Origin of the sequence: Pseudoxanthomonas japonensis (assembly GCF_010093445.1) — a bacterium.
GTDB lineage: Bacteria > Pseudomonadota > Gammaproteobacteria > Xanthomonadales > Xanthomonadaceae > Pseudoxanthomonas_A > Pseudoxanthomonas_A japonensis.
Genome location: NZ_PDWW01000028.1, coordinates 1 through 54,839, shown reverse-complemented (window position 1 = coordinate 54,839; position 54,839 = coordinate 1). Strand labels below are relative to the sequence as shown.

56 protein-coding genes are annotated in these 54,839 nt (G+C 68.7%); 29 read left to right on the top strand and 27 right to left on the bottom strand.

The genetic code is table 11. The annotated features are described in order from the left end of the window. Positions 1–9 precede the first annotated feature (9 nt). Positions 10–390, bottom strand: a complete 381-nt coding sequence (locus CSC78_RS16200; protein WP_202924202.1) for a hypothetical protein — start codon at positions 388–390, stop codon at positions 10–12. Then, the gene (locus CSC78_RS16195) at positions 387–683 is read right to left on the bottom strand and encodes an autorepressor SdpR family transcription factor (RefSeq protein ID WP_162338898.1); all 297 of its coding nucleotides are present in this window, start codon (positions 681–683) and stop codon (positions 387–389) included. Before CSC78_RS16195 ends, CSC78_RS16200 begins: the two co-directional genes overlap by 4 nt. A 97-nt stretch (positions 684–780) precedes the next feature. On the opposite strand from CSC78_RS16195, the gene CSC78_RS16190 reads away from it, so the two are divergent. Beyond that, the gene (locus tag CSC78_RS16190) at positions 781–1,620 is read left to right on the top strand and encodes an amidohydrolase family protein (protein ID WP_162338897.1); all 840 of its coding nucleotides are present in this window, start codon (positions 781–783) and stop codon (positions 1,618–1,620) included. A 775-nt stretch (positions 1,621–2,395) separates the two neighbouring features. After that, complete coding sequence (locus tag CSC78_RS16185; protein WP_162338896.1) at positions 2,396–2,899, top strand: hypothetical protein; 504 nt, start codon at positions 2,396–2,398, stop codon at positions 2,897–2,899. A 178-nt stretch (positions 2,900–3,077) separates the two neighbouring features. On the opposite strand, the gene CSC78_RS16180 is transcribed toward CSC78_RS16185, so the two are convergent. Next, a complete protein-coding gene (locus CSC78_RS16180) occupies positions 3,078–3,866 on the bottom strand; it encodes a helix-turn-helix domain-containing protein (protein WP_162338895.1) in 789 nt (262 codons plus the stop codon). 97 nt (positions 3,867–3,963) lie between these two features. On the opposite strand from CSC78_RS16180, the gene CSC78_RS16175 reads away from it, so the two are divergent. Next, on the top strand, positions 3,964–4,794 hold the full coding sequence (locus tag CSC78_RS16175) for an NAD-dependent epimerase/dehydratase family protein (protein WP_162338894.1): 831 nt from the start codon (positions 3,964–3,966) through the stop codon (positions 4,792–4,794). Between the two features lie 86 nt (positions 4,795–4,880). On the opposite strand, the gene CSC78_RS16170 is transcribed toward CSC78_RS16175, so the two are convergent. The 4 genes from CSC78_RS16170 to CSC78_RS16155 form a co-directional block, all read right to left on the bottom strand. After that, on the bottom strand, positions 4,881–5,735 hold the full coding sequence (locus tag CSC78_RS16170) for a PA4780 family RIO1-like protein kinase (RefSeq protein ID WP_162338893.1): 855 nt from the start codon (positions 5,733–5,735) through the stop codon (positions 4,881–4,883). Between the two features lie 517 nt (positions 5,736–6,252). Next, on the bottom strand, positions 6,253–6,513 hold the full coding sequence (locus CSC78_RS16165) for a hypothetical protein (RefSeq protein WP_162338892.1): 261 nt from the start codon (positions 6,511–6,513) through the stop codon (positions 6,253–6,255). A 10-nt stretch (positions 6,514–6,523) separates the two neighbouring features. Next, a complete protein-coding gene (locus tag CSC78_RS16160; RefSeq protein ID WP_162338891.1) occupies positions 6,524–7,849 on the bottom strand; it encodes a TFIIB-type zinc ribbon-containing protein in 1,326 nt (441 codons plus the stop codon). Between the two features lie 12 nt (positions 7,850–7,861). Further along, the gene (locus CSC78_RS16155; RefSeq protein WP_162338890.1) at positions 7,862–9,010 is read right to left on the bottom strand and encodes an SPFH domain-containing protein; all 1,149 of its coding nucleotides are present in this window, start codon (positions 9,008–9,010) and stop codon (positions 7,862–7,864) included. A gap of 258 nt (positions 9,011–9,268) precedes the next feature. Between CSC78_RS16155 and CSC78_RS16150 the strand changes: the two genes are divergently transcribed. From CSC78_RS16150 to CSC78_RS16140, 3 genes are all read left to right on the top strand, one after another. Further along, the gene (locus CSC78_RS16150) at positions 9,269–10,411 is read left to right on the top strand and encodes a threonine aldolase family protein (RefSeq protein WP_202924201.1); all 1,143 of its coding nucleotides are present in this window, start codon (positions 9,269–9,271) and stop codon (positions 10,409–10,411) included. 202 nt (positions 10,412–10,613) lie between these two features. Beyond that, complete coding sequence (locus CSC78_RS16145) at positions 10,614–10,796, top strand: YgaP family membrane protein (protein ID WP_162338888.1); 183 nt, start codon at positions 10,614–10,616, stop codon at positions 10,794–10,796. Between the two features lie 564 nt (positions 10,797–11,360). Next, the gene (locus CSC78_RS16140; protein WP_162338887.1) at positions 11,361–11,861 is read left to right on the top strand and encodes an REP-associated tyrosine transposase; all 501 of its coding nucleotides are present in this window, start codon (positions 11,361–11,363) and stop codon (positions 11,859–11,861) included. Between the two features lie 475 nt (positions 11,862–12,336). Here CSC78_RS16140 and CSC78_RS16135 read toward each other — a convergent pair whose 3' ends face one another. Continuing rightward, positions 12,337–15,234 (bottom strand): two-component regulator propeller domain-containing protein, encoded by a 2,898-nt coding sequence (locus tag CSC78_RS16135; protein WP_162338886.1) that lies wholly within the window; start codon positions 15,232–15,234, stop codon positions 12,337–12,339. Positions 15,235–15,367: 133 nt separating this feature from the next. After that, positions 15,368–16,162, bottom strand: coding sequence for a DUF2306 domain-containing protein (locus CSC78_RS16130; RefSeq protein ID WP_162338885.1), 795 nt, complete (start codon positions 16,160–16,162; stop codon positions 15,368–15,370). A gap of 125 nt (positions 16,163–16,287) precedes the next feature. Here CSC78_RS16130 and CSC78_RS16125 point away from each other — a divergent pair, with 125 nt between their 5' ends. Continuing rightward, positions 16,288–17,454, top strand: a complete 1,167-nt coding sequence (locus tag CSC78_RS16125; protein ID WP_162338884.1) for a helix-turn-helix domain-containing protein — start codon at positions 16,288–16,290, stop codon at positions 17,452–17,454. 9 nt (positions 17,455–17,463) lie between these two features. Here the strand turns inward: CSC78_RS16125 and CSC78_RS16120 are convergent, their stop codons facing one another. The 3 genes from CSC78_RS16120 to CSC78_RS16110 all read right to left on the bottom strand — a co-directional run bounded on the left by CSC78_RS16120 (position 17,464) and on the right by CSC78_RS16110 (position 20,292). Continuing rightward, positions 17,464–17,943: a VOC family protein gene (locus CSC78_RS16120; RefSeq protein WP_162338883.1), complete on the bottom strand. Its 480-nt coding sequence runs from the start codon at positions 17,941–17,943 to the stop codon at positions 17,464–17,466. Between the two features lie 85 nt (positions 17,944–18,028). Beyond that, entirely contained in the window at positions 18,029–18,646 is a 618-nt protein-coding gene (locus tag CSC78_RS16115; protein ID WP_162338882.1) for a dihydrofolate reductase family protein, read from the bottom strand. A 119-nt stretch (positions 18,647–18,765) separates the two neighbouring features. Continuing rightward, positions 18,766–20,292 (bottom strand): esterase/lipase family protein, encoded by a 1,527-nt coding sequence (locus CSC78_RS16110; RefSeq protein WP_162338881.1) that lies wholly within the window; start codon positions 20,290–20,292, stop codon positions 18,766–18,768. A gap of 145 nt (positions 20,293–20,437) precedes the next feature. Here CSC78_RS16110 and CSC78_RS16105 point away from each other — a divergent pair, with 145 nt between their 5' ends. Both CSC78_RS16105 and CSC78_RS16100 read left to right on the top strand, forming a co-directional pair. Next, positions 20,438–21,487 carry a S66 peptidase family protein gene (locus CSC78_RS16105; protein WP_162338880.1) on the top strand — a complete coding sequence of 350 codons (1,050 nt, stop codon included), beginning with the start codon at positions 20,438–20,440 and terminating at the stop codon, positions 21,485–21,487. Positions 21,488–21,635: 148 nt separating this feature from the next. Then, positions 21,636–22,442 carry a GNAT family N-acetyltransferase gene (locus CSC78_RS16100; protein WP_162338879.1) on the top strand — a complete coding sequence of 269 codons (807 nt, stop codon included), beginning with the start codon at positions 21,636–21,638 and terminating at the stop codon, positions 22,440–22,442. A 17-nt stretch (positions 22,443–22,459) separates the two neighbouring features. Here the strand turns inward: CSC78_RS16100 and CSC78_RS16095 are convergent, their stop codons facing one another. The 5 genes from CSC78_RS16095 to CSC78_RS18920 form a co-directional block, all read right to left on the bottom strand. Continuing rightward, on the bottom strand, positions 22,460–22,768 hold the full coding sequence (locus CSC78_RS16095; protein ID WP_162338878.1) for a YkgJ family cysteine cluster protein: 309 nt from the start codon (positions 22,766–22,768) through the stop codon (positions 22,460–22,462). A 267-nt stretch (positions 22,769–23,035) separates the two neighbouring features. Next, on the bottom strand, positions 23,036–23,254 hold the full coding sequence (locus CSC78_RS16090; RefSeq protein WP_162338877.1) for a DUF6522 family protein: 219 nt from the start codon (positions 23,252–23,254) through the stop codon (positions 23,036–23,038). A gap of 80 nt (positions 23,255–23,334) precedes the next feature. Beyond that, the gene (locus CSC78_RS16085) at positions 23,335–23,655 is read right to left on the bottom strand and encodes a DUF6122 family protein (protein WP_162338876.1); all 321 of its coding nucleotides are present in this window, start codon (positions 23,653–23,655) and stop codon (positions 23,335–23,337) included. Between the two features lie 7 nt (positions 23,656–23,662). Next, positions 23,663–24,133: a YaiI/YqxD family protein gene (locus CSC78_RS16080; protein ID WP_162338875.1), complete on the bottom strand. Its 471-nt coding sequence runs from the start codon at positions 24,131–24,133 to the stop codon at positions 23,663–23,665. Then, a complete protein-coding gene (locus CSC78_RS18920) occupies positions 24,130–24,291 on the bottom strand; it encodes a hypothetical protein (protein WP_202924200.1) in 162 nt (53 codons plus the stop codon). The genes CSC78_RS16080 and CSC78_RS18920 overlap by 4 nt, the downstream gene beginning before the upstream one ends. A gap of 263 nt (positions 24,292–24,554) precedes the next feature. Between CSC78_RS18920 and CSC78_RS16075 the strand changes: the two genes are divergently transcribed. Then, a complete protein-coding gene (locus tag CSC78_RS16075; protein WP_162338874.1) occupies positions 24,555–25,751 on the top strand; it encodes an alpha/beta hydrolase in 1,197 nt (398 codons plus the stop codon). Between the two features lie 22 nt (positions 25,752–25,773). Here the strand turns inward: CSC78_RS16075 and CSC78_RS16070 are convergent, their stop codons facing one another. Both CSC78_RS16070 and CSC78_RS16065 read right to left on the bottom strand, forming a co-directional pair. Further along, positions 25,774–27,600 (bottom strand): extracellular catalytic domain type 1 short-chain-length polyhydroxyalkanoate depolymerase, encoded by a 1,827-nt coding sequence (locus CSC78_RS16070; RefSeq protein ID WP_202924199.1) that lies wholly within the window; start codon positions 27,598–27,600, stop codon positions 25,774–25,776. A gap of 119 nt (positions 27,601–27,719) precedes the next feature. After that, positions 27,720–28,562 (bottom strand): class I SAM-dependent methyltransferase, encoded by an 843-nt coding sequence (locus CSC78_RS16065; protein WP_162338873.1) that lies wholly within the window; start codon positions 28,560–28,562, stop codon positions 27,720–27,722. A 135-nt stretch (positions 28,563–28,697) separates the two neighbouring features. Here CSC78_RS16065 and CSC78_RS16060 point away from each other — a divergent pair, with 135 nt between their 5' ends. The 5 genes from CSC78_RS16060 (at position 28,698) to ligD (ending at position 34,217) form a co-directional block, all read left to right on the top strand. Beyond that, a complete protein-coding gene (locus tag CSC78_RS16060) occupies positions 28,698–29,618 on the top strand; it encodes a M14 family metallopeptidase (protein WP_379609295.1) in 921 nt (306 codons plus the stop codon). 97 nt (positions 29,619–29,715) lie between these two features. After that, complete coding sequence (locus CSC78_RS16055; protein WP_162338871.1) at positions 29,716–29,982, top strand: DksA/TraR family C4-type zinc finger protein; 267 nt, start codon at positions 29,716–29,718, stop codon at positions 29,980–29,982. Positions 29,983–30,065: 83 nt separating this feature from the next. Next, positions 30,066–30,983 carry a non-homologous end joining protein Ku gene (ku, locus tag CSC78_RS16050; RefSeq protein ID WP_162338870.1) on the top strand — a complete coding sequence of 306 codons (918 nt, stop codon included), beginning with the start codon at positions 30,066–30,068 and terminating at the stop codon, positions 30,981–30,983. A 3-nt stretch (positions 30,984–30,986) separates the two neighbouring features. Further along, positions 30,987–31,616: a GIY-YIG nuclease family protein gene (locus tag CSC78_RS16045; protein ID WP_162338869.1), complete on the top strand. Its 630-nt coding sequence runs from the start codon at positions 30,987–30,989 to the stop codon at positions 31,614–31,616. A 72-nt stretch (positions 31,617–31,688) separates the two neighbouring features. After that, positions 31,689–34,217 (top strand): DNA ligase D, encoded by a 2,529-nt coding sequence (ligD, locus tag CSC78_RS16040; RefSeq protein WP_162338868.1) that lies wholly within the window; start codon positions 31,689–31,691, stop codon positions 34,215–34,217. Between the two features lie 107 nt (positions 34,218–34,324). Here the strand turns inward: ligD and CSC78_RS16035 are convergent, their stop codons facing one another. Then, positions 34,325–34,780 (bottom strand): PA2169 family four-helix-bundle protein, encoded by a 456-nt coding sequence (locus CSC78_RS16035; RefSeq protein WP_162338867.1) that lies wholly within the window; start codon positions 34,778–34,780, stop codon positions 34,325–34,327. A gap of 206 nt (positions 34,781–34,986) precedes the next feature. On the opposite strand from CSC78_RS16035, the gene CSC78_RS16030 reads away from it, so the two are divergent. Together CSC78_RS16030 and CSC78_RS16025 are read left to right on the top strand one after the other, a co-directional pair. After that, complete coding sequence (locus tag CSC78_RS16030) at positions 34,987–35,919, top strand: HDOD domain-containing protein (RefSeq protein ID WP_238391316.1); 933 nt, start codon at positions 34,987–34,989, stop codon at positions 35,917–35,919. A 111-nt stretch (positions 35,920–36,030) separates the two neighbouring features. Then, a complete protein-coding gene (locus CSC78_RS16025; RefSeq protein WP_162338866.1) occupies positions 36,031–36,621 on the top strand; it encodes a DUF6151 family protein in 591 nt (196 codons plus the stop codon). Positions 36,622–36,643: 22 nt separating this feature from the next. Here the strand turns inward: CSC78_RS16025 and CSC78_RS16020 are convergent, their stop codons facing one another. Further along, positions 36,644–38,719 carry a putative bifunctional diguanylate cyclase/phosphodiesterase gene (locus CSC78_RS16020; protein ID WP_162338865.1) on the bottom strand — a complete coding sequence of 692 codons (2,076 nt, stop codon included), beginning with the start codon at positions 38,717–38,719 and terminating at the stop codon, positions 36,644–36,646. Positions 38,720–38,908: 189 nt separating this feature from the next. Between CSC78_RS16020 and CSC78_RS16015 the strand changes: the two genes are divergently transcribed. Both CSC78_RS16015 and thpR read left to right on the top strand, forming a co-directional pair. Continuing rightward, positions 38,909–41,032 carry a M13 family metallopeptidase gene (locus tag CSC78_RS16015; RefSeq protein ID WP_162338864.1) on the top strand — a complete coding sequence of 708 codons (2,124 nt, stop codon included), beginning with the start codon at positions 38,909–38,911 and terminating at the stop codon, positions 41,030–41,032. Positions 41,033–41,242: 210 nt separating this feature from the next. Further along, entirely contained in the window at positions 41,243–41,833 is a 591-nt protein-coding gene (gene thpR / locus CSC78_RS16010) for an RNA 2',3'-cyclic phosphodiesterase (protein WP_162338863.1), read from the top strand. A gap of 6 nt (positions 41,834–41,839) precedes the next feature. Here thpR and CSC78_RS16005 read toward each other — a convergent pair whose 3' ends face one another. Next, positions 41,840–42,910, bottom strand: coding sequence for a tetratricopeptide repeat protein (locus tag CSC78_RS16005; RefSeq protein WP_162338862.1), 1,071 nt, complete (start codon positions 42,908–42,910; stop codon positions 41,840–41,842). Between the two features lie 88 nt (positions 42,911–42,998). On the opposite strand from CSC78_RS16005, the gene trxC reads away from it, so the two are divergent. The 5 genes from trxC to CSC78_RS15980 all read left to right on the top strand — a co-directional run bounded on the left by trxC (position 42,999) and on the right by CSC78_RS15980 (position 47,099). After that, positions 42,999–43,439: a thioredoxin TrxC gene (gene trxC, locus CSC78_RS16000; RefSeq protein ID WP_162338861.1), complete on the top strand. Its 441-nt coding sequence runs from the start codon at positions 42,999–43,001 to the stop codon at positions 43,437–43,439. Between the two features lie 79 nt (positions 43,440–43,518). Then, entirely contained in the window at positions 43,519–44,304 is a 786-nt protein-coding gene (locus CSC78_RS15995) for an SAM-dependent methyltransferase (RefSeq protein WP_162338860.1), read from the top strand. Further along, positions 44,301–44,792, top strand: a complete 492-nt coding sequence (locus CSC78_RS15990) for a GNAT family N-acetyltransferase (protein ID WP_162338859.1) — start codon at positions 44,301–44,303, stop codon at positions 44,790–44,792. Before CSC78_RS15995 ends, CSC78_RS15990 begins: the two co-directional genes overlap by 4 nt. 173 nt (positions 44,793–44,965) lie before the next feature. Continuing rightward, positions 44,966–45,256, top strand: a complete 291-nt coding sequence (locus CSC78_RS15985) for a hypothetical protein (protein WP_162338858.1) — start codon at positions 44,966–44,968, stop codon at positions 45,254–45,256. Next, positions 45,201–47,099, top strand: a complete 1,899-nt coding sequence (locus tag CSC78_RS15980) for a sensor domain-containing diguanylate cyclase (protein ID WP_162338857.1) — start codon at positions 45,201–45,203, stop codon at positions 47,097–47,099. The genes CSC78_RS15985 and CSC78_RS15980 overlap by 56 nt, the downstream gene beginning before the upstream one ends. 9 nt (positions 47,100–47,108) lie before the next feature. On the opposite strand, the gene CSC78_RS15975 is transcribed toward CSC78_RS15980, so the two are convergent. Next, positions 47,109–48,191 (bottom strand): diguanylate cyclase, encoded by a 1,083-nt coding sequence (locus CSC78_RS15975; protein ID WP_162338856.1) that lies wholly within the window; start codon positions 48,189–48,191, stop codon positions 47,109–47,111. Positions 48,192–48,366: 175 nt separating this feature from the next. On the opposite strand from CSC78_RS15975, the gene CSC78_RS15970 reads away from it, so the two are divergent. The 3 genes from CSC78_RS15970 to CSC78_RS15960 are packed head-to-tail and all read left to right on the top strand — an operon-like array spanning position 48,367 to position 49,628. Continuing rightward, on the top strand, positions 48,367–49,038 hold the full coding sequence (locus CSC78_RS15970) for a DUF998 domain-containing protein (RefSeq protein ID WP_162338855.1): 672 nt from the start codon (positions 48,367–48,369) through the stop codon (positions 49,036–49,038). Between the two features lie 29 nt (positions 49,039–49,067). After that, complete coding sequence (locus CSC78_RS15965; protein WP_162338854.1) at positions 49,068–49,412, top strand: RidA family protein; 345 nt, start codon at positions 49,068–49,070, stop codon at positions 49,410–49,412. Between the two features lie 3 nt (positions 49,413–49,415). Next, entirely contained in the window at positions 49,416–49,628 is a 213-nt protein-coding gene (locus CSC78_RS15960) for a hypothetical protein (protein ID WP_162338853.1), read from the top strand. Between the two features lie 176 nt (positions 49,629–49,804). On the opposite strand, the gene CSC78_RS15955 is transcribed toward CSC78_RS15960, so the two are convergent. Next, a complete protein-coding gene (locus CSC78_RS15955; RefSeq protein ID WP_162338852.1) occupies positions 49,805–51,067 on the bottom strand; it encodes a TIGR03862 family flavoprotein in 1,263 nt (420 codons plus the stop codon). Between the two features lie 97 nt (positions 51,068–51,164). On the opposite strand from CSC78_RS15955, the gene CSC78_RS15950 reads away from it, so the two are divergent. Beyond that, the gene (locus tag CSC78_RS15950; protein ID WP_162338851.1) at positions 51,165–52,763 is read left to right on the top strand and encodes a serine hydrolase; all 1,599 of its coding nucleotides are present in this window, start codon (positions 51,165–51,167) and stop codon (positions 52,761–52,763) included. A gap of 140 nt (positions 52,764–52,903) precedes the next feature. On the opposite strand, the gene CSC78_RS15945 is transcribed toward CSC78_RS15950, so the two are convergent. After that, the gene (locus CSC78_RS15945; RefSeq protein WP_162338850.1) at positions 52,904–53,338 is read right to left on the bottom strand and encodes an FKBP-type peptidyl-prolyl cis-trans isomerase; all 435 of its coding nucleotides are present in this window, start codon (positions 53,336–53,338) and stop codon (positions 52,904–52,906) included. 88 nt (positions 53,339–53,426) lie between these two features. Between CSC78_RS15945 and CSC78_RS15940 the strand changes: the two genes are divergently transcribed. Then, positions 53,427–53,789, top strand: coding sequence for a DUF6164 family protein (locus CSC78_RS15940; protein ID WP_162338849.1), 363 nt, complete (start codon positions 53,427–53,429; stop codon positions 53,787–53,789). A 3-nt stretch (positions 53,790–53,792) separates the two neighbouring features. Here the strand turns inward: CSC78_RS15940 and CSC78_RS15935 are convergent, their stop codons facing one another. Together CSC78_RS15935 and CSC78_RS15930 are read right to left on the bottom strand one after the other, a co-directional pair. Next, positions 53,793–54,353: an SRPBCC family protein gene (locus tag CSC78_RS15935; protein WP_162338848.1), complete on the bottom strand. Its 561-nt coding sequence runs from the start codon at positions 54,351–54,353 to the stop codon at positions 53,793–53,795. Between the two features lie 29 nt (positions 54,354–54,382). Further along, positions 54,383–54,839 (bottom strand): SRPBCC family protein (locus tag CSC78_RS15930; RefSeq protein WP_202924198.1); only part of this gene is annotated, 457 nt, incomplete at its 5' end.

The window sequence follows — 54,839 nt, the reverse complement described above, 5'->3', positions numbered from 1 at the left end:
AGGCCCGCCTCAGGCGCCCGACACCCGCGCCTTGTTCCGCAACGACAGGCAGTACGCCGCCGTCACCCCGATGCCCAGCAACACCGCCACTGACCCCCCGATCACCGCCACATCCTTCGGCGCCGCGATCCAGAACCCCGCATAGACCAACCCGCTGAGCGCCATCGACCAGCCCGCCACCCGCTGCGCCTGCCGCGCCCGCGCACTCGGCACGAACCGCTTCGGCATCTGGTTGCCGAACCACGCCACCATCAACCCGATCGCCCCCATCACGATGCGGTCGACCATCTCGCCATCGATATAGCCCCGCGACCGCGCGAACGTCGCACACAGCGCCAGCAGCACGATGCCGAGGCCCCACGCCAGACTGGTCATCACTTCTCGGTTCATTTCGCAGACTCCTTCTTGGACTTGGGCGCGGGACTGCCCGCACCGAACGAATGGACGAAGCCGAGCAGCGCGTCTTCCAGCACCGACAGCTTCAGGTGGTAGATCACCGACTTGCCGACCTTTTCCGCATGCACCAGGTCGGCCTCCTTCAGCACCGCGAAATGCGCCGACATGGTCGGTTTCGACACATCGAACTGCTCGCTCAGCTCGCCCGCACTGAGCGGCCCCTTGCGCAGCAACTGCAGCACCTGGCGGCGGGTGGGATCGGAAAGGGCGCGGAAGACCTGGCTCATGATGCGATAATTAGCTAAACATCGAAATGTGTCAACCGCCGTTGGTCGGGACGGTGCATGGCACCATGCACGCATCCCCTTGCCGTGAGACGACGCCATGCTGCGTGCGCTGGTCCTGTCCCTGTGTCTGATCTCCCCGGTGGCCCTGGCCGCCAACCCCGTGTTCGACGTACACGTCCACCTGCGCGACGGCGAAACCTCCCTGCAGCAGTACCGCGACGACGTGCGCGCCGCCGGGCTGGAGCTCTCCGGCATCGGCGTGATGTGGTTCGGCGGCCCGCACCAGGCCCGGCAGGGCGACCTGGCGAAGATCCGCGCCGGCAACGACCAGGTGATCGCGCTGGCGAAGGCGCACGCCGACGTGCTGCCCATCGCCACCGTGCATCCCTTCGACGGCGACGCCGCGATGGAAGAACTGGCGCGCGTCGCCGCCGCCGGCGTGAAGGTGCTGAAGATCCATGCGCATACGCAGGGCTTCGACGTCTCCGACCCGCGCGTGGAAGCGCTCGCACGCCGCGCCGGCGAACTCGGCATCACCGTGCTGATGGACAACGCCAACATCCTGCCCGGCGACAGCGAGAAGCTGTTCAACCTGGTGGTGCGCGTGCCGAAGACGAACTTCATCCTCGCCCACATCGGCGGCCTGAACTTCCGCTTCTGGAACATCCTCGCCCTGGCCCGCACCGCCGACGGCTTCGGCTTCGAGAACCTCTACTTCGACATCTCCGCCACCGTGCTGGTGGTCGCCGATTCCCCGGTCGAAGAAGAATTCCTCTGGACCCTGCGCAACGTCGGCCTCGACCACGTGCTGCTGGGCTCGGACTACCCGCAGATCGGGCTGGACGCGACGGTCAAGGCGTTCGAGCGCCTCGACCTGAGCGACGAGGAGAAAGCGAAGATCCGCAGCGGGAATGCGATGACGCTGTTCGGGCGATGAGGCCTGCGTGTCGTAGCCCGGGTAAGCGCAGCGCACCCGGGGCATCGCGGACGGTGCGCGTCCCTCACCCGGGTGCGGCCTCCGGCCTTGCACGGGCTACGTAAGCGCGCGTAGGGCGGGCTCAAGCCCGCCATCTTGATGCGTGGATCGCCGCTACCGCGTCATCGTCCGACGACCAGATGGCGGGCTTGAGCCCGCCCTACGTCACTACGTGAGTAACCCAGCGCGTACGGCAAAGCGCCCCTCATCCGCCCTCCGGGCACCTTCTCCCCGTTGCACGGGGAGAAGGGAACAGCGAACGCGTCGCGGCTTTTCCCTTCGCCCCGTTTGCGGGGAGACGCTGCGGGGAGGGCAGGCGTAGGGCGGGCTCAAGCCCGCCATCTTGATGCATGGATCGCCGCTCTCGTCATCGTCCGACGACCAGATGGCGGGCTTGAGCCCGCCCTACGACATCACGCATCGCGCTTAGCGTGCGCGGACGAAAAAGCGCCCCTCATCCGCCCGTTGGGCACCTTCTCCCCGTTGCACGGGGAGAAGGGAACAGTGGAAGCGTCGCGGCAGAGGAAAGGAACAGCGGGTGCGCCGCGGCTTTTCCCTTCGCCCCGCGTGCGGGGAGAAGGTGCCCGGAGAGCCTGCCCCGTACTTGATACGGGGGCGGATGAGGGGCGAGTGCGACGCTGCACCATGCGCGGCGCCACCGTTGACCAGGACACGTCGTTGTCGACGACCCCATCGCCACGTAGCATCGAGCCACGCTCACAAGGAGGGATTCTGAATGCGTATGTGGACGATGGTGGCACTGCTGGGTCTGGCCGCATGCACGGGACTGGGCAGCAGGCACGCGAGCAGCGATGCGGGCGCGTCGGCGACGATTGGCCCGTTCGACGGTGAATGGGCGTGGTGCGCGGGCACCACCTCGCCCGAGGAATGCAGCCGCTACGTGCTGTTGCAGCGTGGCGACCGCATCTGCGGGACGTGGTTCCATTTCGCCTCCGGGAAGGCGTACATGGGCCAGGTCATCGCGCACGCGGATTCGTCCACGCAGGCGCGGCGCACGCACGTGTGCGGTCGTCGGAGCGCCGAGACCGATACCGAATGCGAAGACGGCTGGCAGCGCATCGACAAGCCGCTGCGGATCTGCAAGGGCAAGCTTTCCGACCTGACGCGTGCGGATGGCTCCTGCTTCCCCTATTACCAGGCCGTGCGCGGGGCGGACGACCAGCGTGATGCGCTGCTGGCGGAGCCGTGGATGCAGGCGTGCCTCTCGGGCGACCCGTGACGTAGGGCGGGCTCAAGCCCGCCATCTTGATGCTTGCATGGTGTTTCGCAGGGTGGACCAAGACTCGCCCTGCGCACCTCGTGCGTCACGCACAGCGTTCGCGGACGGCAAAGCGCCCCTCATCTGCCTTCGGCAGCTTCTCCCCGTTACTCACGGGGAGAAGCGGTCCGCCGGATGCTCAGACTCCCGCGATCTCGCCATCGTGCTCGCGCAATTCCTCCAGCAGCCTGCGCGGGGTGGTGCCGGCGATGGCGTGGAAGTCGGCGATCAGGTGGGCCTGGTCGTAGTAGCCGGTGTCGGCGGCGATGGCGGACCAGTTGAGGGTGGCGGCGGATTGCGCTGCGCGCACGGCCTGCGCGAAGCGGGTCAGGCGCGCGTACGTCTTGGGGCTGAGGCCGAGGGCGTCGTGCAGGACGCGGCGCAGGTGGCGTTCGCTGATGCCGAGCTCGCGCGCGACCTGGCCGAGGCTGGCGTGCTGCAGCTGCTCCAGCGCGGCCGAAAGGAAGACCGGTGCCGTGTCGAGCGTCGGCTGCCGCGCGGCGCGCGACGACACCGCGGATTCCAGCAACGCGCCGGCGGCCTGCGTGTCGGTGGCACTGGCGAGATGTTCGCGCAGGCGCTGGACGTGGGCGGGACTCCACAACGCCTCCAGCGGCACCGGTGCGCCCTGCAGTTCCGTCGCGGAGATGCCGATTGCCGCTTCGTAGGTGCCGGGACGCAGGCGCGCGATCACCGCACGTTGTCCGCCGCGGATGAACTTGCGATGGACCTGCGTGCGCGGCCCCATCGCGTGCACGTCGACGCCGTCGGGCAACGTAGGCCCGAAGCGCGCGACGAGTTGTGCTTCCACCTGCGGGATGGCGACGCGTTGCCGGTCGCGCGGGTACTCGCTCACCGTCCATGCGACGACCGGGCGCGCGTCGGCACGGGCCGTGGTCACGGAGGAGCGGGCGAGGGCGGCGGGCATGGGGCCATTGTGGTCGCCGCGTCCGCCGTGCCGCAACCCGCGTGCGATGGCCGGTTTTTCCAATGCAGCAGGCGCTGCGGCCTCTATCGTCGCTGCCATGAACATACTCGTGACCGGCGCGACCGGAAAAGTGGGAAGCAGACTCGCGATGCGGCTGGTGCAGCAGGGACACGCCGTGCGTGCCCTGGTGCGCGATGCCGCGCGTGCCTCCGACCTGTCGGATAACGGCATCACCCTGGTGAGCGGCGACCTGATGCAGCCGGCCTCGTTGCCGGCGGCGATACAGGGCGTGGACGCGGTGGTGCATTGCGCCGCGTTCTTCCGCGGCGCCACGCCGGAGGAAGCGCATGCGGTGAACAACCTGGGCACGCAGCATCTGGCACTGGCGGCACGCGAGGCAGGCGTGACGCGCTTCGTGTTCACCAGTACCGGCCTGGTCTATGGCCCGAACGGCGGTGTGCCGTCGCAGGAAGACGATGCCTGCGCGCCGGTCGATGCCTATCCGCAGAGCAAACTCGCCGCCGAGAAGATGCTGCTGGCCATCGATGGCCTGGACGTGCGCATCCTGCGGCTGCCGTTCGTCTACGGCGACGGTGACCCGCATATCCAGGACGTGGTGCCGTTCATGCGCGCCTTTCCGCCGGAGCAGCGCATGTCGCTCGGCCATCATGCGGACGTGGCGCAAGCGGTGATGCGCCTGCTCGACAAGACGTCGCCGGCGCATCGCATCTACAACGTGGTGGATGACGAAGCCCCCGATCTGGCCACGCTTTTCGCCGCGGTTGGCGAGCCGCCGCCGGATGGCACGGACCCGGAACGGGGGAAGGCGTTCTCCGCGGTGATGGACGGACGGCGGATCCGCGAGGATCTCGGTTTCCGTCCGGTGTATCCGCGCTTGGCGGATGCGGTGGGGGCGGGGGAGGCGTAAGCCTTTCCCTTGCGCTTCGAGCGGCGCTACGACGTCGTCGTGGTGTGCGATGGCGGGCTTGAGCCCGCCCTACGGCCTCCGTGAGGTCAATCCTCGTCCTGCGCCTCGCGGCCCTGCTGGCGGATCAGGGCGAGCTCGCGCGCGTCGTTGATGGCATCGCGCACGCCGTCGAGGTCGACGCTGCGCTCGTCCGGGGTGAACTGGCCGGTCAGCGGGGTGTCGGGCAGCAGCGTGCCGGCTTCGAACAGCTCCCACATCTCTTCGCCGTACCAGGTGTCGAGCAGCTCCGGCGCCCAGCGGCCGAGCGTGGCGGTGAGGTTGTTGACGTCGCGCAGCAGCATGGTGCGCGCGGCGTTGTTGCCGCCGGCGCTGACCACCTGCGGGAAGTCGATCACCACCGGGCCGTCGGGGCCGACCAGCACGTTGTAGGCCGACAGGTCGCCGTGGATCAGGCCGCAGCACAGCATGCGCACCACCTGCCGCACCAGCACGGCGTGGTACTCGCGGGCCTGTTCGGGCGTCAGTTCCACCTCGCCCAGGCGCGGGGCGGAGAAGCCCTCGGCATCGGTGACCAGTTCCATCACCAGCACGCCATGGAAGAAGCCGTACGGCTCCGGCACGCGCACGCCGGCCTCACGCAGCTGGTACAGCGCGTCGACCTCGGCGTTCTTCCACTCGGCCTCCTGCTGCTTTCGGCCGTAGCGGCTGCCGCTGGCGACCGCACGGGCCTCGCGGCTGCCGCGCGACTTGCGGCCTTCCTGGTACTGCGCGCGCTTCTGGAAACTGCGCTGCGCCATGTCCTTGTAGACCTTCGCGCAGCGGACGTCGTCGCCCGCGCGCACCACGTACACCGAGGCTTCCTTGCCGCTCTTGAGCGGGCGCAGCACCTCGTCGATGACGCCTTCGTCGATCAGCATCAGCAGGCTGGCAGGGGTCTTCACGGCATCCTTGCAAGGGCGCGGCAAACGCCGCGACGGGCGGGCAGTGTAGCCCGGGTAAGCGAAGCGCACCCGGGGAATCGCGTGCGCGGAAATGAGAGCGCCCCTCATCCGCCCCCGTATCAAGTACGGGGCAGGCTCTCCGGGCACCTTCTCCCCGTTGCACGGGGAGAAGGAAACAGCGGATGCGTCGCGACTTTGCTTTGGCGCCGATGCGGAAAGGCGGGCGCTGGGACGTGCCACGCTTTTCCCTTCGCCCCGCGTGCGGGGAGAAGGTGCCCGGAGGGCGGATGAGGGGCGGGCGCGGTGTCGCATGGTGCGCGGTGCGACCGTCGATCGCGGGGCGGTGATGCTTTCGTAGTGCAGGGGACTTCAGACACGCTGCGGGAAAAAAAAGCGCCCCTCATCCGCCTTCGGCACCTTCTCCCCGTTTTACACGGGGAGAAGGGAACAGCCAGGCGTCGCGGCTGTTCCTTTTTCCCGTATTACGTGGCGAAGGGAAACAGCGGGCGCGGCGGGATCAACTGCCGTCGTCGCGGACCCGCGTCACGCGCTGGCGGTACGCGCGCACGTTGTCGCCGTCGATGCGGGTGCGCTGGGTGCCGGTGACGGTGTCGATCTTGCGGTCGCTACCGGTCACCGGCTTGGCCTCGATGTCGGTCTCGTGCTCGAAGGCATGCGACTTGTCGGTGTTGCGGTAGTACCGGTAGATCGCCCAGTACAGCGCTGCGGCGCCGGTGGGGCCGAGGGCCAGCAGCCATAGGCCGTTGTCGTCGCTCATGTGTGGTCGCTCATGATCCGGCCCAGATGATCCAGAGGGCGATGCCCTCCAGGAAGGTGCCCACGGTCAGCGCGGTGAGCAGCAGCTTCCACTGCTGCACCGGCACGCTGCCCATGGTTTCGCCGGTGCGGCCGTTGACCGCGATGTAGTGCAGCAGGCCGCCGTTGCTGCCGGGCTGGTGGTACGAGTACAGCCACACCGGCAGGTACATCGACACCCAGCGCGTGCCGTGCACGTCCAGGCGTTCCTGTTCCCAGCGCACGCCGCGGTCGTAACGGCCGACCGAGCTTTCCACCTGCGCGCGCGCGATCGACAGCAGCTGGTCTTCCAGCCTGGGCCGCAGCTGCTCGACGTCGGTGTCGCGCTTCTCCGAGGTGAAGCCTGACAGGTACGAGGCGTTCCACTTCACCGCGTTCTTGGTGTCGAACGGCAGGATGGTGTTGATGATGTTCTGCGTGTTGACCCGGGTATCGAGGTTGCCGCGCTCGCGCGAGGATTCCAGCGGCAGGTCGTCGACGGTGAAGTCCACCGCGCGTTCCACCCGGTAGACGTCGGCGTCGTAATAGGTCTTCTTGTTCTTGTCGGTGCCGCGCGTGTAGGTGCGCGTCAGGATCTCGCCCTTGCCGGCGACCGCCGCGCTCGCGTTGCCGTCGACGATCATGTAGGGCAGGTAGACGCCGACGACGTTTTCCGGCGAGAACTGGTCCTTGAACGCCTTCAACGCGAAGAGTTTGCGCTTGTCGACGAACTGGCGGATGCGCGCGACCGCGTCCTCCTTCCTGATGTGGAACGGAAGCACGGCGTCCGGGACGGCGCCGTTGGGGATCTGCTCGTTGACGCCGAACACGTGGCGGCACCAGTGGCAGCGCGCCGTCATGGCGCTCTGCGTGTTCACCGTGACCTCGGCGCCGCAGCCGGTGCACTTGAAGGTCATCAGGACGGCGGTGTCGGCCTGGATGTCGCGCGCGCCGGAGGCGACGACGGTCCCGCGCAGGTCGGCGATGCCTTCGCCGAAGCCGAACGCTTCCTCGACGCGCTCGCCGACCCACTCATTGCGGCAGTACAGGCAGACCAGCACGTCGCTGCCCAGCTTGTGGCGGATGTCGGTGGCGCCGCACTTCGGGCAGCGGTTCTGCCCGTCCTTCAGCTCGGCCGCGGCGGTATCGATGGCGACCGGATCGGGCGCTTCGATTTCCTCGCGAATGGCGTCGGGCAGGGTGGCGGGATCGACCGGGAAACTCCCGGGCAACGGTGGCACCTCCTGCGGCGAGCCGGGGCCCAACGCAGGAGGCACCGGCGGCAGCGGCGGAGGCGCCGGACGGTGCGGGGTGGACATGCGTGCGTCCGCTTACAGGCCCAGGGCCTTCGCCTTCAGCGCGTCGTAGTCGGACTGCGTGATCAGGCCGAGGTCGAGCATCTCCTTGGCCTTCTTCAGCTTGGCGACCGGATCCTCCGCGGCCGGTGCCGCAGGCGCGGCCGGCTGCTGCAGGTTGCCCACGCCCATCATGCCGGTGGCCATGCCCACGCCCATCAGGCCCGCCGCGCCGCCGGTCTCGCCGGCCGACTGGATGCCCTGGGCGACGCTGGCCTGAAGGTTGGAGTTGCCGCGTGCGCCGGACAGCGCATCGGCGCGCTGCACGGTCTTCAGCAGCTCACGCGTGTTGGCGTCGTACTCGATGGAGACGATGGCGGTCTTGACGATGGCCAGGCCGCGGTCGGAGCTCCACTGGTAACCCTGTTCCACCGCGGCCGACAGGCTCTGCGCGAAGCCCAGCGAATCCTGCTGCAGCTTGGTGATGCGGTTGCCCTTGGACGGATCGTTCGTGTACAGGCTGAAGGCCGGCGCGAGCGAGCCCACCACCTCGTTGAACAGCTGGGTGGCGGCGGCGTTGTCGAGGTCGGTGAAGTCGAACACCTGGCCGGCGGCGAGGTACTTGGCCGGCACGAAGTTCTTCACGAACAGGATGGGGTCGACGATCTTCAGCGTGTACGAGCCGCGCGTGACCGCGCCGACCTGGGTGTTGAGGAAGCCGTCGTCCCAGTAGATCTCGGACTGCGTGCCGAAGCGGTTGTCCGGCAGTTCCTTCAGCGAGACGAAGAACGCCGCCTGCTGCGAGCCGGGCTGGCCACCGAACTTGAAGCGCTCCCAGCTCTGGGTGATGAAGGTCGAGACGATGCCGTCGCCGGCGAAGATCGACTTGGAGTTGATGTCGTCCGAACGCCACTCGTAACCGCCCGGCTCGGCGACGAACGCGGTGATCGCGCCGTCCTGCATCAGCAGCAGGCCGTAGCCCTCGGGCACGACGATCTTCGAGCCGTTGGTGATGATGTTGGTCGAGCCGCTGGTGTTGGACCCGCGCCCGGCATTGGTGCCCTGGGGTACCGCGGCGAACAGCGCCGCCGTCGACGGCAGGCCTGCCGGCACCGTGTAGAAATCCTTCCACTGGTCGCCCAGCACGCCACCGACCGCACCCACCACCGCCTGTACAAGACCCATGACATCGCTCCGTGATTCGAAGGCGGGAAGGGGCACCCGCCGAGTGTGACCGAGTATACATAGCGCTCCGTTACCGCCATGGCGCAGAGGTCATGCAAGCGGCCATGTCGCGTCTCCGCCGGTGACGGCAACCGTCCCGTCGTCCGGCCATCACCAATGGCACATCGCCTCGTCGAGGCGGCTGCGTAGGATGCCGGCTCGCTCCCGGCGCGCTCGCGCGAGCGGGGTGAATCCAATCGCCATTGCCGGAGCATGCCCGTGGATCGACGCACCTTCCTTCAAGGCTCGCTGGGCGCAGCGCTCGCCGCCGCGACGGACGCCGTCCCGGCAGGCGAGGCGCCGCCGGCCGCCCCGGTGTTTCCCCCGGTGGACGCGCGCAGCGTGTGGCTGGTCGGCGACAGCGCGCCACCGGATCCGGTGGCGATGGCAGCCAAACTGGCGGATCTGGCGCGCGCGCAGACCGACGTGCGGGACGGCTATCTGCACCAGGGGGCAGTAGGCCGGCTCGAGCAGGCCTTCGCCACCTTGCTGGGCAAGGAAGACTGTGCGTTCTTCCCCAGTGGCACCCTGGCGAACAACGTGGCCCTGCGCGTGCTCTGCGGCGAGCATCGGCGCGTGCTGGTGCAACAGGAGAGCCATGTGTACCGCGACGAGAGCGATGCGGCCCAGCGGCTGTCCTCGCTCAACCTGGTGCCGTTGGCCGCCGGTCGCGCGAGCCCGACGCTGGACGAGGTGCGCGCGGCGATCGGGATGTCGGAGAGCGGTCCGTATCCGGTAAGGATCGGTGCGGTGTCGCTGGAGAGTCCCGTGCGCCGCGCCGGCGCCGAGCTGGTGCCGCTGGCACACGTGCGTGGCATCGCGACCATGGCACGGGCGCACGGCGCGCGCCTGCACCTGGACGGCGCGCGCCTGCTGATGGCGCCACCGGGCTTCGACCTACCGGCGTATGCGGCGGAATTCGATACCGTGTACGTCTCGCTGTACAAGTACCTGGACGCGCCGTTCGGTGCGGTGCTGGCGGGATCGAAGGCGGACATCGCCCAGGCACGCGCGTTGCGTCACGTGTTCGGCGGCACCCTGTACCAGGGATGGATGCCCGCGCTGCTGGCGCTCGATGCGTTGCCGGTGTTCCTCGCGGACATCGCGAAGGCCCATGCGCATGCGCGCGAACTGATCGGCACGCTGGTGGCCACCGGCAAGGTGCGGGAACGCAGTTCGCCGGACGCATCCAATCTGTTCTGGCTGGAGATGGCGCAACCGCTCGCGGACGCGGCGTTCGAGCGCGGGCGGCAGGCGGGCATCCGCGTCGGCCGCTGGCAGGACGGCCGGGTGCCGCTCGCCGTCAACACGACGCTGCTGCGGCGTCCCGTGCAGGACTATGTGGGCGTGTTCCTCGGCTGAGGACGCGACGTCCGCCGTAGCGGCGCTTTGCCTCGCCGGCCGCGTGCACGAGGACATCAGGGGTGCCGCCTTGCGCCGGGCGCCGCCCAGCCGCACCGGTAGCGGCGGCGACGATGGCGCTCAGCCCACGGCGTTTGATCCCGATCAATGCGGGCCGGTGTCGGCCGCGCCACGCTGCGTTTCCCTGATGGGAGGTGGCGTGATGAAAACGAACGTGGGCGGCTTCGACAAATGGGCGCGCGTGGTGGTCGGCGCGGTGTTGATCGGCTGGGCACTGACCGGCGGCCCGCTGTGGGCGTGGATCGGCCTGGTGCCGCTGGTCACCGGCCTGTTCGGGTTCTGTCCCCTGTACCGGCTGCTGGGCGTGAACACCTGCCCACGCTGACGAGGGAGCCGGACCCGCAGAGGGTCCGGTCGGACGCGGCGCGCGTAGGGCGGGCCCAGGCCCGCCATGTTGATACGTCCGATGTGGGGTTCCTCGGCGAGGTATCGCGGTGTCGGTGGGTGAGAGCCAGCAACCGGATGACCGCGAGTCCGCGACGGCGGGCTTGAGCCCGCCCTACGACGACGCGGTCCTCCGTAGGGCGGGCCCCGGCCCGCCATGTTGATGCGTCCGCCGTGGTGTTCCTCGGCGAGGTATCGCGATGCCGGTGCGCGCGAACCTCCAACCGGATGACGGCGTGCCCGCGACGGCGGGCTTGAGCCCGCCCTACCTCGGTAGGGTGGGCCCCGGCCCGCCATGTTGATGCGTCCGCCGTGGGGTTCCCCGGCGAGGTATCGCGATGCCGGTGCGTGCGAACCTCCAACCGGATGACGGTGGATCCGCGACGGCGGGCTTGAGCCCGCCCTACGGTTCGTCGCGCCTGCGCATTCGTGGTGGCGTTTCCTGACGGTGCATCGCGGTGTCGGACGAGTGTCCTGGTACCTGGCGATGCGCGACGCTTCCCGCATGCCCAACTATCGCCGCATGCGGGTGCCGGGTGGTACCTACTTCTTCACCGTGAATCTGCTGGATCGGCGCAGCCGTCTGCTGGTCGATCACATCGGGTTGCTGCGCGAGGCATTCCGCGAGACGCGGCGCGTGCGACCGTTCGATGTGCTGGCGATCGCAGTGTTGCCCGACCATCTGCACTGTGTCTGGCGGTTGCCGGCAGATGATGCCGACAACGCGAACCGTTGGGCGCAGATCAAGTCCCACGTCAGTCGTCGCTTGCCGGCCTGCGAACAGCGTTCACGGCAACGCATCGATCGACGGGAGCGGGGGTTGTGGCAGCGCCGCTATTGGGAGCACCTGATCCGCGACGAGGACGACCTGCGGCGTCATATCGACCACGTGCATCTCAATCCTGTCAAGCATGGCCACGTAGCGCGTGCTTGCGAATGGCCGCACTCGTCGTTTCCGCGATGGGTAGCGCGAGGCGTCTATACGTGGGAATGGATGGGCGAATGAAGGCGAGTCCGCGACGGCGCGCGTAGGGCGGGCCCAGGCCCGCCATGTTGATGCGTCCGCCGTGGTGTTCCTCGGCGAGGTATCGCGTGCCGGTGCGTGCAAACCTCCAACCGGATGACGGTGGATCCGCGACAGCGGGCTTGAGCCCGCCCTACGACGACGCGGTCCTCCGTAGGGCGGGCCCAGGCCCGCCATGTTGATGCGTCCGCCGTGGGGTTCCTCGGCGAGGTATCGCGTGTCGGTAGGTGAGAGCCAGCAACCGGATGACGGTGGGTCCGCGACGGCGGGCTTGAGCCCGTCCTACGATGCGCCACGGTCTCCGCGTAGGGCGGGCCCCGGCCCGCCATGTTGATGCGTCCGCCGTGGGGTTCCCCGGCGAGGTATCGCGTGCCGGTGCGTGCGAACCTCCAACTGGATGACGGTGGGTCTGCGACGGCGGGCTTGAGCCCGCCCTACGGCGATGGGCGGGCCGCGGTCACTTCGCCGGCAACGCGCGGTTCCTGCCTTCGGCCTTGGCGCAATACAGCGCTGCATCCGCCGCGTGCAGCAAGGCATCCGGATTGCGGCCGTGCGCGGGACGCAGGCTGGCGGCACCGATGCTGACGGTGACGACATGCGCCACGCTCGATGCGCGGTGGGGCAGGGCGAGGCGTTGCACGTTGGCGACCAGCTGGCGGGCGAGGGCGAGGGCCGCGTCGGCGTCGCAGTCCGGCAGCAGGATGGCGAACTCTTCGCCACCGTAACGCGCAGCCAGGTCGCCGCTTCCGCGCAGGCTGGTTGCCAGTGCCGCCGCGAGCGTGGCCAGTGCGGCATCGCCGCCCAGGTGGCCGTAGCTGTCGTTGTAGGCCTTGAAGTCATCCACGTCGATCAGCAGCACGGCCAGCGGCGCGTCGCGCTCGGCATGGTCGTCCCACGCCAGCTGCAGGCGGCGGGTGAACTCGCGTCGGTTGGCGATGCCGGTGAGCGCATCGCTGGCGGCCAGCAATTCGAGCCGGGCATTGGCTTCGCGCAGGGCGTCGGTGCGCTGGGCCACTTCGTGGGTCAGTGCGCGCTCGCGTTCGCGCGCCGCGCGCAGGCGCAACCGCACGAGCGCGGCCAATGCGCCCAGCGCGAACAGCGCCACCAGCGTGCGCAGCCACCAGGTCTGGTGCCATTGCGGCAGCAGGGTGAAGCGCAGTTGCGCGCCCTGTTCGTTCCACACGCCGTCGTTGTTGCTGGCTATCACACGGAACACGTAATCGCCGGGCGGCAGGTTGGTGTAGTAGGCGGCGCGGCCCGTGCCGGGCTCGCTCCAGGCACGGTCGAACCCTTCGAGCCGGTAGCGGTAGCGCACGGCCGACGGCGCCACGTAGCTCATCGCCGCGAACTGCAGTTCCAGTCGCTCCACGCCGGGGCCGAGCCGGCCGGCCGCCTGCGGATCCACGTCCACGCCGTCCACCAGCAGGCGTTCGATCGACACCGGTGGCGGTTGCGGGTTGCCCTGCATGCGGTCCGGATCGACGATCACCACGCCCTTGGCGGTGCCGAACCACAGGCGTCCGTCGTCGCTGCGGTCGGCCGGTGTCTGCGAGGCGCCGTTCCCCTGCGCGTTGAGCATGCCGTCGCTGGTGCCGTACCAGCGGGGGGCGAGTTGCTGCACCTGGCCGCGGTCGAGCGCGGTGAAGTCGGCCCTGGCGAGCCGGCCGATGCCGCGGTTCGAACTGAACCAGAGGTTGCCGCGCCCGTCATCGAGCAGGGCGAACACCGCGTCGCCGTGGAAACCGGCGCGCTCCAGGTAGCGGGTCACCTTGCCGTCGTGGATGCGCACGATGCCCACGCTGGTGCCCAGCCACAGGCTGCCGTCGGCGGCCGGGTGGAAGGCGAACACGCTGGTCCCGGGCAAGCCGTCCGTGCCGCAGGTATCCACGGTGCCGCGCGACAGGCAGCGCAGGCCGCTGCGCAGGCCGATCCACAGCCGGCCATCGGAGTCTTCGTAGAGGGCGCGGGTGTCGTCGCCGCGCGTGCCTTCCACCACTTCCACCCGCGTGCCGTCGATGCGGGCCACGCCCTGCAGCGTGCCGGTCCACATGCCGCCCTGCCGGGCCGGCGCGAAGGCGAACACGATGGTGCCCGGCAGGCCGTCGGCCAGGCCGAAGTTGCGGGCGAGGCCGTTCGGATCGAAGCGGGTGACGCCTTCGGTGCCGGCCACCCACAGCTGGCCCTGCGCGTCGGAAAGGATGGCGCGGACCAGTTGGCTGGGCAGCTGGCGGTTGTAGTCGGTGGCCGGCTGCAGTGCCGACCCCCGGTAGCGCGACAGGCCGGCGCCATCGGTGCCGATCCACAACGCCCCACCCGGAACCTGATGCACCGCGCGCACGGCGTTGGAGACCATCTGCCCGGTGACCGTGACCAGCTTGGACGGGCTGAGCCGGTGCAGGCCGCTGGAGGTGGTGCCGATCCACAGGTTGCCCTCGCGGTCCTCGAACATCGACCGCACGGTCTCGCCCTGCATGCCCGCCAGCGTGTTGTCGCAACTGAAGTCGTCGGCCGTCAGGCGGCACAGGCCCACGTCCAGCGGCGCGAACCAGACATTGCCGTCGCGGTCGCCGTACAGACTGTAGATGCGCCGTCCGTCGATCGCGGCCGCACGCGGGTCGCGCTGGAAACGCCCCTCACGGAAGAACGCGGGACCGGCCTGGGTGCCGACCCAGGCGGTGTCGCCGGCATCGACGGCCAGGCTGTAGACGGCGTTGCTGGGCAGGCCGTCGTGCTCGTCGTAGAGCCGCGCCTTGCCGTCCTGCCAGTGGACGACGCCGACGCCGTCGGCGGCGATCCAGATGCCACCCGCGCGGTCGGCGACGATGGCCCGGTAGAAGCCGCGAGGCGGAAAGCCGTCGGCGTCGCCGAGCAGGCGTGGCGTTCCGTTCGCCATCCGCACCACGCCCGCATTGGTGGTCAGCCACAGGCCACCGGTCGTGTCGTTGACGATGCCGAACACGCTCTCGATGCCGGCGGGCAGCGCGACCGGTTCCAGCGTGCGGCCCTGCCGGCGGTACAGGCCGCCGTTGAGCGTGCCGACCCAGAGGCCGCCCTCGCGGTCCGCGCTGACGGCCGTGATGGCCGAACTCTTCAGCGCCGGCGCGACGCGCGGGTCGATGGTCTCGAAGCCCGCGCCGCTGTGCCGCGCCAGTCCGCCATAGGTCGCCAGCCAGATGGCACCGTCGGCCTGCTGGGCGATGGACAGCACCGTGCCCTGCGGCAGTTCGTTCTCGTACCAGACATGGGTGAACTGGCCGATCGCCCGCCGCGCTTCCAGCGCCTGGGCGGGAAACAGCAGGAGCGCGCACAGCGCGCCGACGAGCAGGGCGCTGGCGCGCCGTGCATCAAGGAACATGCGGAATTCCGGGCATCGGTCCCCCCACCGGTGGCGCGCCATGCTATCAGCAACCTCGATAACGGCGGTGATGGCCTGAGATTGAGGGCCGGCGGCGCGCATGCCGCTGCGACGCGGGGATTCGCCACGACGTTCACAGCACCGGCCACCACATGAAGGCGGCCGCCGCCGCGCTGCCGGCCAGCGTCAGCAGGGCGAACACGCCGAGCACGCCGCCCATCGCGACCTGCCGCCACGCGCGACGCGAGCGTTCGGCGCGGAAGTACAGCTCCAGCACCAACAGCGGCAGCAGCCAGCTGGCGACGCTGACCCCGATGAAGATCGCGCCCTGGTAGTCGATGGCGATGCCCATCGGGGCCAGGACCAGTCCGGCCAGCATGATGCCGATGCGCAGGAACCACACCCCGTTCACCAGCAGCCACGCGCGCAGGGCGTGGCGGCGATGGCTGGCGAAGTCCCGCCGCCGCGCGCTGCGCCAGGCCAGCAGGGCGAAGGCGACGATCAGCAGGCCATTGAGGCTGATCGAGACATCGCTGCCGAGGCCGAGCCGCGAGCCGCGCAGCCAGACCAGGGAGAAGCCGGTCAGCGTCACGACAAGCGCGATGGTGAGGAACAGGCGCCCGTTCCAGCGGTGCACGGCCGGCCAGCGGCGCCGCAGCGCGGGCACCAGTTGCCACAGCCCGGCCAGCGTCACCAGCCCGCCCAGCAGCGCATGGCCGAGGAACTGCAGGTTGCCGAGCGGATCGCCCGGGGCGTAGCCGGTGATGTGCGGCTTGGCGTTGACGGCGGCGAGGTTGCCGCTGGCGATGGCGCCGCCGAAGAACACGGCGATGAAGGCGATGAAGGCGGCCTGGCCGAGCAGGGCGGTGGCGAACCAGGCCGTGGCGCCGCGGGACAGCAGGCGATCGGGAGCGCGGGGGGATTGCATGGGCGGGTTCCGGGGGAGACGGAGCCGCACGATGGCGGCCGGCCGACCCGGCGTCCTGCCGATTCGCGATTCGGCTGGCTGGATCGTCGTCGGTATTCGTCCGTCCTGCGCGGCATGCGTGACCGATGGCGCTTGCCGCGACGGGCCCGGTGGCCGACCCTGTGGATGGCACACGGGAGGGCGATGCGATGCACGGGTGGCAGGCGGTGGCGACGGCAGTCGCGGTGGCGGTAGCGACCCTGTCGCTGCTGGTCCTGTTGTGGCAACGGCCGAAGCGCGATGCCGAGGTGGTGTTCGCCGTGGTCAGCGGCTCGATGGCCTTGTCGCTGATGTCGCCGTGGATGGGGGACGCGCCGGCATGGATGCGCTGGGCGGTCGCGATCGGCGGCAGCGCGACCTGCAACGGCTTCTGGCTGGTGTCGCGCGCGTTGTTCCGCGGCGAGGGCGGCGGGCGCCGGGTACATGTGCTGGTCGCGGTCGGCGTCGCGCTGCTGATCGCGGCCTACCGCGGCGCCACGCTGGGCGCGCATGCGGCGTCGTCGCCGTGGGCATCCGCGCTCGACAGCCTGCTGACGCTGGCCAGTTCGAGCCTGCTGGTGCTGAGCTTCCTCGAAGCCGTGCGCGGCTGGTCGTCGTCGCTGCCGCCGGCCGAACGTCGCCTGCGCGTCGCCTTCATGGTGATGTTCGCCGGCTGCGTGCTGTCGACGACGCTGGTGGGCGCGGTGCCCGCCGTGGCCGGACTGCGCAGCGGCGTGGTTGCCCTCTGCGCCTTCGCGATGCTGCTGTTCACCCATGCGGCGCTGCGGTACCGCGGACGCGCGCCACTGGCGGTGGCGTCGCCGGCGTCGTCACCGCGGGTGGAGGGACCCGCCAGCGACGAGGAGGCGCGGCTGCTGCACGCGCTGCGGCACCAGATGGAGGTGCTGCATGCCTACCGCGAGCCCGAGCTCAAGGTGTTGGACCTGGCGCATCGGCTGGGCATCGCGGAACACCGGCTCAGCCGGCTGATCACGCAGGTGAAGGGCGAGCGCAATTTCAACCAGATGATCAACCGCTACCGTATCGAAGACGCATGCCGTCGACTGGCCGACCCGGCGGCAACCCCCAGCGTGCTGGAGATCAGCGGCGCCGTGGGCTTCGCCTCGCTGGGGCCGTTCAACCGCGCGTTCAAGGCGGCGATGGGGTGCACGCCCACCGCGTACCGCGCGGCCTGCCGGGCGCAGGCCGCGGCGAGCGCAGATCCCGGCGCCGACGACAGCACGGCCCGCGCACTGTCGTCGGCGTTGCGCTGACGCCGCGGATCAGCCGCGGACCGCAGCCTCGATCTTCGCCACGTCGATCTTGTGCATCGTCATCATCGCCTCGAACGCGCGCTTGGCGACGCTGCGGTCCGGATTGGCCATCGCATCGGTCAGCACGCGCGGGGTGATCTGCCAGTTCAGGCCCCACTTGTCCTTGCACCAGCCGCAGGCGCTTTCGCGCCCGCCGTTGCCGACGATGGCGTTCCACAGGCGATCGGTCTCTTCCTGGTCGTCGGTGGCGATCTGGAACGAGAACGCCTCGCTGTGCTTGAACGCGTCGCCGCCGTTCAGGCCGATGCAGGGAATGCCGAACACGGTGAACTCCACCGTCAGCACGTCGCCTTCCTTGCCGGAGGGATAGTCGCCGGGCGCGCGGTGCACGGCGGTCACTTCGCTGTCGGCGAAGGTCTTCGCGTAGAAATTGGCGGCTTCCTCGGCGTCGTTGTCGTACCAGAGGCAGAGGGTGTTCTTCGGGGTCATGGTGTTCTCCATCGGGAAGGCAGGGAAGGGCGGTGCGATCATCGCGCCGTGAGGAGGGAATATCGGGTGAAGCCGTCGTTGGCGATCAGCCGTCCGCGAACGAACCGGTGCGCACGTCGCCGTCACGCAGGTAGCGGCTGACGATCACGCCGGCTGCCGTGGTGCGGGAGCGATCGAGCTTGAATGCCGACGCCTGCGTGGCGTCGTCGAATAGCCGCTTGCCGCGCCCGAGCAGTAGCGGGTAGACCAGCAGCCGCAGTTCGTCGATCAGATCGGTGGCGAGCAACTGGTGCAGCAACTCGCTGCTGCCTTGCGTGACCAGGTGAGGTCCGTCGCGGTGCTTGAGCGCGCGGACGGCCGACACGACATCCGCGCCCAGCGCATGGCTGTGCTGCCAGCCGAGCGAATCGGGATGATGGGTGGCCACGTACTTGGTGGCACCGTTGAACGCATCGGCGATGCCGCCATGTGGTGCGTCGCTGGGCACCTGCGGCCAGTAGCCGGCGAAGATGTCGTAGGTGCGCCGTCCCAGCAGCAGCGCGAATGGCTGCCTGAACAGCCCGTCCATCGCCTCGTCCTCACCCGCGTACGGCCACACCCAGCCGCCGTGCGCGAAACCGCCGCTGGTGTCCTCGTCCGGCCCGCCCGGCGCCTGCATGACGCCGTCGAGGCTGACCATGACGGCCGCGATGAGTCTGCGCATGTCGTGCTTCCCGGCGGATCGTCAGGTCCGCCTCTCCACCCTGCGACGAACGGGCACGGACGGAATCGACACGGCCACCGGCTCCGTCCACCGGCAGTACCTGGTGGACGGGACGTCGCCTACACCCAGGGCGACAGCGCGATACTCAGCTGGGCCTGGAAGCCCTTGCTCGAGGCCACCGGCACGGCGAACAGGGTGGGCGCGCTCTGCGCCACGCCGACGGCCTTCTTGCCCATGCGGGCTACTTCGGCCGCGTTCTTCGGCCCGGTGGCCCAGTGCTCGTCGGCCCACACGTAGCGCAGCGCCCACGTGCCGTCGTCGTTGCGCTTGGCGAACAGCACCAGGGTGTCGCGGAACAGGAATTCGCCGGGGATGTGCTGCTTGAGGAACAGCGCGCCGTCCACTTCGTAACCGGCCGTCGACACGGCCAGGTCGATGGAGAACGACACTTCGCTGCCGGCGGTGATCTTCGAGCTGTCCAGGTAGACCGAGAACAGCACCGGCGCGCGGGCATCCCTGATCAGGTTGCCGTCCTGGTCGAACAGCTCGGCATACTCGCGCCGCACCGCGCTTTCGTGCGCCTTCGTGCGCGAGGTCAGGTCGTAGGTGTACGCACCGCGCGGCGCCACCGTCGCTTCGATGTAGTACGACGAGGCGATCTTCTTGCCGCGCTTGCGCGCCTGTTCGATCTCCGGCGGGAACGGCAGGGCGGTGATGTCCAGCCGCGCGGTGGCGCTGAGGTCGCCGAACAGGAAACGCGACAGGTTCTGGTAGCCCTCCTCGGAATTGACGATGCCGAAGAAGCCACTGTGGCTGCGGTTGACGAAGGCACGCGGGCTGCCGGCGACGTAGGCGTTCTCGATCCGCACCAGGCCGTCGCTCATCTGACCGGCCGCCATCGCCGACAGGCCGTGCGCCACCGCGTAGTCGCGGCTGTTGGTGCCGACCAGGCTGAAGAAACGCTCCAGCGGAAAGCCCGAGTCGCCCAGCGTGTTGACCTTGTCCTTCGGCACCTTGAGGTACTTGGCCATCACCCCGCGGTTGAAGTTGTTCATGTCGTTGATCGACAGCAGGCTGGGCACATTGATGCCGCCGACCTCGATGCCGTTGTGCGGGGTGGCGTAGGTGAACACCTTGTCCACCAGTCCGCGCACCTCGGCGGTGGCTACCTCGGGGTTCTGCAGCAGGCAGCGGCAGATCAGCCCGCCCATGGAATGGGCGACCAGGTAGACGCGGAACGCCTGCCGGTCGGCCTGGTTGTTGCCGCAGATGCGCTCGCGCAGGTCGACGATGCGCTCGGCCAGCGCCTTGGCGGCATCCGGGATCGACAAGGCCTTGCCATCGCCGAATGCGGGATCGGCGGCGTCGTAGTAGCGGTGGATCACGATGCTGCGCGGCGACAGCTTGCCTGCGTTTTCCGCGCCGGCCGCGTAGGTGTCGCGGTAGTCGTAGTCCTTCATCAGCCGCACCAGCGGCGACTCGAACACGAACTTCACGATGCGTCCGTCCTGCGCCTGGCGGATCTTGGTCGAACCGGCCTCGAAACCCATGTAGGGCGTGGAGGTGGTCTGGATCACCTCGTCTCGCGTCATCGCATAACCGCGTACATAGATGATCGGATAGAACGGCCGCTGGATCCTGGCCATGGGCTTCCCTCCCTTCGCGTCGTCGGATGATTACCAGAGGTTCACGACAAAGCCGGCGTCCGAAGGACACAGGCTGTGCATGCGCCCGCCGGTCCGCAGCGGTTAGGATGAAGCTCCGATCCATGCGATGTCCAATCGAGGTGGCATGAACAGGCGACATTTCCTTGGCAGTGCGGCCCTGATGGCCGCTGCATCCACCGTGCCGTTCGCGCTCGGCACCACGGCGACGGCGGCGACCCCGCGACCGCGCCTGTTGCCGCCCGCCCTGAATCCCGGCGACACGGTCGCGCTGGTGAGTCCGTCGGGCGCCACCGACGAACCGTTCGACCTGCAACTGGCGCAGGAAGCGATGGAAGCACTGGGCCTGAAGGTCAAGGTGGCGCCGCACCTGGCGTCCCGCTACGGCCACCTGGCCGGCAGCGATGCGGAGCGGGCGGGGGATCTCAACGCGATGTTCGCCGACCGCGAGGTGAAGGCGATCGTCTGCGCGCGCGGCGGCTCCGGTGCCGCGCGCCTGCTGCCGCTGCTCGACTACGCGACCATCCGCCGCCATCCCAAGATCCTGCTGGGTTACTCCGACATCACCGCGCTGCACAACGCGCTGCTGTCGCAGGCCGGGCTGGTCAGTTTCCACGGCCCGATCGGCATCGGCAGCTGGAACACGTTCAACGCCGACCAGTTCCGCCGCGTGTTCTTCCAGCGCGAACAGATGCAGTACGCCAACAGCACCGACAAGGGCGACGAACTCGTGCAGCGCAGGAACCGCACCGTCACCATCACCGGCGGCAAGGCGCAGGGCGAACTGGTGGGCGGCAACCTCACCGTGCTCACGGCGCTCGCCGGCTCGCCGTACCTGCCGGATTTCAGCGGCAAGATCCTGTTCCTCGAGGATGTGTCCGAGGCGCCGTACCGCATCGACCGCATGCTCAGCACGTTGCGGCTGATGGGCGCGCTGGACAAGGTGAAGGGCGTGATCTTCGGCGAGTGCACCGAGTGCGATCCCGGCGGCGGTTACGGCTCGCTGACGCTGCCGCAGATCTTCGACGACTACTTCAAGCCGCTGAAGATCCCCGCCTACCGCGGCGCGATGATCGGCCACATCCGCCAGCAGTTCATCGTGCCGGTGGGCGGCAAGGTCGAGATGGATGCGGATGCGGGGACGTTCCGGATGCTGGAGCCGGTGTTCGCCCGCTGAGGGCCGTCGGCTCCGGCTTGTGTCCAGGGCCGGGCAGTGTGACTATCGGGACGCAGGGGATCCTCGAGGCCATCGGCATCACGGCGGGCCGCACCATCGGTGTGCGGTCGTGCGGTGATGGTTCGCCTCGCATGCAGGGAGTCACGCCATGCCGTCCTCGCCTCCCGTCGTGTCGATCGCGGCCTGCGCCGATACCATCGGCGCCCGCGCCGCCGGGCATCTGGACAACCTGTGGCGATGGGCCATGAGATCGCAGGGCGGGGTGGCCGATGCGGACTGGTTCCGTCTGATCTCCGGCGAACCCCATCCTCTCGGCAATCTCGCCATCCTTGCCTGGGACGATCATGAAGCCGCCATCGCGGCGGTCACGCCTTTGCTGTCCATCGCGCAACCGTCCGCCGTCATCTGCCTGCATGGCGCAAGCGAGCACCTCGCCGCTGTGTTGGCCGCGCGCGGCTTCCAGCCGCACGGTGCGATGCCGGCGATGGCGGTGGACATCGCGCGTCTGGCGGTGACCCCGTTGCCGCATGGCGACATGTTCGAGCGCATCGCCACGCCGGCGGCGTTCGGCGAATGGACCGATGTCCTTGCCACCGGCTACGAGCTCCCGGGCGGATTGTCGCGGATGCTCTCGCCCGAAGCGCTCGGCGCCGATCCGGCGGACGATGCGCGGATCCAGTTCTTCGCCATCCGGCGTGGCGGTCGCATCGTGGCGACCTCGATGATGTTCATCGACGATGGGCTGGCGGGCCTCTACTGCGTGGCGACGCTGCCGGAGGCCCGCGGGCAGGGGCTGGGCGCCCATGTCACCGCCGAACCGCTGCGTCGCGCACAGGCGCTCGGTTATCGCGTGGGCGTGCTGCAGTCGTCCGACGCGGGACATCCGGTCTATCGCCGGCTCGGCTTCCAGGACGTGGGCGCGGTACCGCTGTTCGTGAGGATGCCGGGCGGCTGATGCCGCGCGACGTCGCGTCAGTACAGCGTCAGCGGAATGCCGCGCGACGTGCGGTCGAGATAGTCGTCGCGCACGTCGCGGCAGTAGGGCCCGGACATGACGAAGCGACGGCAGATGTCAGGTCGTGTTTCGTAGATGGAGCAGCACATGCGTGCCGCGTCGATCGCCACGCACCAGCCTTCCTCGTCACGGTCCATCACGTGCAGGCCGGCATCGGTATGCGTGGTCAGGTGCGAGGGAACCCGGTCTTCGGGCTGCAGCACGACCGTCAGCCGGCAGCACACGGCATCGCAGCGTTCGCAAAGGGGGACGGCAGCGGCGTTCATGCGACCGTTCCGCAGGACGGAGGCCGGGATGGCCGCGCAGGCATGTCGTGGAGGAAGAGGCGGAACCGACGAGCCGGCATGGCGCGCTCCTGGCAAGGCGTCGCGGGAGGACGCGTGGAGAAAAGCGCAGCGGGCGACAGGACAACGGTCGGACGGGACGCAGGACGATGAGGCGGGGCCATCCTACGTGATCGCGCGCCCGGACGCGTCCCGAACTGAACGGCCGGGTCAGGCAACGCGTGACGGCACGCGGGGGAGGGGCTTCGATCAGGCGGGCTGCCACTGGCCGCTGCGGCCGCGTACGAAGCGCGCCCGCTGGCCGGCGTGGTAGAAGCTCGCGCGGTAGCAGCCGCTGTCGTCGCCGGTGCCGCGCTCGCACAGCACGGTGACCTTGCCGGTGTCCATCAGGCGACGGAAGTCGGCCACGTCCAGCGCCAGGGCGCGCGCGACCAGCGCGCCGTCGATATCGAGGGGTGGAACGGGCATGCGGCGCTCGCGGGAGGATGGCGGAGAGGAAGCGGCGTCCGTCGCGGCGATGCCTTGACCTGGGTCAGGCTGGCGCCGCCCTACATCAGCAGGCAATCGATCCCGTCCAGCACGATATGGATCAGCAGGCCGATGCCGAACCAGCGGGTCTTCCTCGGCAACGCCAGTCCGGCGTAAACCACGATGGCCGGCCAGGTGTGCAACGGATGGAAGCCGATGCTGCAGCGCCCCGGCGCGTAGACGGGATCGGCCAGCAGGTGGTCGAGGTCGATCGCCCACGCCGCCAGCATCCACAGCGCGGCGCGCTTCCAGTCCTTCGGCCAGACCAGGCGTGCGACCACCAGCGGCACGAGGACGTGCAGCAGCAGGTGGAGCGGGGCGCGGACCTCGAAATCGGGCACGGCGGACTCAGCGGCGCGTGGCCAGCCAGCGGTCGAGCTGGTTGGCGAACGCCTGGCGGTCGCGGGCGTTGAAGGCGGCCGGCCCGCCGGTCTGCACACCGGCACCGCGCAGTTCGTCCATGAAATTCCGCATCGACAGCCGCTCGGCGATGTTGTCCGAGGTGAAGCGGTCGCCGCGCGGATTGATCGCCTGGGCGCCGTTGGCCAGCACGCGCGCCGCCAGCGGGATGTCCTGGGTGACCACCAGGTCGCCGGCCTGCGCGCGTTCGACGATGGCGTCGTCGGCCACGTCGTAGCCGCCCTGCACCTGCAGGGCACGGATGAAACCGGAGGGCGGGGTACGCAGCCACTGGTTGGCGACCAGCGTGACCTGCACCCGGGCGCGCTCGGCGGCGCGGAACAGGATCTCCTTCACCGGCGCGGGGCAGGCATCGGCATCCACCCAGACCTGGGCGGCGGGGGTCCCACCGTTACTCATTCCGGCGCGTTGTCGGACTCGGATTCCGGTGCGTCGGGGGCGTCGTCGGCGCGGCCGGCGTCGCGTTCGGCCCGCTTCCTGGCGTCCTTCTCGTCTTTCTTCTTTTTCTTGGCCAACTCGCGCTGGCGCTTCTCGAACGAATAATTGGGTTTGGCCATGCCTGGGGGGGTCCTGTAACGAGGGGTGGGCGCCGCAGAATGCCGGGCGCCAAGGCGTACACGATAGCCGGCTTCCGCGCGGGTGTCCTGCGGCAGCTGGCCCACGAGCGGTCCTGCGGGCGTGTCCGCGTCCGCGTGAAGCAGGCGCCGCAGGCCTTCCGGTGCATTGGGTGCGCTCGTGGACAGAGCGGGCGCTGCGCTACCATCGCGGACGTCGGGCGTCCCGGGGAAGGACGCCCATGGCGTCTTCAAAGGGGTGATCGATGCGGCGGATTCTTTGCCTGGTGCTGGTGGCGTTGGTGCTGGCCGCCTGTTCGAAACGGGTCCTTCAGGAGCTGCCGCCTCCGCCGGACGATGTGCCGGTGTTGCCGCCGCCTCCTCCTCCGCCTCCGCCGCCGCCGCCGCCGCCGCCGCCGACCGGCACGCCACCGCCACGGGAGACGCCGCCACCCAGGGCGGACTTCGTCAACGTCGATGTCTTCTACGCCACCAACCGCATGCCTGCGGCGGCCTTCGCGACCACCGCGCCGGGCGATCGCTTCACCGCCGGCGTCGCGCGGGAACTGACCTACGGCACCGCGCGCATCAGCATTCCCAAGGGGCACGTGGCGGGCGAACTGGAATCCCCGCGCTGGTACCTGCTGGAGTTCAAGGAAGACCCGAAGCAGCACGTGATCCTGCAGGACGTGGCCCGCCTTCCGCGCGACGCGTTCTTCGCCCGGCTGTACGGCCGCGTCGGCGAATCACGCGGCGACAACGCCTTCGTGTTCGTGCATGGCTACAACGTCAGTTTCCGGGACGCCGCCCGGCGCACGGCGCAGCTGGCGTACGACCTGCGCTTCGACGGTGCGCCGGTGTTCTACAGCTGGCCGTCGCAGGCGGCGCTGGCTGGCTACTTCACCGACGAGCAGAGCATCGCGCGCTCGGTACCGCTGATCGAGGGTTTCCTGGCCGACATGGCCGACCGCTCGGGCGCGCAGAACCTCTACGTCATCGGCCACAGCATGGGTACGCGCGGGCTCACCCAGGCCATCCGCAATCTGGTGACGAAGCGGCCGGAACTGCGCGGGCGCTTCCGCGGCATCATCCTGGCGGCGCCGGACATCGATGCCAAGGTATTCCGCACCGAGCTGGCGCCGGCGCTGAGTGCAGCCAGTGGCCGGGTGACGCTGTATGCCTCGTCCGAGGACATGGCACTGAAGGCATCCAAGCAGGTTAACCGCGGTCCGCGTGCCGGCGACACCAGCGAGGGCGTGGTGCTGGTCGGCGGCGTGGACACCATCGACGTGTCCGGCGTGGACCAGAGCATTCTGGCGCATTCCTACTTCATGGAATCGGACAAGGTGATGGGCGACATCCGCGAGATGTTCCGCGCCAACCAGCCCGCCGCACAGCGCAAGCCGCTGCAGTCGGTGAAGCTGGGCACCGGCATGTTCTGGAAGATCCTGCCGCCGCCGTGAGGCAGCGGCAGGAGGAGGACGGTCAGGGCAGGGTGTAGGTGACCGACAGCTTCGCCGTCGCGCCCCGGTCGATCCATACGTAGTTCGTCGCGGCCTGGTTGGCGCTGAACCGCAACCGCAACTGGGTGCGCCCGGTGCGATCGATCGCCCCACGTCCGGCCGCATCGAACACCGTGCTGGTCTGGTTGCCACCCGTGAAGGCGGGGACTTGCGCGCTGTTCGCGGCCGTTGCCCCGGCGGCCCAGTCGGCGGCCTCGATCGTGCAGGCACCGAAGCAGCCGTTGCGCACGTCGATGACCATCGTGTTGCCCGCCGGACTGCTCCAGGGGTCACCGCTGGCGCTGCGGTAGGCGATGGTCAGGGTGGCCGACGTGATGGTCGCGTTGTCCGGCAGCGACGAGGTGTCGAACGAAAGCACCGCACGGTTGTAGTTGCTGTCGGTGCCGCGGCCGATGGCCAGGCCGTAGAATGCCTCCAGCGTGCCGACTGCGGCGCTGCCGCCCGTGCTGGTGGCCTTGACGTAGCCGTCGTTGGCGTCCTCGTTGTTGAACACGACCGTCACCGGGGAGCCGCCGCTGGTGCCGCCGGTCACGGTGACGTTGACTGGCGACGAGGTTCCGGTGTTGCCGGCCAGGTCGACCGCGCGTGCCGACAGGACGTGCGCGCCGTTGCTGGTGCCGCTGCTGTTCCATGCATGGCTGTAGGGTGCGGTGGCGTCGCTGCCGAGCAGGGCGCCATCGAGCAGGAAGTCCACGCGTGCCACGCCGATGTCGTCGCTGGCGGCCGCCGACAGCGTGACGATGCCGCTGACCGTGGCGCCGTTGGCGGGCGAGGTCAGTGTTGCCGTGGGCGGCACGCCATCCAGGTTGTCCAGGCCGAAGAAGCGGGCGATGTGGTAACTCGAGCAGATGTTGACGTCGAGGATGTAGGCGCCGGCGGTGCCGCACTGCGTTTCGCCGGTGCCGGGATCGACCGGCGTGCCGTGGCCCATGCCGGTGATGACGTAGGTCTCGACCTTCGCCACGCCGCTCGCGTTCTTGTAGACCTTGTGCGGATAGCCGCTGACCGTGTCGCTGACGTCGGCGACGGTGTCGATGCCGTGCACATCGGCCCATTGCTCCAGGCTTTCGGTCAGGTTGGCGGGACGCACGGTGTAGTCGGCATCGCCGTGCCAGATCGACACGATGGGCCATGGGCCCGTCCAGCTGCTGGCGGCGCGCACCTTCGCGCCCCATTGCGCGGGGGTCAGGTCGCTGCCGGGATTCATGCAGCTGAAGGCGGCAGTCTGTGTCGTCGCGCAGCGGTAGGGAAGCCCTGCGACGATGGCGCCCCCGGCGAACACGTCCGGGTAGGTCGCCAGCATCACCGAGGTCATCGCGCCGCCGGCGGACAGGCCGGTGACATAGACGCGCGCGGGGTCGATGCCGTGGTCGGCGACCATGCGGTCGACCATCTGCTTGATCGACAGCGGTTCGCCCTGGCCGCGCGCGGTGTCGGCGATCTCGAACCAGTTGAAGCAGCGGCTGCTGTTGTTGGCGGTCTGCTGTTCGGGCAGCAGCAGTGCGAAGCCGAAGCGGTTGGCCAGCAGTTCCCAGCCGGTCTCGGCGTCGTAGCTGGACGCCGACTGCGCGCAGCCGTGCAGGGCGACGACCAGCGGCGCATTCGCGGGCAGACCGGTCGGCACGTACTTGTGCATTTTCAGATTGCCGGGATTGCTGCCGAAACCGGTGACTTCGGTGAGCGCCAGCGCATGGCCGCTGGCGAACAGGCAGGACAGCGCGAGCAGGGTGGCCATGCGGCGGAAACGGCAACGCAGGGCAGGACACGACAGCAGGGCAACGATCGACATCGACGGCACCTCCGGTGTGAAGTGGCGGCAGTGGGCCACAGCACATCCCGGCGGGGCATTGGCCAAAGGGGAAAGCTGCATCGCACCATCTCGCAGGTGCGACGCAGGTCCGGTCCCGGTCAGCGGCGCACGGCCACCACGCCATCCAGTGCCCGCTGCGCCCTGAAGCCGGCCTTCTCCAGGCGCCTGGCCACTTCGCCGGGCACGTCGCGTCCGCTGGTGAGCTTGTTCGGACTGCCGGTGTAATGGAACAGCGTGCCGCCCCGGCGCAGCACGCGCGCGAGCTGGTCGTAGAAGGCCTGCGAATACAGCTCGCCGGCGATGCCGAAGCGCGGCGGATCGTGCAGCAGGGCATCGACGGAGGCATCGGGCACCTGCGCGATGGCCAGTGAGACGTCGGCATGGGTGAGTTGCAGACGGCCGCCGGCGTCGGCGCTGTCCGGATCGGGCGACCAGGGATTCAGCGTGCGCAGCCACAGCACGTCGGCATTCTTCTCGAACGAGAGGATGCGCGCGGCGCCGGCATCGAGGCAACAGGCCGCGAAATAGCCCAGCCCGCCGCAGGTGTCCAGCACGGTCTTGCCGCGCGGTTCGACCAGCGCGACCTTCCGCTTCGCGTCGTCCAGTGGCGATTCCTTTGAGGTCGGCAGCATCTTGATGCCGTCGATCTCGAAGGTCGGCACACCCCATTCGGTCGGCACCAGCTTGATCAGCGAACCGGCATAGCGCGAGACCGGTTCGAAATCCTCGCCGTCCCACCAGTATAGCGTGCGGTCCTTGAGCTTGCCCGGATACGGATAGGCGCTTCCATCCCAGTGCCAACCGTCGGATTCCAGCAACGCCTCGCCCTGCGAGCGGCTCAGGTCGAGCGAGCCCGTCCAGTGCGTTTCGCCGCGAACGCGCGCAGCGAGCAAGGACGTGGAGGTATCGCGGGTGAGCAGGGGGCCGGAATAGCGGGGCATCGGGAACTCGTGCGGGGATTCCCGGGTATTTTCGCCGCGATGCGGCGTCGTGGACAGTATGAGGCGTGACGCGGGCGTCCGGACCTCACTGGTATAGTGCCGACCCCTCGTTCCACCGCCGCCATCGCCATGACCATGATCGAACGCTTCCATCCCATCGGTACGCCCGGCCAGCCCTGGAGCGCGGCGGAGAAGGCGCAGTGGCGTGCGGAGCAGCGCGTGCGGCGCCGTTACGTGGACGATGTTGGCGTGGCGATCGACGCATTGCGCGAGCGCTTCGATGTGGCGCAGTACGGCACGCTGGACTACGGCCCCGGTGAAACCTATCCGCTGTTCGCCGTGCGCAGCCGCGACTGGAACGAGGCTTTGCCGACCATGCTGGTGACCGGCGGCGTGCACGGCTACGAGACCAGCGGCGTGCATGGCGCCCTGCAGTTCCTCGAACAGCGCGCCGCCGACTACGCCGGCAAGGCCAACCTGCTGGTGGTGCCGTGCGTCAGCCCATGGGGCTATGAGCGCATCCACCGTTGGAATGCCGATGCGCTGGACCCCAATCGCTCGTTCCGCGCCGACAGTCCGGCGCAGGAATCCGCGGCGTTGATCGCGCTGGTGGCGCCGCTGAAGGACCGCGTGCTGATGCACATCGACCTGCACGAGACCACCGACAGCGACGAGAGCGAGTTCCGCCCGGCGCTGGCCGCGCGCGACGGTAAACCCTACGAGCCGGGCGAGATCCCGGACGGCTTCTACCTGGTGGACGACAGCGAGCGTCGGCAGCCGGATTTCCAGCGGGCGGTGATCGCCGCCGTCGCTGCGGTGACGCATATCGCGCCAGCCGATGCGCAGGGCGAGATCATTGGGTCGCCGGTCGTCGCCGAAGGCGTGATCGAATACCCCGTCAAGTCGCTGGGCCTGTGCACCGGCATCACCGGGGCGCGCTACACCACCATCACCGAGGTGTATCCGGACAGCCCCAAGGCCACGCCGCGGCAGTGCAACGATGCGCAGGTGGCGGCGGTCGTGGCGGCGGTCGACTACGCACTGGTCAACGGTTGATTCACGCGCGCCCAGCCCCCATTCCTGTTCGTGAAGAGTTGATGCCGGCCGCGGCGTAAGCTGGCCGTGCAATCGAGGGCAGCGAGAGGAGACGACCATGGCAACCGGATGGGCCGGCGACGGCGCCGTGCAGGACCAGATCGATGCGACCGTGAAGGACGGCATCGCACGGGCGCGCCGCGCGTTGCCCACCGGTCCCAGCCTGACGCACTGCGAGGAATGCGATAAACCCATTCCCGTGGCACGGCAGAAAGCCGTGCCGGGTGTCCGCCTGTGCGTGGATTGCCAGGAAGCGGCCGACCGGGAAGAGCAGGGCGCCGGCCTGTACAACCGCCGCGGCAGCAAGGACAGCCAGCTGCGCTGATCCGCACGTCGGACGGATGTCTTCACATCCGTTTCCGCCGTCGCTGCACACGATGGCGTTCCCTCCGTCCCTGCAGGCACGTCATGGCACGCCCCATCTGGACCGGCACGCTGTCGTTCGGCCTTCTCAACATTCCCGTCTCGCTGATGTCGGGCGAACGCAAGGTGGACATCAGCTTCCGCATGCTCGACTCCCGTGACAAAAAGCCCATCCGCTTCGAGCGCGTCAACGCCGATACGGGCGAGGAAGTGCCGTGGAAGGACATCGTCAAGGCGTTCGAGTACGACAAGGGCAGCTACGTGGTCGTGGAGAAGGAGGACATCGCCTCGGCCGCACCGCAGACGCACGAATCGGTCGACGTGGAGGCGTTCGTCGACCGTGACGCGATCGGCCTGCGCTTCTTCGAGAAGCCCTACATCCTGGTGCCGGGCAAGAAGGCAGAGAAGGGCTACGTGCTGCTGCGGGATACGCTGGAAAGCACCGGCAAGGTCGGCGTGGCGCGGGTGGTGATCCGCACGCGCGAATACCTGTGCGCGGTGGTGCCGGAAGGCGATGCGCTGGTCCTGCTGATGTTGCGCTATCCGCAGGAGCTGGTGGATCCGGAGGAGTACAAGCTGCCGGGCGGCAAGGCGGCCGATTACCGCATCACCGCCAAGGAACGCGAGATGGCGGAGACGCTGATCGCGTCGATGTCGGCCACGTGGAAGCCCGACGATTACCAGGACGAGTTCCGCAAGCGCCTGGAAACCATCATCAAGAAGCGCATCAAGGCGCGCGGCGCCACCACGAAGATCGTCGAGGAAGAGACCGAACACGAGGACGCTGCCACCAACGTGGTGGACTTCATGTCGCTGCTGCAGAAGAGTCTGGACAGCAAGAAGCGCACGCCGGCCAGGAAGGCGGCGGCGAAGAAAGCGCCCGCGAGGAAGGCGGCGAAGAAGGCATCCAAGTCCACGAAGAAGGCGCCGGCCAAGCGCGCACGCAAGGCGGCGTCGCGCTGATCCATGGCGGGAGGGCGGCGCATCGTGCCGGTGGACGGCGTCGGCACCGGCGCCAGTGGACGCGCCTGCCTGTACGTGCTGCCGTGCGCCTACGAGGACCACGCCAAGCTCGGCATCGCCACCGATCCGCTGGCGCGCATGCAGGCGTTTTCGCCGCGCTGGTACGAGTTTTTCGACCTTGATCGCGCTTGGCTGGCCGAGGCCGGTAGCGTGCGCGAGGCGCGCGGCTGGGAAACCCGCTGGAAGCGCGCCTTGCGCGAGCATGCCGCGCCGCCGCCGCTCCAGGTGCCCGGACAGGCGGCGGGGCACACCGAATGGTTCCGCGGCGCACTGGCGACGCTGGATACGGCGAGAGGAGAGCTGGCAACGCAGGGATTCGTCGTGCATGCGCCGCTGCGCGCTTGGGTCGTACAACGACTCCAGGCGCAGCGCGAGCGGCTGGAGGCGGGCGAGCAGGCGGCACTCGCGCACTATGGTGCTCCCGACGCTTGGCCAGCCGCCGTCGCGTGGCGGCCCCTGGCAGCGCTGCGGGACGCCCTCGATGCATACGCGGTACTTGACGTTGCGCTGGACGACGCGGTGTCGCCAGCGCTGCACGCCTGGCTGGCGCGCAACACGCTGGCGCCGCGCTGATTCGCGCCGTCGCGACGCTTGCACGTCTTGTTGACGGCATGCGCGGCATAACGGGCGCATGCGAGGATCCCGATGAGCCTGCAGGAATACCGCCGCAAGCGCCGTTTCGACCGCACGCCGGAACCGGCGTCGGACGGGCGCCGCGCGCGGAGCAAACGGCCCATCTTCGTGGTCCAGCTGCACCATGCCAGCCATCGGCATTACGACTTCCGCCTGCAGGTGGGCGACACGCTGAAGAGCTGGGCCGTGCCGAAGGGCCCCAGCTTCGACCCGGACGTGAAGCGGCTGGCGGCCGAGGTGGAAGACCACCCGATCGACTACGCCGAATTCGAAGGCGATATCCCGAAAGGACAATACGGTGGCGGCCACGTCGCCACGTTCGACAAGGGCTTGTGGACGACCGACGGCGACGCGAAAGCGCAACTTGCCAAGGGGCATCTGCGCTTCCGCCTGTTCGGCGACAAGCTCAAGGGTGGTTGGCACCTGGTCCGTACGCAGAAGCCGGCGCGCCAGCCGCAGTGGCTGCTGTTCAAGGAGCGCGACGAGTACGCCGGCACGCAGGAAGCCGACGACCTGCTGCAGGACGTGACGCCCGTGGGCGGAACGTCCGCGCGACCGAAGGGAAAGGTGCGCAAGCGTGCCGCCGTCGCCTCCCGCGGGACCGAGCGCTGGGCCAAGCGGGCGGCGCGACTGGACGGCGCGCGCGCTACCAGCCAGCGCCCCGGCTTCCGCATGCCACAGCTGGCGAAATTGCAGGAACACGTTCCCCAGGGCGATACCTGGTTGCATGAGGCCAAGTGGGACGGGTACCGCTTGATCGCCCGGATCGCGAAGGGAAAGGCCCGGCTGTGGTCGCGCAACGAAATCGAATGGACCGCGAAGGTGCCCGAGATCGTGGCGGCCGTCGAGGCGCTGGACCTGGACGACGCCGTGCTCGATGGCGAGCTGGTGGCCGGTGCCGGGCGGCAGGAGGACTTCGGCCTGCTGCAGGCGACCCTGGCCGGCGAGAAGAACGCGACCCTGTCGTACGTGCTGTTCGACATCCTGCAGGTCGATGGCGTGGACCTGGCGCGCAGCCCGCAGTACCAGCGCAAGGCGCTGCTGGCGGAAATCCTGAAGTCGCCGCCCGACCGCCTGGTCTACAGTTCGCACATCGTCGGCCGTGGCGACGATGCGCTGGCGATGGCGCTCGAGCGCGGACTGGAAGGCATCATCAGCAAGCGTGCCGATGCGCCGTACAGGGCGGGGCGCGGAGACGCCTGGCGCAAGATCAAGCAGCGCGCGTCGGACGAATTCGCGGTCGTCGGTTACACCGCGCCCAAAGGAAGCCGCAACGGCCTGGGTGCGCTGCTGCTGGCCGCGCCGGAGGGCGCCCGCGGCTGGCGCTACGCGGGCCGCGTGGGCACGGGCTTCAGCCATGAGCAGCTCGACACGCTCGCCGCGCAACTGGCGCCACGCGCGCGCAGCGCGCCGACAGCGCGCGTCGAGGTCGACGATCCGGAGCTTCGGCGCGCCCGCTGGGTCACGCCGACGCTGGTGGCGGAAGTCTTCCACCATGGCCTGGGCAACCAGGGCTTGTTGCGGCAGCCTTCGCTCAAGACGATCCGTCGTGACAAGCGCGCCGCGGATCTGTGCGAGCCGTCTTCCCTCCCTCGCACCGGATCCGCCATGCCTGCCACTCGCCGCATTTCCAAGTCCGCCGAGGCGGTCGAACCGACGCACCCCGAGCGCGTCGTCTTCCCCGGCAGCGGCATCACCAAGCGGCAGGTCTTCGACTACTACCGTGCGATGGCGCGCTGGTTGCTGCCGGAGATCGAGGGCCGCCCCCTGTCCATCGTGCGCTGTCCGCAGGGCGCAGGGCGGCCGTGCTTCTTCCAGAAACACAACACGCCCGGCATGGACCGCGTCGGTGTGGTGCCTTTGGAAGAGGAGGGCGGTGCGCGCGCGGACTATCTGGTCGTGAACGATGAAGCCGGTCTGCTGGAGCTGGCGCAGTTCAACGCGATCGAGTTCCATCCCTGGGGCGCGCGGGCGAAGACGCCCGATCTCGCCGACCGGATCGTGTTCGACCTGGATCCGGGGCCGGACGTCGCGTGGGCGCGCGTGGTGGACGCGGCGCGCCTGGTGCGCAGACGTCTGCGCGCGCTCGGATTGACGTCGCATGTGCGCACGTCCGGTGGCAAGGGCCTGCACGTGGTGGTGCCGCTGAAGCCGGCGTGCGCATGGCCACAGGTGAAGGACTTCGCGCATGCGTTCGCCGAGTCGATGGCGGCCTCCGAACCGTTGGCCTATGTCGCCACGGCCACGAAGAAGTTCAGGAAGGGCCGCATCTTCATCGACTACCTGCGCAACGGGCGCGGTGCGACCAGCGTGGCCTCGTTCTCGTTGCGCGCGCGCGACGGCGCGCCGGTGGCGATGCCTTTGCGCTGGGAGGAACTCGGCCGCCTCAAGGGCGGCGACGCCTACACGCTGGCGTCCGCGCCGCGGCGCATGGCGCGTATCGGCGAACATCCGTGGGGGGATTACATGCGCGGGAAACAGGACCTTGAGGCCGTGGCGGCGAGGCTATCCAAGGCGGGCGTGCGCAAGACGTCCCGCTGAGTCCTGGTGCTGTCCTACCGGCCCGCACCTCGTCGCAAGCTGTCAATGAAGAAGCCCCGCGATGGCGGGGCTTCGTGTGCAGGCAGATCGTCAGGTCGCCATGCGGCTCAGCTGGCGTGCTTGAGCACCTGCTTGCGGTCGCGCATCACGTTGTGGCACTCGCGCACGCTCGGCAGCAGCGCCTGGGCCTCGGCGCGCGCAGCGGCCGGCGTGTCCTCGTCGCTGATGGTCTCGTTGAACGCCTTCAGCAGGCGATCCTCGGATTCCTCCAGCTCGGAGACGTAGCCGTACGTGGTGTCGCCCAGCGCGGCACGGACCTTGCCGTAGAACTGCTGCATGCTGCCGACCAGCGTGCCGTGTTCGGCGGGCGTGCCGCCGGTGGCGGCGACGGTCGCGCTGAGGCGCGCCACGATGTCCTGCTTGACGCCGGCGATACGCGTGAACAGCGCGGCGAGTTCGGCATCCTTCACCTTGCCGGCGGCTTCGGTGTAGAAGCCGTGGCCGTCGCGGGCGATCTCGATCAGGTCGTTGAGGCTGTGCTGGATCTTCTTCTGGGTGTTCATCGGGTACTCCTGTTGAAAGTCGGGGAAGCGCAGGGGTCGCGTTCCGTGGCGTTACCGTCGCGCAACCGGCATCAACGCCGTGTGACCTCGCGTGGGCGAGGTTCATGAACATCGTGGCCACGCGAAGCCGTTCCTCACGAAGGCTAAAGATTCTCCGTAAATGGCCGATGGCATGACATCGAACATGCGAAGAAGGGATGGGCTGCGTGGCGTTGCTCGGGAAAGTCACCGACTGGTGGTCCAGGAACCGGCGCGCGGCGTCCGTGCCGGCGTTGGCGCTAGCGCCTGCTACGCCAGCCGGCGACGCCGCCGCGCCGCAAGCACCGTCGCGGGACTGGGCCGGGCCGCTGCTGCGGTTCGCCGGGGTCGACGCGATGGCGTCGCTGCCGGCGGAGGACAGCGACGCCGTCATCGCGGCCGTGCGCCGCAGGCTCCAGCGTTTCGCGGAGGATCCGCAACGTCTGCCGCGGCGTCCGCAACTGCTGCCGCACCTGCTGAGCACGCTCAACGACGACGACGCGTCCAGTCGCGATATCGCGAGCGTCATCGCGCGCGATCCCACGCTGGCGGCCACGCTGCTGAAACTCGCGAACAGTGCGTTGTATCGCAGCCATGGGGCAGCGGTGGAGAGCCTGGACCGCGCGGTGGCGATGGTCGGAGTGGACGGGCTGCGCCATCTGGTCGCCGTCGCACTGATGCAGCCGGTGATGCGGGTGGAAGGTGGCGTGTTCGGCCGCCTGCCCGACCTGATCTGGGACCACACGCAGCGTACCGCACTGATCGCGGCGGATGCGGCGCGTGCCGGCGGACGCGAGGAGGTGTTCGCCGCGCAGTTGCTGGCACTGTTGCAGGGGCTGGGCGCCATCGTGGTGGTGCAGGCGTTGCGCGACGCCGTCGCGGCGCAGGCGGGTGGATTTCCCGACGCCGGGTCGATGGGCCATGTGCTGCACCGCTGGTCGCCGCGTATCGGTCGCGCCGTCGCCCGTGAATGGGGGCTTTCGGAACGTGTGATGCAGGCGCTGGACGAGCAGGGTGCCGACGCGACGCATGCCATGAGCCCGCTTGCGCGTGCGCTCGCGATGGCTGCGCCCGAAGCGAGCGCGGTGATGGACGGCGTCGCGGAAGCCAACGCCGCCTGAAGCGGGGGTGGCGGTTTTCCTGCGAGTCAGCCAATGCGCATCCGTTTGACGTCCTGCTTATCCGGGATGCTGTATCCCTCGCTCAGGCAAAGTCCAACGACGAGGTGTTCCATGACACTCGAATTGCGTTGCCGGTGCGGACAGGTGCAGGGCACGGTGGACGCGCGCCGTGCGTATGCGCGCGCCACCTGCTATTGCCGCGACTGCCAGGCGTATGCGCGGCATCTCGGCCAGCCAGGTGTGATGGATGCGCAGGGCGGGACCGACATCATCGCGATGAACCCCGATGCGGTGACGTTCACTGCGGGCGAAGAACACATCGCCGGCCTGTGCCTGCGCGAAGGCGGACTGCTGCGCTGGTACGCGGGCTGCTGCCGCACGCCATTGGGCAACACGCCGCGCCACGGCCATGTCGCCTATGTCGGCGTGGTGGCCGCTTGCCTTCCGGATGCGCAGCAACGGGATGCCGCCTTCGGTCCGCGGGACAGGATCGTGTTGAATGCAGGCGCTGCGCTCGGCGACGTGCGGCCGACGCCGTTCGCCGTGATCGGCGGTGGACTGAGGATCGCCGCCGGCGTCGTGACGGCGAAACTGCGCAGGCAGGCGCCGTCGCTGTTCTTCGACATGAGCGGGCAGCCGCACAGGACCGCCCACCCGCTCAGCGCGCGCGACCGTCGCCCGGCGCGTCCGGAACCCGCTTGAGCGCATCCGCGCCCGGATGCCGTCAGGCCAGCGGCCGGTCGGCGAGTGCTGCGAACAACTGGTCGGCCTCCACCGGCTCGCCCATCAGGTAGCCCTGGTAGAGGTCGCAGCCCAGGCGTCGCAGATGCTGCCGCTGTCCCGGCGTTTCGACCCCCTCCGCCACCACGCGCAGGTTCAGCGTTTTTCCCAGCGCGATGATGGACGCCACGATGGCGACATCGTCGGCGTTGGTTTCCAGTTCGTGGACGAAGGCGCGGTCGATCTTCAGTTCGTCGGCCGGCAGGCGCTTGAGATACAGCAGGCTCGAATAGCCGGTGCCGAAATCGTCGATGGAGATCTTCACGCCCATCGCCGTCAGCTCGTCGAGGATGCCGAGGCTGGCATCGGCGTCGCGCATGGCGGTGGTTTCGGTGATTTCCAGCGTGAGGCTGGAGGCCGGCACTTCATGCCGGCGCAGGGCCGCGGCCACGGCCTCCACAAGACTGGGCGAAGAAAACTGCAGCGAGGACAGGTTGATCGCGACGTTGGCGATCTCGTGCCCGGCGTGGCGCCACGCGCGCATCTGGCGGCAGGCTTCGTCCAGCACCCAGTCGCCGATGGCCAGGATCAGGCCGCTGCGCTCCGCCGCGGGAATGAAGGCGCCGGGAGAGAGGAGTCCCAGCTCGGGATGCCGCCAGCGCACCAGCGCCTCGGCGCCCACCATCCGGTAATCCGGTGCGGCGAACTTGGGCTGGTAATGGAGGACCAGTTCGCCGCGTTCGATGGCGCGGCGCAGATCATTCAGCAGCTTCAACTGCTGGTGCGCGCTGATGTTCATCGACGGCGCGAAGAACGTGTACCCGTTCCGCCCGTTGTCCTTGGTGTGGTACATCGCGGCATCGGCATGCGCCATCAGGTCGCGTTCGCTGTCGCCATCGGACGGATACAGCGCGATGCCGATGCTGGCGGTGACGTTCAGCTCGACGCCGTGCACGGACAACGCGGTCGCCGAGACGGTGTCGAGGATGCGTTGCGCGACCATCGCGGCACCTTCGGGATCGGTCGCGGCGAGCACGAGCACGAACTCGTCGCCGCCGAGCCTCGACAGCGTGTCCTGGCCGCGGAGCAGGCTGCGGACGCGCGCAGCGACGTCCACCAGCAAGGCATCGCCCGCCTGATGGCCGTAGGCGTCGTTGACGCCCTTGAATCCGTCGAGGTCCAGGAACATGACGGCGAACTGTTCGTGCTTGCGCCTGGCCTTCTCGATCGCCTGCTCGATGCGGTCCTGCAGCAGGACGCGGTTGGGCAGGCGCGTGAGCGGGTCGTGCAGCGCGGCCTGCACCAGTTCCTCGTTGGCGCGCGCCAGCGAGTGCGCCAGGTGGTGCGTACGGGCATGCATCTGCCGGTCCAGCACGGAGACGATCAGGGCGATGCCCATGATCGCCACCGTCGCCACCACCACCAGGATGGCCAGCCATTCGGAGGGTACGCCGCCACCGCGCGCGGCACCGCACCAGCTGTCGGGCGCGAAGCGGGCGGCCGCCATGCCGGTGTAGTGCATGCCGACGATCGCGAACCCCATCACCACGGCGGCCAGGAGGCGCAACAGCAGTTTGCGGCGGCCACCGGTACGCAGCTGGAAGGCGATCCACAGGGCGGCGCCTGATGCCACCACCGCGATGACGATCGACAGGGTTAACCAGCCGGGGTGGTATTCGATGCCGGGCTGCATCTGCAGTGCCGCCATGCCGGTGTAGTGCATCAGCGCAATGCCCATGCCCATCAGCAACGCGCCCACCGCCAGCAGGCGATAGGGCAGGTCGGCGCGCGAGACGAGCCACAGGGCGAATGCGGAGGAGCCGATCGCGGCCAGCATGGAGCCGAGGGTCAGGGCGATGTCGTAGCCCAGCGGGATCGGCAGGTCGAAGGCCAGCATGCCCACGAAGTGCATGGACCAGATGCCCAGTCCCATCGCCAGCGCACCACCGGTCAGCCACCAGCGAGCCGCGCCGCCGCGCGTGGTCGCCACCCGGCCGGCCATGTCGAGGGCGGTATAGGAGGCGAGGATGGCGACCAGCAGGGAGAAGAGAACGAGGATCTCGTTGTACGTGCCGGTCATGGGGTCGGTCGCGGCCCGTGGGGCGGGCTCTTCAGGAACCGGTATCGGCCCCGCGTCACACTTCTTGAGTGCGGGGGAACCGCGCTGGTCCCGCGTCCCGGCACCTTTGGCACGGTCGGCCGCCGTACCTGGCCGATATCCTCCCGGGTCCGCGCGCGCGATGCGCGTCCGTCCTGCTTCCGGAGAACGATGTTGAAGAAGACCCTGCTGTCCGCCGCCACCCTGCTGGCCCTCGCCGCCGCCGCCCCGCTGGCCGCCCACGAAGACCACGCTTGCCTGGATGACGGCTGCACGCTGCAGTCGCTGTTCGCCGAGCCCGAAGCCGCAGGCGCCGCCTCCGGTTCGACGATCGCCGCCAAGCAGTTCGGCACGTGGGGCCTCGACACCGCCGGCATGGACCGCAGTGCCAAGCCGGGCACCGACTTCTTCCGCTACGTCAGCGGCACCTGGGCCGACACCACGCAGATCCCGGCCGACCGATCCAGTTATGGTGGCTTCGCCATCCTGCGTGACCTCTCCGAAGCGCGCCTGCGCGTGCTGGTCGAAGGGTATGCGCTGGGCGACCCCGCGACCGGCGGCGACTCCGCCAAGATCGCGGCGCTGTACCGGGGCTTCATGGACGAGAAAACCGTCGACGCGCTCGGTGCGAAACCCCTGCAGCCGGTGCTGGCGGGCATCCGCGCGGCGAAGGACAAGGAGGCGCTGGCCGGGCTGATGGGCCAGCGCGGCAGCTTCTACGACAGCTTCTTCAACCTGGGCGTCAGCGATGACCAGAAGGACCCCGACCGCTACACGCTCTACCTGAGCCAGGGTGGCCTGGGCCTGGGCGATCGCGAGATGTACCTGCGCGACAATTTCAAGCCGCAGCGCGAGCGTTACGAAGCCTATATCGCGCAGATGCTGCAGCTCGCCGGCTGGGCGAAGCCGCAGGAGAACGCAAAGGCGATCCTCGCGCTGGAGACCCGCATCGCCGACGCGCACTGGACGCGCGCCGAGAGCCGCAACCGCGACAAGACCTACAACCCGCTGGACATGGCCGCCTTCGCCACGACGTCGCCGGGCTTTCCTTGGGCGGATTTCTTCAAGGCCGCCGGCGTCGAGGGCGCCGGTCGCGCGGTGATCCGCCAGGACAGCGCCATCCCGAAGATCGCCGCGATCTTCGCCGATACCGATGTCGCCACGCTGCAGGCGTGGCAGGCCTTCCACGCCGCCGACAATGCCGCGCCGCTGCTGTCGAAGGACTTCTCGGTGGCGCAGTACGAATTCCGCGACAAGTTCCTCTCCGGCCAGCCGCAGCAGCGTGAGCGTTGGAAGCGCGGCGTCTCGTTCGCCGAATCGGCGATGGGCGAGGCGATCGGCCGCGACTACGTGGCGCTGTACTTCCCGCCGGAATCGAAGGCCAAGATGGATGCGCTGGTCGCCAACGTGAAGGCGGCGATGGGCGCACGCCTGGATACGCTGGCGTGGATGAGCCCAGCCACCAAGGCCGAGGCGCACGCCAAGCTCGCCGGCTTCGGCCTGAAGATCGGCCATCCCGACACGTACCGCGACTACAGCGCGCTGGTGGTGAAGAACGGCGACCTGTTCGGCAACGCGCAGCGCGCAGGGCAGTTCGAGTGGGATTACCGCCGCGCGCGCATCGGCCAGCCGGTCGACAAGGGCGAGTGGGGCATGACCCCGCAGACGGTGAACGCCTATTACAACTCGGTGAAGAACGAGATCGTGTTCCCGGCCGCCATCCTGCAGCCGCCGTTCTTCGATCCGGATGCCGATCCGGCGGTGAACTACGGCGGCATCGGCGGCGTGATCGGCCACGAGATCATCCATGGTTTCGACGACCAGGGCCGCAAGTCCGACGGCAAGGGCGTGCTGCGCGACTGGTGGACGGCCGACGACGCGGCCAAGTTCGAAGTGCAGGCCGCCAAGCTCGGCGCGCAGTACGAGGCCTACACGTTCGCGCCGCTGCCCGGCATGCACATCAACGGTCGCGTGGCGATGGGCGAGAACATCGGCGACCTGGGCGGCCTGACCATCGCGCTGGAGGCCTACCACCGCTCGCTGGGCGGCAAGCCCGCGCCGGTGATCGACGGCTTCACCGGCGACCAGCGCTTCTTCATGGGCTGGGGCCAGATCTGGCGCACGCTGTGGCGCGACGACGCGCTGCGCCAGCAACTCGTCAACGGCACCCATTCGCCGGGCCACATCCGCGCGTTTGCGCCGCTGCGCAACATCGATGCGTGGTACGACGCGTTCGGCATCAAGCAGGGCGATCCGCTGTACATCGCGCCGCAGGACCGCGTGCGGATCTGGTAGCCGCATCAGGACGCCGCCCTCGAGGCGGCGTCCACGTCGTAGCGTGCGCCATGCGCACGACACGCGCGATGCCTGCCGCATTCGTGCATCGGGAGGATTGAATGCGATCGTGCGCATGGCGCACGCTACGCCGCGCCCTCGCTCGGCTTGCATCGCCGGGCGCGCGCGCCGATGATGCAGGGCATCGTCGTTTTTCCTGCGTTTCGTCTCATGCCCGCCACCCCCGCGTCCTCCTCGCAAGGCGACCTGTTCGGCAGCCCGCAGCCGGGCCGGCTGCACCGGCTGTTCTTCGCGCTGGTGCCCTCGGCGGGCGAGCGCGAAGGCCTTCGGCACCGTGCCGAAGACCTCAAGGCTGCGTTTCCGCAGGCGCGCTGGGTGCGCCCGGAGCGCTACCACCTGACCCTGCATTTCCTCGGCGAAAGCGATGGCCCGCGCGAGGACATGATTCGCACCGCGCGTGACGCCATGCAGGACTGGCAGCCGGAACCGGTCGGCATCACCCTCGATCACCTGCTGTGCCTGGGCAACCCGAAGAACCCGGCATTGACACTGGCAGCGCTGCATCCGTCGCCGGCCGTGGTCGCCTTCTGGCGCGGCCTGCAGCAGCGCCTGCTGCGGGCCGGCTTCAAGCAGCACGTCGGGCGCAGCTTCGTCCCGCACCTGACCCTGGCCTACGTGCCGCCGCGCACGACGCCGGTGGACGTGCCGCCGGTGGTGCTGCACCCGCAGGGCGTGCACCTGCTGCAGAGCATCGAGGGCGAGGCAGACTACGACGTGCTGGGCGAGTGGCCGTTGGGGTGATGCGGCTCAGTGCCGGAGTCGGCGCAGCGCATCCAGCTTGGCGTGATAGAGCTGGCGGTGGTCGCCTTCGCTGAGATGTTCGGCGCGTACCAGCGCCTTGCCGGCGCGGCGGTTGTCGCCCATCTGGAAGTACACACGCGCCAGGCCGAAATGGAAGCGGTGTTCGTCGGGGAACAGCTTGATCGCCTGCCGGTAGTCGCGGACGGCCTGTTCGAAATCGCCTTCGCGCTCGTGGCGGACGCCCAGCAGGAAATGGTGGAACGGATCCATGGCCTGCACGCGCTGCAGCCGGGCCTGCAGGCGCGCCGCGGCGGCGGTATTGCCGGTGCGTTGGTAATGCGCGGCCAGGTTGGACAGGGCGCCGGGGTCCTGCGGATTCAGCTGCAGCGCGTGCAGGTAATGCTGTTCGGCCTTCACCGGATCGCCATGGCGCAGGTGCACGACACCGGTGTTGCTCCACGTCACGGCATAAGCGGGGTCCAGGGTCTTGGCCACGCTGGCGTAGCGCAGGGCGTCGTCCAGCCGGCCGGCCTCCAGCAGGTCGGCGGCGCGGTTGTTGTAGTAGTGGACCAGCAGGCGCGTATCGCTGATCCGGCGCGGTGGCTTGCGCGCGATCACCTGGTCCCAGGCGACGTCGACGGTCAGCTGACGGTGCTGGATAAGCACGCCGGCATTGACGTGGTGGGTGCGGTAGAGCGTGTCCTGTTCCTGCCGCCAGGCGAGGGTCTCGTCGATCTGCTGGCCGTAGGCCTGCAGGCCGGCCTCACGCGCCAGCGCGATGGCCAGCAGGGTGAAACTGAGGCAGTTCGCCTTGCGGGTGGCGTAGGCCTCGGCAATCGTGTGGTTGGCATCGATGTCGTAACTCATGCCCAGGTCGTCGGGCGAGAAGAGGAACTCGACCATCCGCCGCAGGCGTTGTTCGGAACCGCGCGGCATCGACAGCACCCTGGCGTGGAACTGCTGCCGCAGCGGGTCGGGCAGGGACATGATCTCCGCCGGTGTAGGCGGCTGGGCGGCGGGCGCGACGGGCGCCAGTCCGGCCATGGCCAGCGTGGCGGCCAGCAGGGTGGCGATCATGGGGCGGCCCTCCCGACGAAGACGATGGCGGCAGTCTATGCGCTGTGGCGATGCAGCATTGGCACATTGCGGGCGTTAGGATGTGCGCATGGACCTCGATGCTCACCTGATCGCCTGCCCCCACTGCGCCGCGATGAACCGCGTGCCGGTGGAGCGGTTGGCCGAGGCCCCGCAGTGCGGGCGCTGCCACGACGCGTTGTTCACGGGCGTGCCGCTGGCGCTGGGCGAGGCGGACTTCGATCGTCATGCGCTGCGCAGCACGTTGCCGCTGCTGGTCGATTTCTGGGCGCCGTGGTGCGGCCCGTGCCTGCAGATGGCGCCACACTTCGAGCGCGCGGCGGGCGTGCTGGAACCCGCGATGCGCCTGGCGAAGGTGGACACGGACGCCAGTCCGGGGCTGGGCAACCGCTTCGGCATCCGCAGCATCCCGACGATGGTGCTGCTGCAGGGCGGTCGCGAGATCGCGCGGCAGAGCGGGGCGATGCAGGCGGAGGGGATCGTGCGATGGGCGAGGGGACGAGACCTCTAGTAGTCGGCAGGCTTGCATTTCGCCTGGCGGGGCAGGTAAGAGATCGTGATTGGGATGGTTGTTTTCAGGGGAATGGGTAATGGGGAAGGGCAGTCTCGCGTGTGTCGGGCTGGGTATGACGTTGGGTTCGCATCTGGGGCCGAGGGCGAGACAGCACATCGAGGGCGCGGATGTCGTCTTCGCGGCGGTATCTGACCCGCTGGTCGAACTTTGGGTGCAGGGCATGAGTGCAGACGTCCGCAGTCTGCAGCCCTTCTACATTGAGGGAAAGCCGCGATCCGAGAGCTATCGCGAGATGGTGGAAGCGATGCTGGCGGAAGTGCGTGCCGGGCGCCGCGTCTGCGGTGCTTTCTATGGACATCCCGGCGTGTTCGCGGTGGTGCCGCATCGCGCGGTCGAACTCGCACGCAAGGAAGGGTTTGACGCGATCATGGAGGCGGCCGTGTCCGCGGAGGACTGCCTTTACGCGGACTTGGGCATCGATCCGGGCACGCATGGCTGCCAGCATTACGAGGCAAGCCAGTTCATGTTCTATAAGCGGCGTATCGATCCGTCGGCCTATCTCGTGCTGTGGCAGATAGGCATTGCTGGTGACTTCACCCTCGCACGCTTTGCTACCGGGGCGGCATTCCGTCGTGTTCTACTCGATGTGCTTACCGAGGATTATCCGATGACCCATGAAGTCATCGCCTACGAAGCCGCCACGCTTCCCATCCATACGCACCGTGCGGAGCGCATGACGCTGTCGGCGTTGCCGGCCGCGAATCTTCGACTGGAAACGACACTGGTCATCCCGCCTGCCAAGCCGATGGTGCTCAACCGCCCGTTGCTGGATCGGTTGGCTCGCCTCGACGCGGCGCAATGACCGTACCTGACGCCAGCGCGCGATTCCTTCTCCGGTCGCCCACGCGGGAGGACGCGGACCTTTATGGCCGCCTCTACACCGATGCCGAGACCATGAAGCATGTTGCTCCACCGTGGTCATGGGGGCAGGCATCAGCGAATTTCGACAAAGTGCTGTCCGCGTGCACAGAGCCACGATTCCGCTACCGCCTGTGGATCGTGGCTACCCATGCGGGGGAACCAATCGGCGTCATTGCCCTGACAGGGGATCGTGCGCGAGCGGAACTTGGCATGATGCTGTTGCCGGCATGGCGCAGCTGTGGAGCGGCGCAGGAAGTCGTACCCAGCGTGACCCGCCATGCCTTTGATGTACTCGGTGTGGCGAAGGTCGCGGCGCGGCACGTGGATGCCAACGAGGCTGGAGCCAGGGTCATGAAGGCCCTGGGCTTCCATCCGGAGTCGCTTGCCGAGGCAGGCTGGCAGGGCTGGTACCGCGTCCGCGAGGCGTGAGGCCCGCTTTCTGCACACGTTGGGCCGGTGGATGACGGCCTGAAAAGCGGGTATCGTCGTTCCATTGGAGCGCGGTGGGGCCGAGATGCCGTGAACCATCAGGGGGTTGATGACCGGCTGTCGGCAAGCCGGGTCGGCGAAGTAGATCCAGTCCGTAATCAGGGGAGAATGCAGTGTCGAATGTAGTCCAGGTGCTGGAACGGTTGGGTGCGAGTGCGGTAATGGACCAGCAGGCAGTGTCGCGTCTGATCGCGTCGTTTGCCGTTGAGCATGAGATCGGTGTCGACCAGCAGCAATTGCTACTGTCACGCGACAGCGCGTCGTTGACCGATGTTCTGGGTGGGCGGGCCCGCATGGTGTGCGCGATCTTTGCGCCGGACGAGCAGCCTCTCAAGGAAGGAGAAGAGCATGAAGGGGATCAGGATGGACGAGAGGAACCGCTGGAAGACAAGCCTGCCCAGTAACCAGGGCAGACTCGTCCAACGGAACGGATCCCGCTGGCGGAATGCGGGTCGTGGGCTTGTGCTCGCGGCCCTCTTGGCGTGGGGATTGCCTGCCGCTGCTGCCCCGGAACCGACCTTGGAGCAATTGCTGGTCGAGGCGGAAGCGATCCGCAGCGGCGACCCGGTTGCGTTTCGGCAACTTCTGCGCGAAATCAACGGGCGTGCCACCAAGGCTGACAAGGGTCAGAAGGCCCAGATCGAGTACCTGAACGCATACGCGCTGGCGTTCTCGGGCCGGTTCAACGATGCCATCAAGGCCGCCCAGGCGCTGCTCAAGCCCGAGTACAGTCCCGACATCCAGATCCGCGCAGGCGCGCTGATCGTCAACAATTACGCGGGCACGCGTCAATTCGTCGAGGGCTTGCGCCAGCTCGAGGAGACGTTAACGCTGCTGCCTCAGGCGACCGACGAGTCGTTGAAAATCCACGTGGCAGTGGCGGCGGCGGTGCTTTACAACCAGATTGGCCAGTACGAGCATGGCGTACGGTTCGCAGATCAGGTGCTGGAGACGAGCAAGGTGCCGCGCGAACTGTGCTTCGCGGGTTTCCAGAAGGCGGAGGCGCAGTTCTTCCTTGGCGAACTGTCCAACGATGACCAAGCTCTCAAAGCCGTAATCGACGGTTGCCAGGCGAACAAGGAGGTCGTGCTGGCCAATCTCGCGCGCCAGGTACTGGCGCAGAAGTGGGCGTCGCAGGGTCAACGTCGCAAGGCGATCTCCCTGCTGCAGGCGCATCTTGCCGAGATCGAGGGTACGCGTTACCCCCGCCTGGTCGGAGAAACGCATGCATTGCTGGCTCAGTACCTGCTCGAGGAACAGGACATACGAGCGGCGGAAGATCATGCCAATCGCGCTACGGCATTGAGCGCCAACATTGCGTTCTCATCGCCGCTTGTCTCGGCCTACCGGACGCTGTATGAGATCGCGGAGCGCCGAAGCGACAAAGTCCAGGCGCTGGTCCAGTACCGCAAGTACGCGGAAGCCGATCGGGCGTACCTCAATGAAGTGAATGCGCGCGAGCTCGCCTACCAGATCGTTCGTCAGGAGACGCTGCAGAAGACCCAGCAGATCAGCGCCCTGGACCAGAAGAACCAGGTTCTCCAGCTGCAGCAGAAGGTCGACCAGCAGGCCGCACAGAACACGCGCCTGATTGTCATCCTGCTGATACTGCTGATCGCCTCCATCGGCTACTGGGCATTCAAGATCAAGCGCGTGCAGCTGTCGCTGAAGAAGATGGCCGAGACCGATGCGCTGACCGGCATCTGCAACCGCCACCACTTCACCATCCGCGCCGAGCGTGCGTTGGCCGAGTGCGCCCGCAATGGCGAACAGGCCGCGCTGATCATGTTCGACCTGGACCACTTCAAGAACATCAACGACCGCTTCGGCCACGGCACCGGCGACTGGGCGTTGAAGGAAGTGGCCGAGGCCAGCAAGGGCTTCTGCCGGCGCATCGACGTGCTGGGCCGCCTCGGCGGCGAAGAGTTCGCCATCCTCATGTACGGCTGCGACCTGCGCGCCGCCTCCCGCGTGGCCGAAGACTGCCGCGTGCGCCTGGCCCAGATCGAGACCCGCGAGACCGGCCACGTCTTCGCCATCACCGGCAGCTTCGGGGTGACCTCCACCCAGCAGTCCGGCTACAGCCTGGCCAAGCTGCTCTCGCAGGCGGACAAGCAGCTGTATCGCGCCAAGCACGCCGGCCGCAACCGCGTCTGCATCTACGACGCCGAGCAGGAGAGCGCCCGCGCGACCAGCAACGTGCTGGAGATGCCGCACCGCGACCGCGCCGAGCACCTCGGCGCCTGAGGGTCCGGATCAGGGCGTGTCGACGATCGCCTGCAGGCCGTCGTCGATCGCCAGCTGGTTGCGTCCGCGGCTCTTGGCCTGGTAGAGCGCCCGGTCGGCCGCTTCCAGCCAGGCCCGCAAACCGGCGGCCCCCGTCGTCTTCGCCAGGCCCAGGCTGACGGTAGGGCGAAGCCCAGGTGCACTGTCCACCTGCAACGCCTGCACGCCCTCACGGATGCGCTGGGCCACGATGCCGGCCGCGTCCACATCGGTGCCGCGCAACAGCACCGCGAACTCGTCGCCGCCCAGCCGGCCCGCCGCGTCGTGGCCACGGATGCTCTGGCGGATCACCTCCGCCGTCGCCCGCAGCACGTCGTCGCCGGCCGCATGGCCATGGCGGTCGTTGATCGCCTTGAAATGATCGATGTCGATCATCAGCAGCGTGGCCGGCTCGCCGGTGTCGGCGCACTGGTCGAGCAGCAGCGCCGCCTGCTCCTGCCAGTACCGCCGGCTGTCCAGCGCGGTCAGCGTGTCGCGCCGGCTCAGTTCGTCCAGCTGCCGGTTCTGCCGCTTCACCTTGCGCACCAGACGGTAGCTGGCCTGGCTGACGGCGATCGTGTGGATCAGCAGCATCGGCAGGCACGCGACCATCACCGGCATGCTGGTGACGGCCTGCACCTCGAACCCGCTCGCCATGCCGGCCGCCACCGCGCCGGCCGCCATCAGGGGCAGCGACCAGTACCAGAGCCGGTCGATGCCGGTGCTGATCTTGTCGACCGTGGCCAGCGTCACCAGCAGTACGCTGGGCAGCAGGTTGAAGGCCATCAGTGGCACCCACATGCCGGCCAGGATCGAATCCACCAGCAGGTTGCGGATCTCGCCGCGGAATGGCACCGGATGGCGCAGCGCCAGCCACAGCGCGAGCTGCGGCCACACCACCGTGGTGAAGAGCAGGAACACCCAATGGCCCGCGCCGGCCTGGTTCTCCAGCAGCACCATGCCGATCGGCAACGCCCCCAAGCCCATGCCAAGCATGCGCAGCCGGTAGATCCGGCGCGGCAGGCGTTCGGTATGGCGTTCCGGATCGGTCCCGGGCGGTGCGTTGAACGGCATTGGCGCTGGAGTCCCCTCGCTCGTGGCGGCCACCCCCGGAGCGCCGGGGGAAGGCGGAGTGTAGGTCAAAGCGTGACAGCGGGCACGCTGCGGAGCCATGCCAGGAGAACGGCCGAAGAGCCGGATTCTTGAGCGCGTGGACGATAATCCGGCGTCCTCCCTTCGCGGTTTCCCGATGTCCGCTCCACGATCCTCCGTCGACGCCCCGTCCCGTCCTGTGCCAACCCGGCTGGCCGAGCCAGCCGGGCTGGCGGCGATGACCGGTGCCGTGGGGTTCCTGCTCGTGGCGGGATCGCTGCAACTGGTACGCGCTGACCTGGACTGGCAGCGGGCCACGCTGAGCCAGTACCTGCTCGGTCCATGGGGGCTGCTGCTGCGCACCACCTACTGCGTGCTCGCCGCGACCATCGTGGTGCTGGCGGTCGGCCTGCACGCGCAACTGTCGGCGAGGGCACGCAGCGCCGCGCCGCTGCTGCTGTTCTGCATCGGCGCGGTGGCGTTGGCGGGCGTGGCGATCGGCGATTCCTGGTTGCCGCAGGCGGCGCCGTACTTCCACCACTGGTTCCACCATACGTGCGCGATCACCGCATTCCTCTGCGTCACCACCGGCATGGTCCTGCAGGCGTGGCGGTTCCGTCTGGACGATACGTGGCGTCGGTACTTCCCGCTGGCTGCGACGTGGTCGGTGGCCTGCTATGCGTTGCTGTGGCTGCACGCCCTGTGGCCGCCCGCAGGCCAGGGCTGGGTGCAGAAGCTGCTGATCGCGTTGATCGTCATCGCCATGTGGCTCGGCGGGTGGTGGCTGTGGCGGGCCGGGTCCGGTGCGACGGTCGCCGCGCGGCGCTAAGCTGCCCGTCCCACAACGGAGGAAACCCCATGATCCAGCGCTTCGACGTAGGCCCGCGTCTGTCCGAGATGGCCATCCACAATGGCGTGGTGTACCTGGCCGGCCAGATCGCCGAGGACGCCACGCAGGGCATCGCCGGCCAGACCCAGCAGGTGCTGGGCGAGATCGATGCGCTGCTGGCGCGCGCCGGCACCGACAAGTCGAAGATCCTGCGTGCCGAAATCTTCATCAAGGACCTGCAGGACTTCGAGGCGATGAACCGCGTATGGGACGCGTGGGTCCCGGAAGGCAATGCACCGCCGCGCGCCACCGTGCAGGCGAACCTCGCACGACCGGCATGGCTGATCGAGATCGTGGTGACGGCCGCGGTCTGAGTCATGGCGACGCGCAAGCCCAGTCCCTGGCAACGCCTGGCGCCGAAGCGGCGAGGCGGTGCGATGAAACTGACGCCCGCGCAGGTGGAAGAAGCGCGCGCCCGTGCGGCCGCGGCAGGCCGACGCTATCCCAACCTTGTCGACAACATGTACGTGGCGGCGAAGGCGCGACGCGAAGGTGCCGCGGAAAAACCGGCGGGTGACGAAGCAGAATGAGGGTGCATGCCGCGTGAGGACTAGCATGCACATCCGGCCGTAAATGTCTGTAATAAAACTGCTCTGAAACGCTAACCGGACGTCAACAAGTCCTCGCGTATCGTGCCGCCCACGTTCCGCAGCCGCTGCGGCACGCACTTCCCGGGGTGCGCGCCGCAGCCCCTGCGGACGACCACTCAGGTGCTGCGTTGCGCCAGCCAGTCGATCACGCCGTGCGCGGCGTGATGGCCGCTGGCGAAGCAGGCCGTCAGCAGGTAGCCGCCGGTGGGCGCCTCCCAGTCGAGCATCTCGCCGGCAGCGAACACGCCGGGCCGGGCGCGCAGCATCAGCTGCGGATCCAGCGCCTCCATCCGAATCCCGCCGGCACTGCTGATCGCCTCGGCGATCGGGCGCGTGCGCTGCAGCCGGAACGGGAAATGCTTCAACGTCCGCGCGATGCACGCGGAATCGGCGAGCGCCGCCTTGTCCAGGACTTCGTACAGCAGCGCGGCACGCACGCCGGTGACGCCGGCTTCGCGCCGCAGGTGTTCGCTGAGGCTGCGCGAGCCGCGCGGTTTGGCGAGGCGGCGGGCGAGGTCGGCTTCCTCGCGACCCGGCAGCAGGTCCAGCACCAGCGTGGCGTGACCGTCGCGCGCGATGGCGTCGCGCAGCATCGGCGACAACGCGTAGACCAGGCTGCCCTCGATGCCGGTGGCGGTGAGTACGCATTCGCCCTGGCGCTGCTGCGCGGTGCCGTCGGTATCCTGCCAGTGTGCGACCACCGGCTTGAGCGGCTCGCCGGCGAAGCGCGTGGCCAGATGCTCGCTCCAGCCGATGTCGAAGCCGCAGTTCGATGGAAGCAGCGGTGCGACGTCAATGTCCTTTGCTTTCAGTGCGTCTACCCAGGCGCCATCCGAACCGAGTTCGGGCCAGCTGCCCCCGCCCATCGCCAGCACGGTGGCATCGGCCTGCACGTCGATATCGCCGTCGGGCGTCGCGAAGCGCAGCGCATCTCCATCGTTCCAGCCGAGCCAGCGATGCTGCACGTGGAAGCGAACGCCCTGTTCGCGCAGGCGCCGCACCCAGCCGCGCAGCAACGGTGCCGCCTTCAGGTCGGATGGGAACACACGGCCCGAGGTGCCGACGAAGGTCTCCACGCCGAGCCCGCGCGCCCAGGCGCGCAGGGCATCGGCATCGAAGTCGCGCAGCCACGCGGCGACCTCGTCGCAGCGTCCGTGGTAGCGCGTGACGAAGACATCGATGGGGTCGGAGTGGGTCAGGTTCATGCCACCCTTGCCGGCGATCAGGAACTTGCGTCCCACCGACCCCTTGGCGTCGTACAGATCGACCTGCAGGCCGGCGGCGCGCAGGGTTTCGGCCGCCATCAGTCCGGCCGGGCCGCCGCCGATGACGGCGATGGTGGGCGGGGAGGCGGAGTCTTCGGGGCGTTGCGCAGGCATCCGCATAGTATGCCGTGACCGTCCGTCGCTTCCGGGAGGCGCAGGGCGCATACGCCATGCGGTATCGTCGCACGGACCTCCAGACACGGGACACACGATGCGTTCGAACCTGCCGGCGACCACCAGCCGCGCCTTCTGGCTGCTCTGCCTGTTCGCCTCCGGCGCGGTGGCGAAAGAAGCCGCACCGCCGCCCGCGCTGCAGGACATCGACGCCTATGTCGACTCGGTCCGCGAGGCCTTCGACGTGCCGGGTATCGCCGTCGCCGTGGTCAAGGACGGCGAGGTGGTGCTGGCCAAGGGCTGGGGCGAGCGCGAGATGGGCAAGGCGGCGCGGGTCGATGCGCACACGATGTTCGCCATCGCCTCCAACACCAAGGCGTTCACCGCCGCCTCGCTGTCGATGCTGGCCGACGAGGGCAAGCTGACGTTGGAAGACCGCGTGATCGACCACCTGCCGTGGTTCCGCATGGCCGACCCCTACGTCACCCGTGAGATGCGCATCCGCGACCTGCTGGTCCACCGCAGCGGGCTGGGCCTGGGCGCGGGCGACCTGCTGTTCTGGCCTACCACCACCTACAGCAACCGCGAGGTCGCCGAGCGCCTGCGCGACGTGCCGCTCACCGGCGGCTTCCGCGAGCGCTATGCGTACGACAACATCCTGTACGGCGTGGCGCAGCTGGTCGTCGAACAGGCCAGCGGGCAGCCGTACGACCAGTTCCTGCGCGCGCGCTTCTTCCAGCCGCTGGGCATGCACGATACGCTCTACAACAGCGATGCGCTGAAGGCCGGCGACAACGTCGCCAGCGGGCATGCCAAGGCCGACTTCACCACGCTGCAGCCGGCGCCGCGGATGACCTGGCGCAACGTCGCCGGCGCCGGCGGCCTCTATTCCAGCGTCACCGACATGGCGAAGTGGATGAACGCGCAGCTCGCCGGTGGCACGTACCGCGATGCAAAAGGCCGCGAGCAGGCGCTGTTCACGCCCGCGCGGCAGAAGGCGATGTGGTCCCTGGTCACGCCCATCCCGATCGCCGAACCGAAGATCGAGGCGCTGAAGGCGGCGAAGCCGAACTTCCTCGGCTATGGCGAAGGCTGGATGGTGTCCGATTTCCAGGGCCGCAAGCTCGTGTGGCACACCGGCGGCTGGCCGGGCATGGTCTCGCGCGTGACGCTGGTGCCGGAGCAGAAGCTGGGCATCGTGGTGCTGACCAACCAGGAAGTGGGTGCGGCCTTCAATGCGATCACGTTGAAAGTGCTGGACGCGTACCTGGCCAACAGCGGCACGGACTGGCTGGCCGCCTACCGGGCACAGGTGGCGCAGTCCAAGGACAACGCCGACGAGCACTGGCAGAAGCTGCTGGCCGCGCGCGACCCGAGCGCGAAGCCATCGCTGCCGCTGGCGAAGTACGCGGGCACGTTGCGCGACCCGTGGTACGGCGACGTGGTGGTGACGCAGGAGAGCAACGGTCTGGTCCTTCGCTTCAGCCGCACGCCGGAACTGGTCGGCGACCTGCAGCCGTGGCAGCACGACACCTTCGTGGTGCGCTGGCGCGAGCGCTGGCTCAACGCCGATGCCTTCCTGACCTACTCGCTGAAGCCGGACGGCGGCGTCCGCGAGGCACGGATGGAAGCGATCTCACCGTTGACCGACTTCAGCTTCGATTTCCACGACCTGCGACTGGTGCCGGTGGAGTAGGGCGGCGTCTCTGTAGGAGCGACGTCAGTCGCGACCGCGAAAAAGAAGAGCCGGTAAACCTCGCACATCTCGCAGGGGTCTGGTCCACGGTGATCAGGCCGTGCGGTCGCGACTGACGTCGCTCCTACAGGAAACACGATCTACTCGTGCGGCTTGACGTCGACGAGTTCGACGTCGAACACCAGCGAGGCGCCCGGCGGGATGACACCGCCGGCGCCCTTGCTGCCATAGCCGAGGTCGGCGGGAATCTTCAGCGTGCGCTTGCCGCCGACCTTCATGCCGGCCACGCCGTCGTCCCAGCCGCGGATCACCTGTCCGGCGCCGAGCAGGAAGGTGAAGGGCGTGCCGCGGTCGACCGAGCTGTCGAACTTCATGCCGCGCTGCTGCGGGGCGGTCTCGTCGTACAGCCAGCCGGTGTAGTGCACGCTGACATCGCTCCCGCTGGTCGCCACGGCACCGGTGCCGGCGAGCGTATCGATGCGCTCCAGTTCGGCGACGCTGCCACCCGGGGGCGGGCCGGCAGGCGCGCAGGCGGCGAGCAGGGTCAGCGAAACAGCGAGCAGCAGGGTACGCATCGACAATGTCATCCGGTGGGGCGAGAGGCGCGCAGGGTAACCGATCCTGCGCGACAGTCTGCGCAGACGCACCGGGTACACTGCCGGCATGGCGAAACTGTTCCTCAACCTGCGCAACGTGCCCGGCGACGAAGCCGACGAGGTGCGCGACCTGCTGCGCGCGAACGCGATCGATTTCTACGAAACGCAGCCCAGTCCGTGGGGGATCTCCGCAGGCGGACTGTGGATCGAGGACGCGGACCAGCTGGCACGCGCGAAGACCCTGATGGCCGACTACCAGGCGAGTCGGCGCGACCAGGCCCGCGCGCGCCAGGCGGCGGACGAGCGCGAGGGACGTGCCGAGACGTTCATGGGGCAGCTTCAGGCAAGGCCGGCCTACGTTATCGGCGTGCTGGCGGCGATGGTGGCGATCATCGTGCTGACGCTGGCCTTGCCCTGGCTGCTGCTCTGACGGTCACGCCGCCGCTTCGCGCGGCAGCCGTTCGGCGTAGGCCGTTTCCAGCGCTTCGTGCGCGACCCAGAAATTGCCCGGCGCGCGGCCTTCCAAGTGGTCGAGCAGGACGCCGACATGCGCGTGCCAGCCGGCGGACACGCTGAGCAGTGCGGCGCGGTCGGGCAGGCGGGCATGGGTAATGGTCAGCAGGACGCGATCGCCATCGGGTTGCAGATCGAAGCGCACCTCGGACGCGCTGCCGTCGGCTTCTCCCCATGTGTGCGCCAACAGGCGGGGCGGCTCGCAGGCCGTGACCTGGCCGGACTGATGGTGGCAGCCGTCCTCGGTGCGATAGCGCTCCGGCGTCGGCACGCGATGGTCGGACAGATCGTCGTTGTGGAATTCCAGCCGCACGTCGCCACCGACGCGCAGGTCCATCGGACCGGATGCCAGCCAGCTGCCCCGGGCTTCGCTGTCGGTCAGGTAGTGCCAGACGCGCTCGATGGGGCCTGGCAGCGAGCGTTGCAGGCGCAGCGTGCCGGGGGCGACCAGCGTGCCGAAAGCGGTGTTGATGTCGTTCATGGCGGACTCCTGTGAAGGGTGATGGAAGCTCAGAACACCGCGTGCAAGGCGTCGAGCATCGTGCTCCAGCCTTGTTGCGTGCGGCCGGCGTAATCGGCCCACGCGCGCGGGAGGGTGTGGACCAGGCGCAGCTCGCAGCCGGTGGACGTGGGCGTGATGGCGATATCGACGCGGCTGCCGTCCTGGTCGGCTTCGCCGGCGATGGTCCAGGTGAAGGACAGCCGGTGCGGCCGGTCGATGACGAGGTACTCGCCGACGTGGTCGATGCGCTCGCCGCCGCGTTCGACCAGCATCGAGAAGCGGCCGCCGACGCGCGGGTCCACGTCCAGGCGCAGCAGCTTTTCTTCACGTACATCCGGACCGAACATCCATTGCCCGAGCAACCGTGGCGTCAGCCAGGCGTCGAACACGCGTTCGGCCGGCACGGCAAAGGCGCGTTGCACGGTGACATCGACGGTGTCGGGCGGGGAGGGGTGCGTCATGGTG

Coding starts and splice junctions, on each gene's coding strand:
- CSC78_RS16200 (WP_202924202.1), bottom strand. CDS start 390: ATGAACCGAGAAGTGATGACCAGTCTGGCGTGGGGCCTCGGCATCGTG.
- CSC78_RS16195 (WP_162338898.1), bottom strand. CDS start 683: ATGAGCCAGGTCTTCCGCGCCCTTTCCGATCCCACCCGCCGCCAGGTG.
- CSC78_RS16190 (WP_162338897.1), top strand. CDS start 781: ATGCTGCGTGCGCTGGTCCTGTCCCTGTGTCTGATCTCCCCGGTGGCC.
- CSC78_RS16185 (WP_162338896.1), top strand. CDS start 2,396: ATGCGTATGTGGACGATGGTGGCACTGCTGGGTCTGGCCGCATGCACG.
- CSC78_RS16180 (WP_162338895.1), bottom strand. CDS start 3,866: ATGCCCGCCGCCCTCGCCCGCTCCTCCGTGACCACGGCCCGTGCCGAC.
- CSC78_RS16175 (WP_162338894.1), top strand. CDS start 3,964: ATGAACATACTCGTGACCGGCGCGACCGGAAAAGTGGGAAGCAGACTC.
- CSC78_RS16165 (WP_162338892.1), bottom strand. CDS start 6,513: ATGAGCGACGACAACGGCCTATGGCTGCTGGCCCTCGGCCCCACCGGC.
- CSC78_RS16160 (WP_162338891.1), bottom strand. CDS start 7,849: ATGTCCACCCCGCACCGTCCGGCGCCTCCGCCGCTGCCGCCGGTGCCT.
- CSC78_RS16155 (WP_162338890.1), bottom strand. CDS start 9,010: ATGGGTCTTGTACAGGCGGTGGTGGGTGCGGTCGGTGGCGTGCTGGGC.
- CSC78_RS16145 (WP_162338888.1), top strand. CDS start 10,614: ATGAAAACGAACGTGGGCGGCTTCGACAAATGGGCGCGCGTGGTGGTC.
- CSC78_RS16140 (WP_162338887.1), top strand. CDS start 11,361: ATGCCCAACTATCGCCGCATGCGGGTGCCGGGTGGTACCTACTTCTTC.
- CSC78_RS16135 (WP_162338886.1), bottom strand. CDS start 15,234: ATGTTCCTTGATGCACGGCGCGCCAGCGCCCTGCTCGTCGGCGCGCTG.
- CSC78_RS16130 (WP_162338885.1), bottom strand. CDS start 16,162: ATGCAATCCCCCCGCGCTCCCGATCGCCTGCTGTCCCGCGGCGCCACG.
- CSC78_RS16125 (WP_162338884.1), top strand. CDS start 16,288: ATGGCGCTTGCCGCGACGGGCCCGGTGGCCGACCCTGTGGATGGCACA.
- CSC78_RS16120 (WP_162338883.1), bottom strand. CDS start 17,943: ATGACCCCGAAGAACACCCTCTGCCTCTGGTACGACAACGACGCCGAG.
- CSC78_RS16115 (WP_162338882.1), bottom strand. CDS start 18,646: ATGCGCAGACTCATCGCGGCCGTCATGGTCAGCCTCGACGGCGTCATG.
- CSC78_RS16110 (WP_162338881.1), bottom strand. CDS start 20,292: ATGGCCAGGATCCAGCGGCCGTTCTATCCGATCATCTATGTACGCGGT.
- CSC78_RS16105 (WP_162338880.1), top strand. CDS start 20,438: ATGAACAGGCGACATTTCCTTGGCAGTGCGGCCCTGATGGCCGCTGCA.
- CSC78_RS16100 (WP_162338879.1), top strand. CDS start 21,636: ATGCCGTCCTCGCCTCCCGTCGTGTCGATCGCGGCCTGCGCCGATACC.
- CSC78_RS16095 (WP_162338878.1), bottom strand. CDS start 22,768: ATGAACGCCGCTGCCGTCCCCCTTTGCGAACGCTGCGATGCCGTGTGC.
- CSC78_RS16090 (WP_162338877.1), bottom strand. CDS start 23,254: ATGCCCGTTCCACCCCTCGATATCGACGGCGCGCTGGTCGCGCGCGCC.
- CSC78_RS16080 (WP_162338875.1), bottom strand. CDS start 24,133: ATGAGTAACGGTGGGACCCCCGCCGCCCAGGTCTGGGTGGATGCCGAT.
- CSC78_RS18920 (WP_202924200.1), bottom strand. CDS start 24,291: ATGGCCAAACCCAATTATTCGTTCGAGAAGCGCCAGCGCGAGTTGGCC.
- CSC78_RS16075 (WP_162338874.1), top strand. CDS start 24,555: ATGCGGCGGATTCTTTGCCTGGTGCTGGTGGCGTTGGTGCTGGCCGCC.
- CSC78_RS16070 (WP_202924199.1), bottom strand. CDS start 27,600: ATGTCGATCGTTGCCCTGCTGTCGTGTCCTGCCCTGCGTTGCCGTTTC.
- CSC78_RS16065 (WP_162338873.1), bottom strand. CDS start 28,562: ATGCCCCGCTATTCCGGCCCCCTGCTCACCCGCGATACCTCCACGTCC.
- CSC78_RS16060 (WP_379609295.1), top strand. CDS start 28,698: ATGATCGAACGCTTCCATCCCATCGGTACGCCCGGCCAGCCCTGGAGC.
- CSC78_RS16055 (WP_162338871.1), top strand. CDS start 29,716: ATGGCAACCGGATGGGCCGGCGACGGCGCCGTGCAGGACCAGATCGAT.
- ku (WP_162338870.1), top strand. CDS start 30,066: ATGGCACGCCCCATCTGGACCGGCACGCTGTCGTTCGGCCTTCTCAAC.
- CSC78_RS16045 (WP_162338869.1), top strand. CDS start 30,987: ATGGCGGGAGGGCGGCGCATCGTGCCGGTGGACGGCGTCGGCACCGGC.
- ligD (WP_162338868.1), top strand. CDS start 31,689: ATGAGCCTGCAGGAATACCGCCGCAAGCGCCGTTTCGACCGCACGCCG.
- CSC78_RS16035 (WP_162338867.1), bottom strand. CDS start 34,780: ATGAACACCCAGAAGAAGATCCAGCACAGCCTCAACGACCTGATCGAG.
- CSC78_RS16025 (WP_162338866.1), top strand. CDS start 36,031: ATGACACTCGAATTGCGTTGCCGGTGCGGACAGGTGCAGGGCACGGTG.
- CSC78_RS16020 (WP_162338865.1), bottom strand. CDS start 38,719: ATGACCGGCACGTACAACGAGATCCTCGTTCTCTTCTCCCTGCTGGTC.
- CSC78_RS16015 (WP_162338864.1), top strand. CDS start 38,909: ATGTTGAAGAAGACCCTGCTGTCCGCCGCCACCCTGCTGGCCCTCGCC.
- thpR (WP_162338863.1), top strand. CDS start 41,243: ATGCCCGCCACCCCCGCGTCCTCCTCGCAAGGCGACCTGTTCGGCAGC.
- CSC78_RS16005 (WP_162338862.1), bottom strand. CDS start 42,910: ATGATCGCCACCCTGCTGGCCGCCACGCTGGCCATGGCCGGACTGGCG.
- trxC (WP_162338861.1), top strand. CDS start 42,999: ATGGACCTCGATGCTCACCTGATCGCCTGCCCCCACTGCGCCGCGATG.
- CSC78_RS15995 (WP_162338860.1), top strand. CDS start 43,519: ATGGGGAAGGGCAGTCTCGCGTGTGTCGGGCTGGGTATGACGTTGGGT.
- CSC78_RS15990 (WP_162338859.1), top strand. CDS start 44,301: ATGACCGTACCTGACGCCAGCGCGCGATTCCTTCTCCGGTCGCCCACG.
- CSC78_RS15980 (WP_162338857.1), top strand. CDS start 45,201: ATGAAGGGGATCAGGATGGACGAGAGGAACCGCTGGAAGACAAGCCTG.
- CSC78_RS15975 (WP_162338856.1), bottom strand. CDS start 48,191: ATGCCGTTCAACGCACCGCCCGGGACCGATCCGGAACGCCATACCGAA.
- CSC78_RS15970 (WP_162338855.1), top strand. CDS start 48,367: ATGTCCGCTCCACGATCCTCCGTCGACGCCCCGTCCCGTCCTGTGCCA.
- CSC78_RS15965 (WP_162338854.1), top strand. CDS start 49,068: ATGATCCAGCGCTTCGACGTAGGCCCGCGTCTGTCCGAGATGGCCATC.
- CSC78_RS15960 (WP_162338853.1), top strand. CDS start 49,416: ATGGCGACGCGCAAGCCCAGTCCCTGGCAACGCCTGGCGCCGAAGCGG.
- CSC78_RS15955 (WP_162338852.1), bottom strand. CDS start 51,067: ATGCCTGCGCAACGCCCCGAAGACTCCGCCTCCCCGCCCACCATCGCC.
- CSC78_RS15950 (WP_162338851.1), top strand. CDS start 51,165: ATGCGTTCGAACCTGCCGGCGACCACCAGCCGCGCCTTCTGGCTGCTC.
- CSC78_RS15945 (WP_162338850.1), bottom strand. CDS start 53,338: ATGCGTACCCTGCTGCTCGCTGTTTCGCTGACCCTGCTCGCCGCCTGC.
- CSC78_RS15940 (WP_162338849.1), top strand. CDS start 53,427: ATGGCGAAACTGTTCCTCAACCTGCGCAACGTGCCCGGCGACGAAGCC.
- CSC78_RS15935 (WP_162338848.1), bottom strand. CDS start 54,353: ATGAACGACATCAACACCGCTTTCGGCACGCTGGTCGCCCCCGGCACG.